This is a genomic window from Kitasatospora sp. NPDC127060 (assembly GCF_042724935.1).
Taxonomy (GTDB): domain Bacteria; phylum Actinomycetota; class Actinomycetes; order Streptomycetales; family Streptomycetaceae; genus Kitasatospora.
Genome location: NZ_JBHXEG010000030.1, coordinates 1 through 57,032, shown reverse-complemented (window position 1 = coordinate 57,032; position 57,032 = coordinate 1). Strand labels below are relative to the sequence as shown.

General features: G+C 73.1%; 49 protein-coding genes and 3 tRNA genes (1 of these 52 running past the window's edge). 12 read left to right on the top strand and 40 right to left on the bottom strand.

Going from position 1 to position 57,032, the window contains the following annotated elements; translation table 11 throughout:
- Positions 1-1,737, top strand: partial view of a phosphoenolpyruvate carboxylase gene (gene ppc / locus ACFWIS_RS18665; protein WP_380457242.1) — the 3' portion only. Its footprint begins 1,074 nt before the window's first position; 1,737 of the gene's 2,811 nt are visible here — the last part of the coding sequence; its start codon lies beyond the left edge, outside the window; it ends in the stop codon at positions 1,735-1,737.
- A 64-nt stretch (positions 1,738-1,801) separates the two neighbouring features.
- Here ppc and ACFWIS_RS18660 read toward each other — a convergent pair whose 3' ends face one another.
- The 6 genes from ACFWIS_RS18660 to ACFWIS_RS18635 form a co-directional block, all read right to left on the bottom strand.
- Complete coding sequence (locus tag ACFWIS_RS18660) at positions 1,802-2,125, bottom strand: hypothetical protein (RefSeq protein ID WP_380457241.1); 324 nt, start codon at positions 2,123-2,125, stop codon at positions 1,802-1,804.
- 138 nt (positions 2,126-2,263) lie between these two features.
- Entirely contained in the window at positions 2,264-2,842 is a 579-nt protein-coding gene (gene pth, locus ACFWIS_RS18655; RefSeq protein ID WP_380457239.1) for an aminoacyl-tRNA hydrolase, read from the bottom strand.
- Between the two features lie 105 nt (positions 2,843-2,947).
- A complete protein-coding gene (locus ACFWIS_RS18650) occupies positions 2,948-3,535 on the bottom strand; it encodes a 50S ribosomal protein L25/general stress protein Ctc (RefSeq protein ID WP_380457237.1) in 588 nt (195 codons plus the stop codon).
- A 302-nt stretch (positions 3,536-3,837) separates the two neighbouring features.
- On the bottom strand, positions 3,838-4,815 hold the full coding sequence (locus ACFWIS_RS18645) for a ribose-phosphate diphosphokinase (protein ID WP_380457235.1): 978 nt from the start codon (positions 4,813-4,815) through the stop codon (positions 3,838-3,840).
- Positions 4,816-5,017: 202 nt separating this feature from the next.
- A complete protein-coding gene (gene glmU / locus ACFWIS_RS18640) occupies positions 5,018-6,472 on the bottom strand; it encodes a bifunctional UDP-N-acetylglucosamine diphosphorylase/glucosamine-1-phosphate N-acetyltransferase GlmU (protein ID WP_380457233.1) in 1,455 nt (484 codons plus the stop codon).
- A 154-nt stretch (positions 6,473-6,626) separates the two neighbouring features.
- Positions 6,627-6,697, bottom strand: a tRNA-Gln gene (locus ACFWIS_RS18635).
- Positions 6,698-6,965: 268 nt separating this feature from the next.
- On the opposite strand from ACFWIS_RS18635, the gene ACFWIS_RS18630 reads away from it, so the two are divergent.
- Both ACFWIS_RS18630 and ACFWIS_RS18625 read left to right on the top strand, forming a co-directional pair.
- Positions 6,966-7,958 (top strand): acyl-CoA desaturase, encoded by a 993-nt coding sequence (locus tag ACFWIS_RS18630; RefSeq protein WP_380457231.1) that lies wholly within the window; start codon positions 6,966-6,968, stop codon positions 7,956-7,958.
- A 230-nt stretch (positions 7,959-8,188) separates the two neighbouring features.
- The gene (locus ACFWIS_RS18625; RefSeq protein WP_380457256.1) at positions 8,189-8,791 is read left to right on the top strand and encodes a TetR/AcrR family transcriptional regulator; all 603 of its coding nucleotides are present in this window, start codon (positions 8,189-8,191) and stop codon (positions 8,789-8,791) included.
- 65 nt (positions 8,792-8,856) lie between these two features.
- On the opposite strand, the gene ACFWIS_RS18620 is transcribed toward ACFWIS_RS18625, so the two are convergent.
- The gene (locus ACFWIS_RS18620; RefSeq protein WP_380457230.1) at positions 8,857-9,648 is read right to left on the bottom strand and encodes a methyltransferase domain-containing protein; all 792 of its coding nucleotides are present in this window, start codon (positions 9,646-9,648) and stop codon (positions 8,857-8,859) included.
- Between the two features lie 110 nt (positions 9,649-9,758).
- Between ACFWIS_RS18620 and ACFWIS_RS18615 the strand changes: the two genes are divergently transcribed.
- Positions 9,759-10,256 (top strand): MarR family winged helix-turn-helix transcriptional regulator, encoded by a 498-nt coding sequence (locus ACFWIS_RS18615; RefSeq protein ID WP_380411794.1) that lies wholly within the window; start codon positions 9,759-9,761, stop codon positions 10,254-10,256.
- Positions 10,257-10,272: 16 nt separating this feature from the next.
- Here ACFWIS_RS18615 and ACFWIS_RS18610 read toward each other — a convergent pair whose 3' ends face one another.
- The 5 genes from ACFWIS_RS18610 to ACFWIS_RS18590 form a co-directional block, all read right to left on the bottom strand.
- Positions 10,273-11,211 carry a LuxR C-terminal-related transcriptional regulator gene (locus ACFWIS_RS18610; protein WP_380457228.1) on the bottom strand — a complete coding sequence of 313 codons (939 nt, stop codon included), beginning with the start codon at positions 11,209-11,211 and terminating at the stop codon, positions 10,273-10,275.
- Positions 11,212-11,497: 286 nt separating this feature from the next.
- Entirely contained in the window at positions 11,498-12,460 is a 963-nt protein-coding gene (galE, locus tag ACFWIS_RS18605) for a UDP-glucose 4-epimerase GalE (RefSeq protein ID WP_380457226.1), read from the bottom strand.
- A gap of 345 nt (positions 12,461-12,805) precedes the next feature.
- A complete protein-coding gene (locus ACFWIS_RS18600; protein WP_188306005.1) occupies positions 12,806-13,474 on the bottom strand; it encodes a response regulator transcription factor in 669 nt (222 codons plus the stop codon).
- A 168-nt stretch (positions 13,475-13,642) separates the two neighbouring features.
- Positions 13,643-13,715, bottom strand: a tRNA-Thr gene (locus ACFWIS_RS18595).
- A gap of 160 nt (positions 13,716-13,875) precedes the next feature.
- Complete coding sequence (locus tag ACFWIS_RS18590; protein ID WP_380457224.1) at positions 13,876-14,358, bottom strand: winged helix-turn-helix transcriptional regulator; 483 nt, start codon at positions 14,356-14,358, stop codon at positions 13,876-13,878.
- A gap of 173 nt (positions 14,359-14,531) precedes the next feature.
- Here ACFWIS_RS18590 and ACFWIS_RS18585 point away from each other — a divergent pair, with 173 nt between their 5' ends.
- Positions 14,532-15,128 carry a flavodoxin family protein gene (locus tag ACFWIS_RS18585; protein ID WP_380457222.1) on the top strand — a complete coding sequence of 199 codons (597 nt, stop codon included), beginning with the start codon at positions 14,532-14,534 and terminating at the stop codon, positions 15,126-15,128.
- 15 nt (positions 15,129-15,143) lie between these two features.
- On the opposite strand, the gene ACFWIS_RS18580 is transcribed toward ACFWIS_RS18585, so the two are convergent.
- From ACFWIS_RS18580 to ACFWIS_RS18560, 5 genes are all read right to left on the bottom strand, one after another.
- Complete coding sequence (locus tag ACFWIS_RS18580; protein WP_380457220.1) at positions 15,144-16,478, bottom strand: MFS transporter; 1,335 nt, start codon at positions 16,476-16,478, stop codon at positions 15,144-15,146.
- Between the two features lie 143 nt (positions 16,479-16,621).
- Complete coding sequence (gene mycP / locus ACFWIS_RS18575; RefSeq protein WP_380457218.1) at positions 16,622-17,749, bottom strand: type VII secretion-associated serine protease mycosin; 1,128 nt, start codon at positions 17,747-17,749, stop codon at positions 16,622-16,624.
- Positions 17,750-17,910: 161 nt separating this feature from the next.
- Positions 17,911-19,254: a S8 family serine peptidase gene (locus ACFWIS_RS18570; RefSeq protein ID WP_380457216.1), complete on the bottom strand. Its 1,344-nt coding sequence runs from the start codon at positions 19,252-19,254 to the stop codon at positions 17,911-17,913.
- Positions 19,255-19,352: 98 nt separating this feature from the next.
- Positions 19,353-20,987: a WXG100 family type VII secretion target gene (locus ACFWIS_RS18565; protein WP_380457215.1), complete on the bottom strand. Its 1,635-nt coding sequence runs from the start codon at positions 20,985-20,987 to the stop codon at positions 19,353-19,355.
- Between the two features lie 70 nt (positions 20,988-21,057).
- On the bottom strand, positions 21,058-21,636 hold the full coding sequence (locus tag ACFWIS_RS18560) for a hypothetical protein (RefSeq protein ID WP_380457214.1): 579 nt from the start codon (positions 21,634-21,636) through the stop codon (positions 21,058-21,060).
- A gap of 322 nt (positions 21,637-21,958) precedes the next feature.
- Here ACFWIS_RS18560 and ACFWIS_RS18555 point away from each other — a divergent pair, with 322 nt between their 5' ends.
- Entirely contained in the window at positions 21,959-23,821 is a 1,863-nt protein-coding gene (locus tag ACFWIS_RS18555; RefSeq protein WP_380457213.1) for an FUSC family protein, read from the top strand.
- A 72-nt stretch (positions 23,822-23,893) separates the two neighbouring features.
- Here the strand turns inward: ACFWIS_RS18555 and ACFWIS_RS18550 are convergent, their stop codons facing one another.
- From ACFWIS_RS18550 to rsmI, 7 genes are all read right to left on the bottom strand, one after another.
- Positions 23,894-25,723, bottom strand: coding sequence for an ABC-F family ATP-binding cassette domain-containing protein (locus tag ACFWIS_RS18550; RefSeq protein WP_380457212.1), 1,830 nt, complete (start codon positions 25,721-25,723; stop codon positions 23,894-23,896).
- A gap of 214 nt (positions 25,724-25,937) precedes the next feature.
- Positions 25,938-26,852, bottom strand: a complete 915-nt coding sequence (locus ACFWIS_RS18545) for a 4-(cytidine 5'-diphospho)-2-C-methyl-D-erythritol kinase (protein ID WP_380457210.1) — start codon at positions 26,850-26,852, stop codon at positions 25,938-25,940.
- On the bottom strand, positions 26,849-27,730 hold the full coding sequence (gene rsmA, locus ACFWIS_RS18540; protein WP_380457208.1) for a 16S rRNA (adenine(1518)-N(6)/adenine(1519)-N(6))-dimethyltransferase RsmA: 882 nt from the start codon (positions 27,728-27,730) through the stop codon (positions 26,849-26,851). The genes ACFWIS_RS18545 and rsmA overlap by 4 nt, the downstream gene beginning before the upstream one ends.
- 59 nt (positions 27,731-27,789) lie before the next feature.
- The gene (locus ACFWIS_RS18535; RefSeq protein WP_380457206.1) at positions 27,790-28,668 is read right to left on the bottom strand and encodes a TatD family hydrolase; all 879 of its coding nucleotides are present in this window, start codon (positions 28,666-28,668) and stop codon (positions 27,790-27,792) included.
- Positions 28,668-30,287: a methionine--tRNA ligase gene (metG, locus tag ACFWIS_RS18530; RefSeq protein WP_380457204.1), complete on the bottom strand. Its 1,620-nt coding sequence runs from the start codon at positions 30,285-30,287 to the stop codon at positions 28,668-28,670. The genes ACFWIS_RS18535 and metG overlap by 1 nt, the downstream gene beginning before the upstream one ends.
- A 169-nt stretch (positions 30,288-30,456) precedes the next feature.
- The gene (locus ACFWIS_RS18525) at positions 30,457-30,882 is read right to left on the bottom strand and encodes a hypothetical protein (RefSeq protein ID WP_380457202.1); all 426 of its coding nucleotides are present in this window, start codon (positions 30,880-30,882) and stop codon (positions 30,457-30,459) included.
- A gap of 235 nt (positions 30,883-31,117) precedes the next feature.
- A complete protein-coding gene (gene rsmI / locus ACFWIS_RS18520; protein ID WP_380457200.1) occupies positions 31,118-31,987 on the bottom strand; it encodes a 16S rRNA (cytidine(1402)-2'-O)-methyltransferase in 870 nt (289 codons plus the stop codon).
- Positions 31,988-32,083: 96 nt separating this feature from the next.
- Here rsmI and ACFWIS_RS18515 point away from each other — a divergent pair, with 96 nt between their 5' ends.
- Together ACFWIS_RS18515 and ACFWIS_RS18510 are read left to right on the top strand one after the other, a co-directional pair.
- On the top strand, positions 32,084-33,880 hold the full coding sequence (locus ACFWIS_RS18515) for a dolichyl-phosphate-mannose--protein mannosyltransferase (RefSeq protein WP_380457198.1): 1,797 nt from the start codon (positions 32,084-32,086) through the stop codon (positions 33,878-33,880).
- A gap of 199 nt (positions 33,881-34,079) precedes the next feature.
- On the top strand, positions 34,080-35,840 hold the full coding sequence (locus tag ACFWIS_RS18510; RefSeq protein WP_380457196.1) for a penicillin-binding transpeptidase domain-containing protein: 1,761 nt from the start codon (positions 34,080-34,082) through the stop codon (positions 35,838-35,840).
- 123 nt (positions 35,841-35,963) lie between these two features.
- Here ACFWIS_RS18510 and ACFWIS_RS18505 read toward each other — a convergent pair whose 3' ends face one another.
- The 6 genes from ACFWIS_RS18505 to ACFWIS_RS18480 form a co-directional block, all read right to left on the bottom strand.
- Positions 35,964-37,373 carry a glycosyltransferase 87 family protein gene (locus ACFWIS_RS18505; protein WP_380457194.1) on the bottom strand — a complete coding sequence of 470 codons (1,410 nt, stop codon included), beginning with the start codon at positions 37,371-37,373 and terminating at the stop codon, positions 35,964-35,966.
- Positions 37,374-37,512: 139 nt separating this feature from the next.
- Positions 37,513-39,165 (bottom strand): amino acid permease, encoded by a 1,653-nt coding sequence (locus ACFWIS_RS18500; protein WP_380457192.1) that lies wholly within the window; start codon positions 39,163-39,165, stop codon positions 37,513-37,515.
- 85 nt (positions 39,166-39,250) lie between these two features.
- Positions 39,251-40,801 (bottom strand): penicillin-binding transpeptidase domain-containing protein, encoded by a 1,551-nt coding sequence (locus ACFWIS_RS18495; RefSeq protein ID WP_380457190.1) that lies wholly within the window; start codon positions 40,799-40,801, stop codon positions 39,251-39,253.
- The gene (locus ACFWIS_RS18490; RefSeq protein ID WP_380457188.1) at positions 40,801-42,132 is read right to left on the bottom strand and encodes an FtsW/RodA/SpoVE family cell cycle protein; all 1,332 of its coding nucleotides are present in this window, start codon (positions 42,130-42,132) and stop codon (positions 40,801-40,803) included. The genes ACFWIS_RS18495 and ACFWIS_RS18490 overlap by 1 nt, the downstream gene beginning before the upstream one ends.
- Before the next feature lie 169 nt (positions 42,133-42,301).
- On the bottom strand, positions 42,302-42,985 hold the full coding sequence (locus ACFWIS_RS18485; protein ID WP_380457186.1) for an ABC transporter: 684 nt from the start codon (positions 42,983-42,985) through the stop codon (positions 42,302-42,304).
- Positions 42,982-43,827, bottom strand: coding sequence for an ATP-binding cassette domain-containing protein (locus tag ACFWIS_RS18480; protein ID WP_380457254.1), 846 nt, complete (start codon positions 43,825-43,827; stop codon positions 42,982-42,984). The genes ACFWIS_RS18485 and ACFWIS_RS18480 overlap by 4 nt, the downstream gene beginning before the upstream one ends.
- Before the next feature lie 173 nt (positions 43,828-44,000).
- Between ACFWIS_RS18480 and ACFWIS_RS18475 the strand changes: the two genes are divergently transcribed.
- The 3 genes from ACFWIS_RS18475 (at position 44,001) to ACFWIS_RS18465 (ending at position 46,693) form a co-directional block, all read left to right on the top strand.
- The gene (locus ACFWIS_RS18475; RefSeq protein ID WP_380457184.1) at positions 44,001-45,323 is read left to right on the top strand and encodes a VWA domain-containing protein; all 1,323 of its coding nucleotides are present in this window, start codon (positions 44,001-44,003) and stop codon (positions 45,321-45,323) included.
- A gap of 2 nt (positions 45,324-45,325) precedes the next feature.
- Complete coding sequence (locus ACFWIS_RS18470) at positions 45,326-46,192, top strand: peptidase (RefSeq protein ID WP_380457183.1); 867 nt, start codon at positions 45,326-45,328, stop codon at positions 46,190-46,192.
- A gap of 66 nt (positions 46,193-46,258) precedes the next feature.
- Entirely contained in the window at positions 46,259-46,693 is a 435-nt protein-coding gene (locus ACFWIS_RS18465) for a universal stress protein (RefSeq protein ID WP_380457181.1), read from the top strand.
- Here the strand turns inward: ACFWIS_RS18465 and ACFWIS_RS18460 are convergent.
- The 10 genes from ACFWIS_RS18460 to ACFWIS_RS18415 all read right to left on the bottom strand — a co-directional run bounded on the left by ACFWIS_RS18460 (position 46,683) and on the right by ACFWIS_RS18415 (position 56,300).
- A complete protein-coding gene (locus ACFWIS_RS18460) occupies positions 46,683-48,305 on the bottom strand; it encodes a DUF2079 domain-containing protein (protein ID WP_380457179.1) in 1,623 nt (540 codons plus the stop codon). The genes ACFWIS_RS18465 and ACFWIS_RS18460 overlap by 11 nt on opposite strands.
- A 26-nt stretch (positions 48,306-48,331) precedes the next feature.
- Positions 48,332-49,666, bottom strand: coding sequence for a glycosyltransferase 87 family protein (locus ACFWIS_RS18455; protein ID WP_380457177.1), 1,335 nt, complete (start codon positions 49,664-49,666; stop codon positions 48,332-48,334).
- Between the two features lie 244 nt (positions 49,667-49,910).
- Positions 49,911-49,984, bottom strand: a tRNA-Ala gene (locus tag ACFWIS_RS18450).
- A gap of 72 nt (positions 49,985-50,056) precedes the next feature.
- Entirely contained in the window at positions 50,057-51,070 is a 1,014-nt protein-coding gene (gene glpR, locus ACFWIS_RS18445) for a gephyrin-like molybdotransferase receptor GlpR (RefSeq protein WP_380457175.1), read from the bottom strand.
- Between the two features lie 150 nt (positions 51,071-51,220).
- Entirely contained in the window at positions 51,221-51,805 is a 585-nt protein-coding gene (locus tag ACFWIS_RS18440; RefSeq protein ID WP_380457173.1) for a GNAT family N-acetyltransferase, read from the bottom strand.
- A 38-nt stretch (positions 51,806-51,843) separates the two neighbouring features.
- Entirely contained in the window at positions 51,844-52,377 is a 534-nt protein-coding gene (locus tag ACFWIS_RS18435; protein WP_380457171.1) for a molybdenum cofactor biosynthesis protein B, read from the bottom strand.
- Positions 52,374-52,874: a cyclic pyranopterin monophosphate synthase MoaC gene (moaC, locus tag ACFWIS_RS18430; protein ID WP_380457169.1), complete on the bottom strand. Its 501-nt coding sequence runs from the start codon at positions 52,872-52,874 to the stop codon at positions 52,374-52,376. The genes ACFWIS_RS18435 and moaC overlap by 4 nt, the downstream gene beginning before the upstream one ends.
- A 116-nt stretch (positions 52,875-52,990) precedes the next feature.
- A complete protein-coding gene (gene glp / locus ACFWIS_RS18425; RefSeq protein ID WP_380457167.1) occupies positions 52,991-54,352 on the bottom strand; it encodes a gephyrin-like molybdotransferase Glp in 1,362 nt (453 codons plus the stop codon).
- Between the two features lie 79 nt (positions 54,353-54,431).
- The gene (gene galU, locus ACFWIS_RS18420; RefSeq protein ID WP_380457165.1) at positions 54,432-55,352 is read right to left on the bottom strand and encodes a UTP--glucose-1-phosphate uridylyltransferase GalU; all 921 of its coding nucleotides are present in this window, start codon (positions 55,350-55,352) and stop codon (positions 54,432-54,434) included.
- A 51-nt stretch (positions 55,353-55,403) separates the two neighbouring features.
- Positions 55,404-56,300, bottom strand: a complete 897-nt coding sequence (locus tag ACFWIS_RS18415) for a GGDEF domain-containing protein (protein ID WP_380457164.1) — start codon at positions 56,298-56,300, stop codon at positions 55,404-55,406.
- Between the two features lie 60 nt (positions 56,301-56,360).
- Here ACFWIS_RS18415 and ACFWIS_RS18410 point away from each other — a divergent pair, with 60 nt between their 5' ends.
- Positions 56,361-56,936 (top strand): 5-formyltetrahydrofolate cyclo-ligase, encoded by a 576-nt coding sequence (locus ACFWIS_RS18410; RefSeq protein WP_380457162.1) that lies wholly within the window; start codon positions 56,361-56,363, stop codon positions 56,934-56,936.
- Positions 56,937-57,032: the final 96 nt, after the last annotated feature.

The following is a 57,032-nucleotide window of genomic DNA, read 5'->3' as shown; positions in this document are numbered from 1 at the left end:
AAGCTGGAGAACACCCGCGAGCGCCTGGCCGGCGGCACCCCGCACGTCGAGGGCCGCGACTACGTCGGCACCCGCGAACTGATCGCCGACCTGCGGCTGATCCAGGACTCGCTGCGCTCCCACCGCGGCGAGCTGATCGCCGACGGCCGACTGGCCCGCGCCATCCGCACCATCGAGGCCTTCGGCCTCCAACTCGCCACCATGGACGTGCGCGAGCACGCCGAGGCCCACCACCACGCCCTCGGCCAGCTCTTCGACCGCCTCGGCGAGGAGGCCTGGCGCTACGCCGACATGCCCCGCGAGTACCGGCAGAAGCTGCTCGCCAAGGAGCTGCGCTCGCGCCGCCCGCTCGCCCCCACCCCGGCCCCGCTGGACGAGGCCGGCACCAAGACCCTCGGCGTCTTCAACACCATCCGCGAGGGCTTCGAGCGCTTCGGCGACGAGATCGTCGAGAGCTACATCATCTCGATGTGCCAGGGCGCCGACGACGTCTTCGCGGCCACCGTGCTGGCCCGCGAGGCCGGCCTGATCGACCTGCACGCCGGGATCGCCAAGATCGGCATCGTGCCGCTGCTGGAGACCACCGAGGAACTCCAGCAGGCCGACCGCATCATGGACGAGATGCTCTCCGACCCCTCGTACCGGCTGCTGGTCGCGCTGCGCGGGGACGTCCAGGAGGTCATGCTCGGCTACTCCGACTCCTCCAAGTTCGGCGGCATCACCACCTCCCAGTGGGAGATCCACCGCGCCCAGCGCCGGCTGCGCGACGTCGCCCACCGCTACGGCATCCGGCTGCGCCTGTTCCACGGCCGCGGCGGCACCGTCGGCCGCGGCGGCGGCCCCTCGCACGAGGCCATCCTGGCCCAGCCCTGGGGCACCCTGGAGGGCGAGATCAAGGTGACCGAGCAGGGCGAGGTCATCTCCGACAAGTACCTGCTCCCCTCCCTCGCCCGGGAGAACCTGGAGCTGACCATCTCCGCCACCCTCGCCGCCTCCGCGCTGCACACCGCTCCGCGCCAGGCCCCCGAGGAACTGGCCCGCTGGGACGCCGCGATGGACCGGGTCTCCGAGGCCGCCCACACCTCCTACCGCGCCCTGGTCGACCAGGAGGACCTGCCGAAGTACTTCTTCGCCTCCACCCCGGTCGACCAACTCGCCTCGCTGCACCTGGGCTCCCGCCCGTCCCGCCGCCCCGACTCCGGCGCGGGGCTGGACGGCCTGCGGGCCATCCCGTGGGTGTTCGGCTGGACCCAGTCCCGCCAGATCGTCCCCGGCTGGTACGGCGTCGGCTCCGGCCTCGCCGCCGCCCGCGCGGCCGGACTCGGCGACGTGCTGGACGAGATGTACGGCCAGTGGCACTTCTTCCGCAACTTCCTGTCCAACGTCGCCATGACGCTGGCCAAGACCGACCTGCGGATCGCCCGCCACTACGTCGAGCAGCTGGTGCCCGGTGAGCTGCGGCACATCTTCGACCAGATCGTCACCGAGCACGAGCTCACCCTGCGCGAGGTGCTCCGGCTCACCGGCGAGAGCGAACTGCTGGAGCACAACCCGGTGCTGAAGCAGACCTTCACCGTCCGCGACGCCTACCTCGACCCGATCTCCTACCTCCAGGTCGCGCTGCTGCGCCGCCAGCGCGAGGAGGTCGCCGCCGGCCGCCCGGAGGACCCGCTGCGCGCCCGCGCCCTGCTGCTCACCGTCAACGGCGTCGCCGCCGGCCTGCGCAACACCGGCTGACCGCCGCCCGGACACGCGTCGGGGCCGGTGCTCTCCACGAGCACCGGCCCCTCGCCGTGGTTTCCTACTCCGCGGGCTCGCCCGCGCGCCGGCGCTTCAGCCACAGCGCCGCGCCGCCGGCCGCGACCACCAGGCCGCCGCCGACCGCCAGCAGCCCCGCGTCCGGACCGACCGACTCACCGAGCACCGGGGCGAACTGGGCCGCCGCGGGCTCCGGCGAGACCACCGGATCCGGCTCGGCCACCGGTTCGGCGTGCGCCACCGCACCGCCGGACAGCAGCACCCCGGCCGCCCCCAGCGCACCGGCGGTGCCCATCCGTCGTCCGAGCCGCTTCAGCCGGACCACCCGGAGCCGCCGAAGTCGGCGGACCGGACGCAATCTGCGCATCGAGAACTCCCCAGGACCCGTTCGCCTACCGGGCCGACGCTATCCGATCCCGCACAGGCTTCTCACACGGATTCAGGTTTGCCGGGCAAGCGTTGCACGACTGTTGTGTACCCGGCACAGCGTGCACATGACGTCACGTCAGGAGTTGTACGAACCCTGCGCCCGCTCCAGTCCCTCGGACAGCAGCGCCTCCACCGCGTCCGCCGAGCGGTCCACGAACCAGTCCAGTTCCTTGCGCTCGGTCGAGGAGAAGTCCTTCAGCACGAAGTCCGCGACCTCCATCCGGCCCGGCGGTCGGCCGATCCCGCAGCGCACCCGGTGGTAGTCCGGGCCGAGCGACTTGGTGATCGACTTCAGCCCGTTGTGGCCGTTGTCGCCGCCGCCCAGCTTCAGCCGCAGCGCCGCGTAGTCGATGTCCAGCTCGTCGTGGACGGCGATCAGCGCCGAGGCGGGCGCCTTGTAGAAGTCCCGCAGCGCCGTCACCGGCCCGCCGGAGAGGTTCATGAAGGACTGCGGCTTGGCCAGCACCACCCGCTTGCCCGCCAGCCGTCCCTCGGCCACCTGGGCCCGGCTCTTGTGCGCCTTGAACTTGGCGCCCATCCGCTGCGCCAGCAGGTCCACCACCATGAAGCCGATGTTGTGCCGGTTGCGGGCGTACTGCTCGCCCGGGTTGCCCAGCCCCACCACCAGCCAGGGGCCGTCGTACTCGTCCGCCATCCTCTTCCTCCTTCGCGCTCGACGTCATCATCCCGGACACACCGCTGCCCCGGCCGCTCCAGGGGAGCGACCGGGGCAGCGGTCAAAAGCTCAGACGCGGGAGGCTCAGGCCTCGGCGCCCTCGGCCTCGGCGCCCTCGGCCTCGACCGGGGCGGCCTGGGCGGCGATGACCTGCAGCACGACGGCGTCGCCGTCGACGGCCAGCGAGGTGCCGGCCGGCAGGACGATGTCCTTGGCGAGGATGGAGGCACCGGCCGCCAGGCCCGCGATCGAGACGGTGACGGCCTCGGGCAGGTGGGTGGCCTCGGCCTCGATCGGCAGGGCCTGCAGGACGTGCTCCAGCAGGTTGCCACCGGCGGCCAGCTCGCCCTCGGTGTGGACCGGAACCTCGACGCTGACCTTCTCGCCACGCTTGACCAGCAGCAGGTCGACGTGCTCGATGGTGCGCTTGATGGCCTCGCGCTGGACGGCCTTCGGCAGGACGTACTCGTCCTTGCCCTCGATCGGAACGACCAGCAGGGCGTTCGGGGCCTTGAGGGCCATCATCAGGTCGTGGCCGGGCAGGTTCAGGTGAACCGGGGTGTGACCGTGGCCGTAGACGACACCGGGGACGAAGCCGGCGCGGCGGGCGCGACGGGCGGCACCCTTGCCGAACTCGGTACGGGTCTCAGCGGCAAGGCGGATCTCGGACACGACTGCACTCCTCGTGAAGACTGGCGCGGGGGTGCAGGCAACGCGAAAAACCGCCGGGCCACACCCTCAGTACGTTCGGGGGTCACTCGGCGGCAACGAACTCTGCCGACGGACGGGATCCGCCACCGGCAGCGCGTCGATCACGGTGCCGGTGTCCGTCGAGCGGGCACACGGCATCCCTCGCCGAGCAGTTTCACGAGTCTAACCGCACCGGCCCCCTCCCGCGAAATCGCCCCCCCGGCGGCCGAACGGCGGGCGGCCCCGGACCGACGTCGGTCCGGGGCCGCCTGCGTGGGGCTTCGTCAGTGCACGCCCTCGAAGAGGCTGGTGACCGAGCCCTCCTCGAACACCTCGCGGATCGCGGCGGCGATCGACGGGGCGATGGAGAGGGTGGTGATCTTGTCGAGCTGGAGCTCCGCCGGGGTGGGCAGGGTGTTGGTGAACACGAACTCGCTCACCCGGGAGTTCTTCAGCCGGTCCGCGGCCGGGCCGGAGAGCACGCCGTGGGTGGCGGCCACCACGACGTCCGCGGCGCCGTTCTCGAACAGCGCGTCGGCGGCGGCACAGATGGTGCCGGCGGTGTCGATCATGTCGTCGACCAGGACGCAGACCCGGTCCTTGACGTCACCGACGACGTCGGCCGACAGGATGGTGTTGGCCCGGGTGATGTCGCGGCGCTTGTGGATGATCGCCAGCGGGGCGTCCAGCCGGTCGCACCACTGGTCGGCGACCTTGACCCGGCCGGCGTCCGGCGAGACGACGGTCAGCTTGTCGCGGTCGACCTTCCCGCCGATGTAGTCGGCCAGCAGCGGCAGCGCGAACAGGTGGTCCACCGGGCCGTCGAAGAAGCCCTGGATCTGCGCGGTGTGCAGGTCGACGGCCATCAGGCGGTCGGCACCGGCCTGGCGCAGCAGGTCGGCGACCAGCCGGGCCGAGATGGGCTCGCGGCCGAGGTGCTTCTTGTCCTGGCGGGCGTACCCGTAGAACGGCAGGATCGCGGTGATGCTCTTGGCGGAGGCCCGCTTGAGAGCGTCGATCATGATCAGCTGTTCCATGATCCACTGGTTGATGGGAGCCGTGTGGCTCTGCATCACGAAGCAGTCCGCGCCACGCGCCGACTCCAGGAAGCGGACGTAGATCTCGCCGTTGGCGAAGTCCAGGGCCTTGGTCGGGACCAGCTCGGTCCCCAGCGCCTCGGCAACCTCCTTCGCCAGCTCCGGGTGGGCACGGCCGGAGAAGAGCTTGAGCTTCTTCTCACCCGACGTCGTGATCCCGCTCACTGCACCGTCTCCTCGCGTTGCGGACGCTGAACCCCGTTCCCGACGAGGGCAGGCGCAGCCCGCACTCACGGAGGATCGGGGAATTGTCGGTACGCCTGGACACGGGCGGAAAGCCCAGTGGCGCACGTATGTCCCCCAGGTTACGCGCCCGCGCAGAAACCGTCCGCCCCGGGGACCGGCCGACCGGCCCCCGGCGGGAGCGTCAGGCCTGCGCGGCGCCGTCCGCCGCGGCCTTGGCGGCCTGCGCGGAGGTGCTCCCGGGGCGCTTGCGCTCGACCCAGCCCTCGATGTTGCGCTGCTGCGCGCGGCTCACGCCGAGTGCGCCGGGCGGAACGTCGGTGGTGATGACCGAGCCCGCGCCGGTGTACGCGCCGTCGCCGACGGTGACCGGGGCGATGAACATGTTGTCCGAGCCGGTGCGGCAGTGCGCGCCGATGACGGTGCGGTGCTTGTTGACCCCGTCGTAGTTCACGGTCACCGAGGCCGCGCCGACGTTGCTGCCCTCGCCGATGGTGGCGTCGCCGATGTAGGAGAGGTGCGGCACCTTGGCGCCCTCGCCCAGCTCGGAGTTCTTCACCTCGACGTAGGTGCCGACCTTCGCCTTGCGGGCCAGCTTCGCCCCCGGCCGCAGGTAGGCGTACGGGCCGGTGGCGGCCAGCTCGCCGATCTCGGCGCGGTCGGCCGTGGTGTTGCTCACCCGGGCGCCGGCGCCGACCAGGGTGTCCCTGAGGGTGGAGTTCGGGCCGACCTCGCAGTCCTCGCCGAGGTGGGTGGCGCCCTGCAGCTGGGTGTTCGGCAGCACGACGGCGTCCGGCTCGTACGTCACCTGGACGTCGATCCAGGTGGTCGCCGGGTCGACCACGGTGACGCCCGCGCGCATCGCCCGCTCCAGCAGGCGGTCGTTCAGCAGTCGGCGGGCCTGCGCCAGCTGGACCCGGTCGTTGATGCCCAGGATGTCCCGGTGGTCCTCGGCGACCACGGCGCCGACCCGGTGCCCGGCCTTGCGCAGGATCTCCAGGGTGTCGGTCAGGTACTCCTCGCCCTGCGAGTTGTCCGTGGTGAGCTCCGCCAGCGCCTCGGTGAGCAGCTTGGCGTCGAAGGCGAACACGCCCGAGTTGATCTCGGCGATCGCGCGCTGGGTGTCGGTGGCGTCCCGCTCCTCGACGATCGCGGCGACGGTGCCGTCCTCGTCGCGCAGGATCCGGCCGTAGCCGAAGGGCTCGGGGACGACGGCGGTCAGCACGGTGACGCCGTTCTGCTGCGCCTCGTGCGAGCGCGCCAGCCGGCGCAGGGTGTCGCCGGTCAGCAGCGGCGAGTCCCCGGCGGTGACGATCACCGTGCCGTCCAGCGTCACGCCGTCGGCGGCCAGCGCCTCCAGCGCGGTGCGCACCGCGTGGCCGGTGCCGTTCTGCTGCTCCTGCACCACCGGGCGGGCGGCCGGGTAGTGCGCCGCCAGGTGCTCCTCGACCTGCTCGCGCTGGTGGCCGACCACCACGACGAGCTGGCCGGGCGTCAGTTCTCCGGCCGCCGAGACCGCGTGCCCCACCAGCGAGCGCCCGCACACCTCGTGCAGCACCTTGGGCAGCTTGTTCGACTTCATCCGGGTCCCGCCACCGGCGGCGAGCACGACAACGGCGGCAAGCGAATTGGCACCCATGCGGGGAGGCTCCTCAGTAGGTTCACAGAGAGGGCAGAGCAGGCCAGAACGCGGATCCGCACATGTGCTCTGGCAGTTCGAGGATAGTGCGAGCCCGCCGGCCGGAATGCCGGCGGCCCGGCTCGCGCACGCCTGCCCGCGGCCTTACTCAGTGCTCCCGGAGGAGGATTCGAACCCCCATAAGCTGGACCAAAACCAGCTGTCCTGCCCTTAGACGATCCGGGACCGGAGCTCCCGCCGCCGGAGGGCCGGCGGCGCGCTGGGCCAAGACTACGGGGTAGCGCGCTTCACATCTACCACCTGTGCCGACCGCCCCGGCCGCCGGATCCCTTGACCGGTGCGGCCCCGGGTTCATCCATCCAGTCGGGTGAATTCACTCAAGCGCCGCGCGGCGGTGTGTTCCCGCGGACACGGAGCGCAACCTACGATGCCGTAGGTTACGCCAACGTAGGCTCCGCTCTGTCCCGATTCGGGACGCCGCGAAGGGACGCCCATGACCATCCAGGCCGGCGAGGCGCGCGCGGGGTCCGCCGCGCACCCCGACCCCTCCTCCGATCCCTCCGCCGACGCCGCGACCCGGCTGTCCGCCACCCGCGGCGGGGAGAAGCAGGGTCTCGCCGAGCGGATCGCGCTCGCCCTGTTCATCCTCCTGCCGTTCACCGCGCTGGTCGCCGCCGTACCGGTGGCCTGGGGGTGGGGACTGGGGTGGACGGACGTGGCGGTCACCGTCGCCATGTACTTCCTCACCTGTCACGGCATCACCGTCGGCTACCACCGCTACTTCACCCACGGCGCCTTCAAGGCCTCCCGTCCGATGCGGCTGGCGCTGGCCGTCGTCGGCAGCCTCGCCGTCGAGGGCCCGCTGGTGCGCTGGGTGGCCGACCACCGCAAGCACCACCGGTTCAGCGACAAGGACGGCGACCCGCACTCGCCCTGGCGCTACGGGGAGAGCGTCCCGGCGCTGATCAAGGGCCTGTGGTGGGCCCACATGGGCTGGATGTTCGACGAGGAGCAGACCCCCCAGCTCAAGTACGCCCCGGACCTGATCGGGGACCCGGCGATGCGGCGGATCTCCCGGCTGTTCTGGCTCTGGACCACCATCTCGCTGCTGCTGCCCGCGCTGGTCGGCGGCCTGGTGAGCCTCTCCTGGGAGGGCGCGCTGTCCGCCTTCTTCTGGGGCTCGCTGGTCCGGGTCGCGCTGCTGCACCACGTCACCTGGTCGATCAACTCGATCTGTCACGCCGTCGGCCGGCGCCCGTTCCGCTCCCGGGACCGCTCCGGCAACGTCTGGTGGCTCGCGGTGCTCTCCTGCGGCGAGTCCTGGCACAACCTGCACCACGCCGACCCGACCGCGGCCCGGCACGGGGTGCTGCGCGGGCAGATCGACTCCTCGGCCCGGCTGATCCGCTGGTTCGAGCTGGCCGGCTGGGTCCGGGACGTCCGCTGGCCGGACGCGGAGCGGATCGCCGCCCGCCGCGCCGCATGAGGCGGCGCTTCCAGCATGATGTAGGGGTGAACGGGAGCAGCGCAGACAGCACAGGCGGTCACCACAGCACGCGGACGGACGCGGCGCCCGGAACGGCGCCGGCCCGTCCGCGGGCCGCCGCGGCGCCGGGCGCGGCCCCCGCCGGCGGTGCCCCCCACGGCGCGGCCGACCAGGCCGCCGGCGGGCCCGCGACCGCAGCGGCCCCGCGCCGCCGGGGCGGCCGGGTCCGGATGACCGGCAAGCAGCGCCGGGAGCAGTTGCTGGAGATCGGCCGGACGGTCTTCGCCGAGCGTGGCTACGACGGCACCTCGGTGGAGGAGATCGCCGAGCGCGCCGGAGTGTCCAAGCCCGTGGTGTACGAGCACTTCGGGGGCAAGGAGGGGCTGTACGCGGTGGTGGTGGACCGCGAGATGCAGCTGCTGCTGGACATGGTGACCGGGGCGCTCACCGGCGGCCACTCGCGCGAGCTGCTGGAGCAGGCCGCGTTCGCGCTGATGGACTACATCGACACCTCGACGGACGGCTTCCGGATCCTGGTCCGGGACTCCCCGGTGGCCCAGTCGACCGGCACCTTCGCCTCGCTGATCAGCGACATCGCGACCCAGGTCGAGGACATCCTGGGCCTGGAGTTCAAGTCCCGGGGCTTCGACGCCCGGCTGGCCCCGATGTACTCCCAGATGCTGGTCGGCATGGTCGCGCTGACCGGCCAGTGGTGGCTGGAGGTCCGCAAGCCGGACAAGGCGACGGTGGCGGCGCACCTGGTGAACCTGGCCTGGCACGGCCTGGAGGGCCTGGAGCGGCACCCGAGGCTGGTCGGCGACCGCCTGGCCTGACCCGCCGGGTGCCGCCCGGCCCGCTCACCGCTCGACCCCGACGGCCCAGCGCTCGACCCGACGGCCTACCGCTTGACCCCGACGGCGAAGATCCGCCGGAACGGGAAGACCGTCCCGTACGGCCCGGCCGGGTAGGCCTCGCGCAGCAGCCCCCCGTACTCGGCGAGGAAGGCGGCCCGCTCGGCCGGATCGGTGAGCCGGCCGAGTACGGGGCGCAGCGCGGTGCCCTTGACCCACTCCAGCACCGGGTCCGGACCGGGCAGCAGCGTGCTGTAGGTGGTCTCCCAGACGTCGACGGCGCAGCCGGCCCCGGCGAGGGCGTCCAGGTACCGCTCGGGCCGGTGGACACCGCTGCGGACCGCCTCGGCGCCGAGGGCGTCGCGCCAGCGGGGGCTGCGGCGCAGGTCGGCGAGCAGGGTGTGGCTGGGGGCCTCGAAGTTGCCGGGCACCTGGAAGGCGACCACCCCGCCGGGCTCGAGGGCCTCCGCCCAGCGCGGCAGCACCGCGAGGTGCCCGTCCACCCACTGGAGGGTGGCGTTGGAGGCGATCAGGTCGGGCGCGACCGGGGCCGGGTCGTAGTGGCCGGCGTCGGCGAGCAGGTAGTCGGCGCTGGGCTCGCCCTCGGTGCGGGCGGTCTCCAGCATCGGGGCGGAGTTGTCGACGCCGGTGATCCGGGCCCGCGGCCAGCGTTCGCGCAGTACGGCGGTGGAGTTGCCGGGGCCGCAGCCGATGTCGAGGATCGTCGCGGCGGGTTCGTTCGGCAGGGCGGGGACGCGGGCGAGCAGGTCGCGCAGCGGGCGGGTGCGTTCGTCGGCGAAGCGCAGGTACTGCGCCGGGTCCCAGACGGGGCTGGTCATGGTTCACCTCGCAGGTATCTCGACATCAAGATATCTCCGGAAGCCTCGCTGGCATATTTCTCGATGTCAAGAGACTTCACATCGACACATCCACCGATACACTGATCGACATGGAGGACGAGGTCGACAGGCTGGTCGCAGCATGGCGCCGGGAGCGCCCCGACCTCGACGTGGAGCCGCTGGAGGTGCTCAGCCGGGTCAGCCGGCTCGCCCGCCACCTCGACCGCGCCCGCCGCACCGCCTTCGCCGAGCACGGCCTGGAACCCTGGGAGTTCGACGTCCTGACCGCCCTGCGGCGGGCCGGCTCCCCGTACCAGCTCTCCCCCGGGCAACTGCTCACCCAGACCCTGGTCACCTCCGGCACCATGACCAACCGGATCGACCGCCTCACCGGCAAGGGCCTGGTCAAGCGGCTGCCCGACCCCGACGACCGGCGCGGCGTGCTCGTCCGGCTCACCGACGACGGCCGCGACCGCGCCGACCAGGCACTGGCCGGCCTGCTGGCGCACGAACGCGAACTGCTGGCCCAGCTCAGCTCCGGCCAGCAGGGCGAACTCGCCGCCCTGCTGCGGCTGCTGGTCGCCCCCTTCGACAACATCCCGGGCTGACACCGGACTCCGGCGGCTACGGCGCGGAGGCGATCGACGGCGGTACGGCCGGCTCCGCCGGACTGACCCCGGCTCTGCGGGCCACCGCGACGGCGGCCAGCGTGGAGTGCACCCCCAACTTCCCCAGCACGTTCTGCATGTGGGTGCGGACGGTGTGCGGCGACAGGTACAGCCGCTCCGCCACCGCCTGCCGGCCCAGACCCGCCACCATGCAGCGCAGGATCTGCTTCTCCCGCGGGGTCAGGGTGTCGACCAGCCGCTCGCTCTCGGTGCGGTCCCGCCGGGCGGTGGTGAGCTCCCGGATCACCCCGGTGAGCAGCGCGGGCGGCAGATGCGTCTCGTCCCGCAGCACCCCCCGAACCACCGCGAGCAGCCGGGCCAGCGAACTCTCCTTCGCCACCCAGCCGGTGGCGCCCGCGTGCAGCGCCCGGGCCGCGCGGTGCGGGTCGTCGGCGGTGGCCAGCACCACCGCGCGCAGCCCCGGGTGGGCCCGGCGGAGCCGGCCGAGCAGGGTGATCCCGTCCGGCGGCGGGGCGGCGGGGCGGAGCTGCTCGGCGCGCAGTTGGTCAGGGCGCGGTTGGTCCGTACGCGGCTGGTCCGTACGCGGTTGGTCCGTACGCGGCTGGTCCGCCGGTCGGGTGGCGGGCCCGGGCGGCGCGGGTGCGGCGCCCGGGCGGCGCGGCGGCGGCAGCGCCGTGGCCTGGCGTCGGCGGGCCTCCTCGACCGCGAGCCGCCCGCGCGGAGCCGCCCCGCCCACCTCGGTGCCCAGGTCGGCGTCGACCAGCACCACGTCGTAGGCCCGCCCCTCGGCGGCGGCCCGCTCCAGCGCCCGCTCGGCGGCGGCCGCGCTGCCGGCCGCGCCCACCTCCACGTCGGGCTCGGCGGCGAGGGCCGCGGCCAGCGCCTCGGCGAAGATCCGGTGGCCGTCGACCACCAGGACCCGGATCCGCCCCATCGTCACTACCCCCTGCTCAGAGCGCCCGAGCCCGGGAGGCGGGGACCGGTACGGCGTCCGCGTTCCGGACCCGCCGCTCCGCCCGCCCACCGGTGGCCGGTGAAGCCGAAAGGGCGCCGGCCCCCACCGGTACCGCACTCAGCGTACGGGCCGGGAAACGCCCCCGTGGCGGTTCGGTGAAGTTTCGTCAGGAGGTGTGCGAGCGGCCGGAATTGTCCGTTCGGGCCGCTCCCGGGGGTGCCGTAGGCACCCTCGGGAGCGGCCCGGTCGACCGGGCAGGCGGCGGCTACTTCGCGCTCTTCTCCAGGGCGAACTTCCAGGCGTCGGCGACGATGTCGTCCAGGTTCGGGCGGCGCGGCGTCCAGCCCAGCTCCTGGTGGGCCCGCTCGGCGGAGGCCACCAGCACCGCCGGGTCGCCCGCCCGGCGGCCGACCACCTGCACCGGGATCTCCCGGCCGGTGACGCGCTTGACCGACTCGATCACCTCGCGGACCGAGAAGCCGCTGCCGTTGCCCAGGTTGCAGATCAGGTGCTCGCCCGGCTTGGCGGCGTCCAGCGCCAGCAGGTGCGCGTCGGCCAGGTCGGCGACGTGGATGTAGTCGCGGATGCAGGTGCCGTCCGGGGTCGGGTAGTCCTCGCCGAACACCGCGATGTGCGGACGCTGCCCGAGCGCGGCCTGGAAGACCAGCGGGATCAGGTGCGACTCGGGGTCGTGGCGCTCGCCGTAGGCGCCGTACGCGCCGGCCACGTTGAAGTAGCGCAGCGAGACGGCGGCCAGGCCGTGGGCGACGGCCTCGCTGGTGATCATGTGGTCCATGGCGAGCTTGCTGGCGCCGTAGGTGTTGGTCGGCGAGGTCCGGGCGGTCTCGGCGATCGGCACGACCTCCGGCTCGCCGTACACGGCGGCGGTGGAGGAGAACACCAGCTTGCGCACGCCCGCCGTACGCATCGCGGTGATCAGCTCCAGCGAGCCGGCCACGTTGTTGCGCCAGTACTTCTCCGGGTCGACGACCGACTCGCCGACCTGCGAGGAGGCGGCGAAGTGCAGCACGCCGTCGAAGGAGCCGTCCAGCACCCGGCCGGCCTCCTGGATCCGGCCCTCGACGAACTCGGCACCCGCCGGGACGCCCTCGCGGAAGCCGGTGGAGAGGTCGTCCAGGACGGTCACCTGGTGACCCGCCTCCAGCAGGTGGGCGGCCACCACGCTGCCGACGTAGCCGGCGCCACCCGTGACCAGGTACTTACTCATGATGAGACCTCCAGCGGGCGATGGTCCGCCCGCTCGGCGGGGCCATCGACGGAATGCGTGCGTACGACTGGGGTCAATTGTCCCTGTCCGCCGGGGTGCTCGGGACCACCCGGGTGATCGCCCGGGCGCATTCTCACCCACTCCTCAGGCGGTCCGGCCGGTTGTCCTCCGGCCGTTCTCCGGCTGCCCACAGGCCGTTCCGGGTCACTGTTGCGGCTGCCCACAGGCCGTTCCGGGTCACCGTTGCGGGTCACCGTTCCGGGGTGGCCGTGCCCAGCCGTCGCAGGTGGGCCGTGCTCAGCCGCCTCGGGCGGGCCGTGCTCAGCCGCCTCGGGCGGGCCGGGCTCAGCCGCCGGCCAGCCGCTCCAGCAGACCGGTGCGCGCGGCCACCGCGGCCGCCTCCAACCGGGTCCGGGCGCCGAGCTTCATCAGCACCCGTTGGACGTGGGTCCGGGCGGTGCTCGCGGCGATCCGCATCCCGGCGGCGATCGCCGCGGTGTCCTCGCCGTCCGCGATCCGGGCCAGCACCTGCACCTCACGGCGGGTCAGCAGCCGCAGCAGCCGGACCGCCTCGTCGTCCGGTTCGGCCACCGGGCGCAGCAGTTGGTCGAAGGCTCCGCGCAGAACGTCCACCGTCACCGCGGCCTCGCCCGCCCGGGCCCGTCCGATCGCCCGCTCGACCACTTCGATCCGCTCGTCGCTGGGCACGTAGCCCGCCGCCCCGGCCGCGAACGCACAGGCCACCCCCCGGAGTTCACCGACCGGCCCGAGCACGATCACGGCCACCTCGGGGCGCTCCCGGCGGATCCGGCGCAGCCCGTCGAAGGCCCCCGGCTCCCCCGGCGCGGCCACCCCCAGCAGGCACACCTCGGGCCGTCGCCCGGCCACCAGGTCGGCGGCGACCCCGGCCGGCGAACCGACCGCGAGCACCCGGTGGCCGCGCAGCTGCAGCGCGGTGGCCAGCGCCTCGGCCAGCAGCCGGTGGTCGTCGACAACCACGAGTCGAACGCCCATGACGCCCTCCCGGTCGGGGTCCGGCTCGCGCCCGCACCCCTCGGGCGGGCGGCCGATGACGCACCATCACAGCGCATTCCGTACCCGACCCGCTAGGCCACCGCGTGTCGCCGGACGAGGCGCGGGAACGCGAAAGACCCCCGCCGTGAGGCGAGGGTCTTTCAGTTGAGCCCCCATGCGGAATCGAACCGCAGACCTTCTCCTTACCATGGAGACGCTCTACCGACTGAGCTATAGGGGCTTGCCGGGTTTTCGTTTTCCCGGGCCGGTCGAACAAGGAAGACATTACACGGCCGTCGGCCCGGAAGGGAAATCGGCTCCGCTCCGCCCCTCGGGCACCCCCGGGCGCCCCGCAGCCGCCCGCCCGCGTGCCTACCCGGACCACCCGGACCGGCGGGTCGCTAACGGGGCGCCTCGGTGTGCGCCGCGTCGAACTCCTCGCGGGCCGCGAGCATCTGCAGAGCCCGCCGCTCCGTCCAGCGCCCGAGCGGCAGGACCAGCTCGGCCAGCTCCCGGCCCAGCGGCCGCAGGTCGTAGACCACCCGCGGCGGCGTCTCCGGGAAGACCGTGCGGAGCACCAGGCCGCCGCGCTCCAGGTTCCGCAGGGACTGGGTGAGCATCTTGCGGCTGACCCCGCCGACCGCGCGCTGGAGTTCGGAGAAGCGCTGGGGGCCACAGGTGAAGAGGCTCATCAGGATCAGCAGCGACCACTTGTCGGCGAGCTCGGCGAACAGCTCACGACTGGGGCAGAGCTGGGCGAAGACGTCGCACTCCTGCTCGTCGCCGCCCTGCTCGTCGCTCCCCCACTCCCCGCAGCCCCGCCCCCCGCGGCCCCGCTCCCCGTGCCATCCGGCCCCGGTCGGGGCCGCTTCCTCCGTCGTCATACCGCCCAGGGTAGACCCACGGTCTCCGATCCATACCTGGTCTCCATTGGAGACCTGGTCTATATTGGAGACCGTTCGACGGTTCGGGCCGCGCCGCGCCCCTCGGGCCCGCTGTGTCCGCCCCGCCCGTCCCATCCGTTCTCCCTGTTCCTCCGCCCGCACAGGAGTCCCGCATGACCGCCATCCGCCCGACCGTCGTCCTCGCCTACCACTCCGGCTACGGCCACACCGCCGTGCTCGCCGAGGCCGTCGCCCGGGGCGCCACCGCCGCGGGCGCCGAGGTCACCCTGATCTCCGTCGACACCATCACCGAGGAGCAGTGGGCCCAGCTGGACGCCGCCGACGCGATCGTCTTCGGCTCCCCCACCTACATGGGCACCGCCTCCGGCGCCTTCCACGTCTTCGCCGAGGCCACCAGCAAGCGCTGGTACACCGACGCCTGGAAGGACAAGCTCGCGGCCGGCTTCACCAACTCCGCCTCCAAGAGCGGCGACAAGGCCGACACCCTCGGCTACTTCCAGACCCTCGCCGCCCAGCACGGCATGAACTGGGTCAACCTCGGTCTCAAGCCGGGCTGGAACGCCACCACCGCCTCCGAGAACGACCTCAACCGCCTCGGCTTCTCCAACGGTGCGGCCGCCTCCACCCCGGCCGACGCCGGCGTCGAGGCCGTCCACAAGGCCGACATCGCGACCGCAGAGCACCTGGGCGGCCGCGTCGCCCGGCACACCGCCGTCGTGCTGGCCGGCCGCGCCGCCCTGGCCGGCTGAACCACCCCCGCACGGCTACGCCGCCGGATCCGCCCCCAGCACGGGCGCCCGGCGGCGTCCGCCGTCCACCGCCGCCAACTCCGTACCCGTGGTGTCCGGCAGCAGCCACAGACAGCCCATCGCCACCACCCCCAGCACCGCCAGGTACCAGCCGACCGGCTGCGCCGTCCCGTACGCCTCCGTCAGCCGGGTCGCCACCAGCGGCGTCGTCGCCCCGCCCACCACGCCGCCCAGGTTGTACGTCAACGCGGCACCCGTGTACCGCACCCGGGTCGGGAACAGCTCCGGCAGGAACGCCGCCACCGGGCCCATCAGACAGCCCAGCACCACCATCGCCCCGGCCAGCGCCAGGAACATCAACGGCCGGCGCACCGTCTCCAGCAGCGGGAACAGCACCAGCGACCACCCCGCCGCCAGCGCCGTCGCCCACCGCATCGTCCGCCGGCGGCCCCACCGGTCACTGCGCGAGGCGCTCAGCCACACCGTCACCGCCCCGCCCACCGCACCGACCAGCAACATCGACAGCACCAGCGTGCTCGCCACCCCCAGGCCGGAGGTCGCGTACGCCAGCGCGTAGGTGGTGGTCAGGTAGAACAGCGCGTACCCGACCGTGATCGCCCCACCGCCCGCCAGCACCGGCCGCCAGCGCTCGCGCAACACCTCCACCACCGGCGGTCGGTCACGACGCTCGTCCGCCCGGAACAACGGCGTCTCCGCCAGCCGCAGCCGCACGAACAGCCCCACCGCCACCAGCGCGAGCGAGGCCACGAACGGCACCCGCCAGCCCCACTCCCGGAACGACCGCTCGTCCAGCCCCAGTTGAAGCGCCAGGAACGCCCCGTTCGCCAACACGAACCCGCCCGACGGCCCCAACTGCAGGAACCCCCCGTACCGCCCGCGCCGCCCGGCCGGCGCGTTCTCCGCGATCAGCAGCGCCGCCCCGCCCCACTCCCCGCCCAACCCCACGCCCTGGCACACCCGCAACACCACCAACAGCGCCGGTGACCACCACCCCCACACCGCGAACCCCGGCAACAACCCCACCGCCGCCGTCGCCGACCCCATCAACAGCAACGACACCACCAGCGTGGCCTTCCGGCCTACCCGGTCCCCGAAGTGCCCGAACGCCACCGCCCCCAACGGCCGCGCCAGGAACGCCACCGCGTACACCGAGAACGCCGCCAGCAACGCCCCCACCCTGCCCAGCCCGGGAAAGAACACCGGCCCGAACACCAAGGCCGCCGCTGTCCCGTACAGGAAGAAGTCGTAGAACTCGATCGCCGTCCCGATCAACGCCGCAGCCGCCGCCCGCCGCAACTGTCCGACCCGCCCAGCACCCTCCGTATCCATACCGCCCACCCTCGCCACCCCCGGGCCGCCCCCACCAGCCCCCACCCGAGTGACCCCGGCGCACACCCCCACCCCCACGCCCACCAAAAAGCCCGAGCGCCGCCCCACGGCGCCCGGGCCTACCCGCCAGCAGGTCGGCGACGTCACATACGACTGGCCCGCCGCCACCACACCACGAACACCACTCCGGCGATCAGCACCAGCCCGGCCGCCACCCCACCCACGACCGGCAGCGCGCCGCCCGACCCGGACGACGCCTCCGCCTTCGGCTGCGCCGTCGGCGCATCGGCAGCCGCTCCAGCCGAGCTGGGCGTCGAGGACGCCGGAGCAGACACACTCGCCGACGGGGACGGGGCAGCCGACGGCGTGGCCGCATCGGCCGGCAGGGGCGACACATCCGCCGGCCCGGGATCACCGGGGTCCGCCAGCGCAATCCTGGGGCGCACCGCACCCCAACCCGCATCGTCCGTACGGGCGTTCCCGCCGTTGGGCCTGCCCGCAGTGTTGATGAGCACCCGCAGAATCTGGTTCGCCGACCAGTCCTTGTGAACCGCCCAGAGCAATGCCGCTGAAGCTGACACCAGGGCGGTCGCATCGGACGTGCCGTGACTCTTGCAATAACCGGTGGAGGCCGTACAAGCCGCAATCATGTCCTTGCCGGGCGCCACAAGAGCAACCTGCGGCCCCCTCTCGGACTCCTCCGTCACATTGCCGCTCTGGTCAAACGCCCCGATCCCCACGACATTCGGCAGCGCTCCCGGATACTCGGGAAGATTGCCCTTCTGTGCGGAGTTTCCAGCACTGGCAACCACGAGCACACCCTTCGCCCGCGCATTCGCCAGAATCTGGTCGATCTTGGCCACGTCTCCCGGAGAAGCCGTGACGGCGGCTCGGCCCTGAGAAATGCTGATGACCTTGGCACCCTGGTCGACTGCGTAGTTCACAGCCTGCCCGATCTGATCAAGGAAGTCAGCCGAGATCACCGAGCCCTCAGACCCATTGTTGATCTTCAGTGGGAGAATCTTCGCTTCGGGTGCGAGACCGTAAGCACCGTTCCCCCCTCGGTTCTTTCCAGTACCGGCAATGAGGCTGGCCATTCCTGTCCCATGCCCGTCCGGGTCGGAGCCGACTCCTCCCGAGCTACCGCTGAAGTCCTTCCCCGGGAGGAACTGGCCGACCAGGTCCGGATGATCCAGCTTGAACCCGCCATCGATCACCGCAACAGTGATCCCCCCTCCCTTCGAAACCTTCCACATCTCCGGGGCGTGCATGGTGTCCAGATGCCACTGATCGACGCGGATCGAGCCCCCCGCAACCGCCGGGCCCGCCGCACCCCCCACCACACACGCAGCCGCGACCCCCACGGCCACGACCCGCCTGGCCCACATCCAGCGGTTCCCCACCCGATCCCCCACCCACACAACAGCTCGAACTACCTCGTGTACGGGTTGCCCCCCGGCGGAACCGGCGGAGCCCCAGCACCCACCGGCTGCTGCGGAGGGACAGCTGTCCTCCGCCTCCGCACCACGGCGAACACCACCCCGGCCACCACCAGCAGACCGGCCACCACCCCACCCACGATCGGCAGCGCACTACCCGACCCGGACGACGCCTCCGCCTTCGGCTGCGCCGTCGGCGCGCCGACCGCCACGTCGCTCGGACTGTCGGCAGGACTCGGCGCAGACGACGCGGGAGCCGAAGAACTCGTGGGCATGGAGGGGCGCGCCGAGGGAACAGGATCCGCCACCGGAACCGGAGACACCTCCGCCGGACCGGGATCCCCCGGATCCGTCAGCGCAACCCGGGGACGCACACCTCCGTATCCGACATCGTTGTTGCGAGCGGACCCGTCAGTCGGCTTCCCTGCAGTGTTGATGAGAACTCGGAGGATCTGATTCGCGCTCCAGTCCTTGTGCACCGACCAAACCAACGCCGCCGCCGCAGACACCAAGGCGGCCGCGTCGGACGTCCCATGACTCTTGCAGTACCCGGTATCAGCAGTACAGGCCGCAATGATGTCCACGCCGGGCGCGGCAAGGACCACCTGCGGCCCCTGCTCGGATTCAGATGTTGCGACGGCATCGTGATCAAGAGCCCCGACGCCAACGACATTGGGCAGACCACCGGGGTAGGAGACAGGGTTTCCCGACTGCGCCTCGTTCCCAACGCTCGCCACGACCAGGGACCCCTTCGCCCTCGCCTGGGCAATGATCTTCTTCAGCTTGTCGACGTCATCCGGAGCAAATCGAACTTCATCCAGGCCCTGCGAGATGTTGATGACCTTGGCGCCTTGGTCAACCGCATAATTAACGGCCTGACCGATCTGATCGAGGAAGTCGGTCGGCGAAATCGCCGAAGCCGAGCCATTGTTGATCTTCAGGGGAAGGATCTTGGCTCCTGGAGCCAGGCCGTACGCACCTGTCCCTCCGACGCTCCTCCCGGTCCCAGCGATCAGACTCGACATCTCCGTACCGTGCCCGTCGGCGTAGGCCCCCACGCCACCGGAGCCACCGCTGAAATCCTTTCCTGGCAGGAACTGCCCCGCGAGATCGGGGTGATCCAGTTTGAATCCACCGTCAATGACCGCAACAGTGATCCCCTGCCCCTTGGAGATCTTCCACATCTCCGGCGCGTGCATGGCATCCAGATGCCACTGCTTCTCACGGATCGATCCCTCTGCCGCCGCAGGCGCTGTCATCGGGCCGACTACGGCTCCCACCGCCAGAAACGCCGCAATTGCAGCTCGGCAATGCGCTCGCGCGTCCATCCGCCCCATCCCAACTCCTCATCAGTCTCCCCGCAGACCGGGAAAGCATGTCCGAACAGACCTGCCCGGCCGCTGAGCTGGCCCAGCGACCGGGCAGACTCGGCGTTCTACTCAATCACGTCCGGATTGCTGTGCGGCGTACCACTGGTCCAGGTCTCCTCGTCCTCGTGCAGGTAGTCCGCACGGTCGCGGCGGTCGCGCTCCTTCCGGCTGCCGTGACCGCCGGCACCCGGGGCCATCATGCCGTTCTGGCCGGACCGGGCGCCGCCCTCGGCCGCTTCTGCCGCGGCCGCACGGTTGCGCAGACCCGTACCGCCCGGGGTGAACTCCCCCCCTGCCGAGGGCCCCTTGCGGCCGCCGACCGTACCGCCAGCGGTCGAGGTCAGGCCCCGGCCGCGCGAACCGCCGGTGCCGCCGACGACGCCGTGGCCGCCGCCCATGCCCGGGTGCATGCCGCCCATGGACGGTCCGCCGGCCCGGCCTCCGCCGGGCGCGCCCTCACGGCCGAAGACCGTTCCGCTCGGCAGGCCCGGGGTGCCGGACTTGCCGGGGATCGGGCTACCGCCGAAGGGGCCCGTGCGGAGCGGCACCGAGCTGCCCCCCTTGCCGGGGATGCTGCCGATGCCCCTGGTGGGAACGGGACCGCCACCGGGCCCGCCCGGGAAGCCGGTGATCGGGCCGCCGCCGGGAAGTCCGGGCAGTCCTCCTCGGCCATCGGGCCCGCCCGGGTAGCCGGGGTTTCCGCCGGGGCCACTCGGCAGCCCAGGACTGCTGCCAGGACCGACCGGGGTGGTCTGGTCCGGCAGGGTCGGGATGCTGTCGAGGCCGGTGCCCGGGCGGGTGACCGGGTCCGACGGGTGGGACGGCGGGACCGGGGTGCCCGGGTCCTGCGGCGGGGGCGGTAGCTGGCCTCCGCCGTACGGCGGTGTCGGGCCGGGGTGGGTCGGGTTGGACGGGTCCTGCCGGCCCGTTCCCGGATCGCGTTGCCGCATGGTGGCCCCGTCGTAGGAGCCCACGGACGGGTTGTAGCTTCCGCTGGTCCCGCTTCCCCCTGTCCGAGGAGCACGCAGGGACCCTGCGTAACCACCGGTGGTGCTCCCCTCGTCGCGGGAGATCGCGGTGGAATCGTTCTGGTTCGCCTCGGGCGTCCCCGGCAGCACCACGTTGTCGCCGAGCCCGGTCAGCGTGGTCGTCGCTGCGGCGTAAGCCTCACCCAGCTTCTCCATCTGCCGGATGGCTTCCTGGTGCGCGTCGTAGAGTTCCTTCGTTCCGGCCATCGCCTGGGTCTCGGAGACCCAGTTCGGGTTCTTGCGCTTCATGGCCGCATCGATGTCCGCCGTGGACGGGCCGTTCGGATACCAGCCGACCGTCTGCATCTGCCTGACTACCTCAGGATCAGGAGCCGCCTGCATCTTCCGCCCGTTCACCCACTTGAGGGCGTCCGGCGGCACCGGCGGCATGGCAGCCTTGGCCGTGCTGAGTGCCTCACCGGCCTGATTCATGGCGTTGCCCGCGCCAACCGAGTAAGCGCCGAGCTTCTCGGCGGACTGCTGCAGGTTCCCGGCCCACGTCTTGAAGTTCTCCGCAGCGTGGCCTTCCCAGGTGACCTTGGAGAGGTGCGATTTGAGCGCCTCGCTCAGCTCCTTCAGAACGCCGCCGGCCTGCTGCAGTTTCGCGGCGCGGCTCAGAACCGTCTTGGGGTCGGTTCCGTTGACCATGTTCAGAAGTACTTCATGGTCCATGCCTTCGAACTTCGACTGGACTGCCACTATTTTCTCCCCGTTCCCCGTGAACCGTCTCCGCCGACCGTCGTCAGTAGCCCTCGATGCCGGACCGCTTCGGCCTCGGGCCGTTCACTCCGGTCAGACCCGCACTCTGCGCGACCGCGTTCTGATCGGCTGTCGCGTTGTCCTCGTTGGTCGAGTAGTTGTGCGCCGTGGACGTGACCGCGCTCTGCATCGCCTTGATCTGGGACGTGAAGTCCTTGTGCAGCTTGACGAGCTGGGTATGGACCTTCTCGTAGGTCGAGGACAGCGCGACTGCTTCCACGAACTGGTGAGCCTGGCCCCCACTGACGAAGCTCTTCTGGGACACCTTCTGCGCCTCGAGCTGGTACGGCGCGGCCTCCGAGCCCTCCATCGCTGCGAGCAGAGCCTCGATCTTCTTGGCGAACTCTGTGAGGGTGTCGATCTCGACCTTGACGTCCTGCTTGCCGAAGGCCGCCACCAGATCGCCGGCGCTCACGTTCGTCTGCACGGTGCTGACGACAGGGGCGAGATTGACCCCGTGCCCCCAAGGCAACGGGATCGTCGGCCCGTCCAACACGAACGGCGTCGAGTCCGGCGAACCCGGCGGGTTCGTCCCCGCGGCCGGCGTACTCGGATCCGTCACAGCAATCCACCTCTCCCCCGTACGGCCGGCGCGCCCCGGGCGTCTCCTGGGGCCCGCCGTGCCACAACACACCGTCAACTTCTGCGTCTTACCGTCTTGGTCGGTCAGACCGCCCGCCCTGTGGGCGGTCTGCGCCCCTGTCATCGTAGCCACCGCCCCTGTCGGCCGGGCAGGGCCCTTGGGCTGCCCGGGCTCGATCGGTACGAACTTGACACGTACGGTCCGCGCCCCGGGCCGCTGGGTAGACTGACCCGGTACGCCCCATCTGCCGCGCAATGTCGCACAGCAGCGACCCGAGGCCGCGGAACGGACGTGACGAGACATGCCGACCCCTACCCCCTGGTGGGCCCGTGCCGTGCGGCCGGTGAGGCCGCCGGTGCCGGTGGTGTTGATGGTGCGGGCGGCGGTGGGCATGGCGGTGCCGCTGGCGGTGGGGTTGTGGGCGCACCGGTTGGATCTGGGGGTGTTCGCCGGGCTGGGGGCGATGCACGCGACGATGAACGACCGGCTGGAGCCGGTGCGGTTGCAGGCGGCCCGGATCGGGTCGGCGGTGGCGGCTTCGGCGCTGGGGATGCTGGCCGGTACGGCGTTGCAGCACGCTCATGCGGATGTGCTGGTGCTCGGTGCGGGGTTGACCCTGACGGCGTTCGTGTCGGGGGCGTTGAGTGCGACGGGTCCGCGGGGGTCGGCGGCCGGGATGCTGTTGCTGGTGTCGGCGGCGTTGGGCAGCGGGATGCCGCTGCCGGGCCCGTGGTGGGCGGCGGCGCCGATGATGCTGATGGGGGCCGCGTTCGTCGTGCTGTTGGGTCTGCCCGGCCGTGCGGCCGAGCCGAGCCGTCGGGCGCTGGCCGCCGTGTACGAGGCGCTCGGCCGCACTCTGGGCGACCTGGGCACCGCCCGGGGTGCGGAGTCCCGCCGGGCGCTGACGACCAGCCTGAACCGGTTGCAGGACCTGCTTCCCGAGCAGCACCGGACCGGGACGGCCCTGCGCCCGATGTACGAGGCGGCGCTGGCCGCCACCGAGGCCGCGACCGGCCTGCTGTGGGCCCGGCGCCCGGTGCCGCCGGAGGTGGCCGAGGTCGCGAACCGGTTGGCGCGGGCCGTGCGGCAGGGCGGCGGCGAGGTGACGGTGCCCGACTGGTGGCCGGACACCCCGGCCCGTCAGGCGCTGGACGTGGCGTTGCGCGCCGCCGCCGACACCGTGGCCGGGCGCGAGACCCGCCTCGGCACCGCCCCCGCGCCCCCGCCCGACCCCTGGCGGCTGAGGGGCCGACTGTGGCGGGGCCCGTCGGTCCGGTACGGCCTGCGGGTCGCGCTGTGCATCGCGGTGGGCTCGGCGGTCACCGCCAACTACCCGCTCAGCAAGAGCTACTGGGTGCCGATGACGATCGCGTTCGTGCTGAAGCCGGACTTGGGTTCGGTGTTCCTGCGCGCGGTGAGCCGCGCGGTCGGCACGGTGCTGGGCGTGGTGGTGACGGCGGCGCTGCTGTCGCTGACCACCCAGGAGTGGGCGCTGACCGCGGTGGCGGCCGGCTGCGTCGCCCTGCTGCCGTACGTGACGGCGGCGCACTACGGGCTGAACACGGTGGCGATGACGCCGATGGCGCTGGTGCTGCTGCAGTTGGGCGGGCAGTCGGGCGCGGCCGAGTTCTGGCCGCGGGTGCTGGATTCCGTGCTGGCGAGTGTGATCGTGCTGCTCTTCGGCTACCTGCTGTGGCCGGAGCGCCCGCGCCACCGGATCGAGCCCCGGCTGGTCGCCGCGACGACCGCCCTGCGCGCCTACCTGGACGCCACCACCGGGAACGGCGGCGCCCAGGCCCAGGTCTGGCTGCGCCGTACGGCCTACCGGTCGTTGGCGGACGCCCGGCAGGAGGTGCGGCAGGGCCTGGCCGAGCCGCCGCCCACCGGCCGGCTGGCCGAGCAGTGGCTGCCGGCCACCGCCGCGCTGGAGCGGCTCGGCGGCGCGGTGGCGGCGTTCGCCGCGCAGATCCGGTACGGCGGCCGGGTGCCCGACCCCACCGAGACCGAGCGGGTCCGCCGGGCGCTGGACGAACTGACCGCCGCCGCCCGGGAGCACCGCCCGCCGACCAGGCCGGCGGCCCGGCCGGACGCACCGCACGACCCGGCGCTCAGCGCGCTGGGCCGTGCGGCGGACGAGCTGGAACTGCTGCTCAGGAAGCCGTAGTCCCGAACTCCCGCCAATGAAGCCGTAGCCCAGAACGCCGCAACCCCGAACTCCCGCTCAAGAACGAGCAGTTCAGACCTGTTCGGCCAGCTCCAGCCAGCTCATCTCCAGCTCCTCCTTCTCCTCCCGGACGGCCCGCAGCTGCCCGTCCAGCTCGGCGACCTTGGAGAAGTCGGCGGCGTGCTCGGCGAGTTGGGCGTGCAGCTTGGACTCCTTCTCGTCCAGCTTGGCGATCTGCCGCTCGATCTTCTGCATCTCCTTCTTCGCCGCCCGCAGGTCACCGCCGGACAGCGCCGGGGCACCGGCCTCCTCGGCCACCGGAGCGCCGGCGGAGCCGGACGGGGAGGAGGCGGGAGCAGCCGTGGCCGCCATCCGCGCCCGCCGCTCCAGGTACTCGTCCACCCCGCCGGGCAGCATCCGCATCTTCTTGTCCCCGAGCAGCGCGTGGACGACGTCGGTGGTGCGCTCGATGAAGAACCGGTCGTGGCTGATGACGACCATCGATCCGGGCCAGCCGTCGAGCAGGTCCTCCAGCTGGTTGAGGGTCTCGATGTCCAGGTCGTTGGTGGGCTCGTCGAGGAACAGCACGTTGGGCTCGTCCATCAGCAGCCGCAGCAGCTGGAGCCGGCGCCGCTCGCCGCCGGAGAGGTCGCCGACGGGCGTCCACTGCTTGTCCTTGCCGAAGCCGAACTGCTCGCACAGCTGGCCGGCGCTCATCTCGCGGCCCTTGCCGAGGTCGACCCGCGAGCGGACCTGCTCGACGGCCTGCAGCACCCGGATCTCCGGGTCCAGTTCGGCGATCTCCTGGGACAGGTAGGCCAGTCGTACGGTCTTGCCGACCTTGACCACGCCCGAGAAGGGCTGCACGTCGCCCTCGGAGGCGTACGCGTCCCGGAGCGCCCGCAGCAGCGAGGTCTTGCCGGCGCCGTTGACGCCGAGCAGGCCGATCCGGTCGCCGGGGCCGAGCTGCCAGGTGAGGTTCTCGAGCAGCAGCTTGGGGCCGGCCTTGACGGTGACGTTCTCCAGGTCGAAGACGGTCTTGCCGAGCCGGGCGTTGGCGAACTTCATCAGCTCGCTCTTGTCGCGGGGGTCCGGCACGTCGGCGATCAGGGCGTTGGCGGCCTCGATCCGGTAGCGCGGCTTGGAGGTGCGGGCGGGGGCGCCGCGGCGCAGCCAGGCGAGCTCCTTGCGGGCGAGGTTCTGGCGCTTCTGCTCCTCGACGGCCTCGATCCGGGAGCGCTCGGCGCGGGCGAAGACGTAGTCGGAGTAGCCGCCTTCGTACTCGTGCACCTCGCCGTGCTGGACGTCCCACATCCGGGTGCAGACCTGGTCGAGGAACCACCGGTCGTGGGTGACGCAGACCAGTGCGGAGCGGCGCTTCTGGAGGTGCTGGGCGAGCCAGTTGATGCCCTCGACGTCGAGGTGGTTGGTGGGCTCGTCGAGGATGACCAGCTCGGGGGAGCCGAGCAGCAGCTTGGCGAGGGCGATCCGGCGGCGCTCACCACCGGAGAGCGGGCCGATGACGGTGTCCAGGCCGTCGGCGAAGCCGGGCAGGTCGAGGCCGCCGAAGAGGCCTTCGATGATGTCGCGGATCCGGGCGTCGCCGAGCCACTCGTGGTCGGCGCGGCCGGCGATGACCTCGTGCCGGATGGTGGCCTCGGGGTCGAGCGAGTCGTGCTGGGTGAGGACGGCCGGTTCGAGGCCGCCGCTCCAGGTGATCCGGCCGCGGTCGGGCTCCTCCAGCTTGGCGAGCATCCGGATCAGGGTGGTCTTGCCGTCGCCGTTGCGGCCGACGACGCCGATCCGGTCGCCCTCGCTCACGCCCAGGCTCACCGCGTCGAGCAGGGTGCGGGTGCCGTAGACCTTCGTGACGGACTCGATGGTGGCGAGGTTGACGGCCACGTGTGCTGCGCTCCTGGGTTCGGCGGTCGGGGCGGGCCCAGCCCGCCCCTCTCTCGGGGACGCCCCGATCACCCCAGCCTAATGGGCTGGCCGCAACACCCCCGCCGCACGAGCGGCACCCTCGCCCCGCAAGCGCACCCTCACCGGGCGAGACGCCCCGCGAGTGGCCCCCTCGTCGAGCGAGAGGCCCCTGGCCCCTGGCCCCTGAACCTCCCTAGACCACCGACGCCCCCGGCACCGGCCCGTACGTGGCGTGCGCGGCCCGGCAGGTGCCGGAGGCCAGCAGTGCCGCGGCGACGGCGGTGGCCGCCTCGGCGTCCTTGGCCAGGAAGGCGCAGGTCGGCCCGGAGCCGGAGACCAGGGCGCCGAGCGCGCCGGCCTCGGTGCCGGCCCGCAGGGTGGCGGCCAGTGCGGGGCGCAGCGAGAGCGCGGCGGGCTGGAGGTCGTTGGTGAGCGCGGCGGCCAGGGCGACGGCGTCGCCTTCGGCGAGGGCGGCGAGCAGCGCCCGGTCGGCGTCGGGCGTGGGCACCTGGACGTCGCTGGAGCCGGTGCCGGCCTCCTCCCGGAGCCGGTCGCACTCGCGGAAGACGGCGGGGGTGGAGAGTCCGCCGTCGGCGACCGCGAAGACCCAGTGGAAGGTGCCCTCGGTCGGCAGCGGCGCGAGGATCTCGCCCCGGCCGCGGCCCAGCGCGACGCCGCCGAGCAGGGCGAACGGCACGTCGGAGCCGAGTTCGGCGGCGAGGTCGAGCAGCACCGGGAGGGGGGTGTCCAACTGCCACAGCGCGTCGCAGGCGACCAGTGCGGCGGCGCCGTCGGCGCTGCCGCCGGCCATGCCGCCGGCGACCGGGATGGCCTTGGCGATGTGCAGGTGCACGCCGGGGTCGGCGATGCCGTGGTGGGCGGCGAGCAGCCGGGCGGCGCGGGCGGCGAGGTTGCTGTCGTCCAGCGGGACGGCGTCGGCGTCCGGCCCGGAGCAGCTCAGCGTGACGCCCTCGCCGGGGGTCGCGGTGACCTCGTCACCCAGCGCGACCGCGAAGAAGACGTTGGCCAGGTCGTGGAAGCCGTCGGCGCGCAGGCCGCCGACCCCCAGCTGGACGTTGACCTTGGCCGGTACCCGTACGGTGATCACTCACTGTCCTTCGCGGGCTTGTGCTCGGCGATCGCGGCGAACTGTTCCACGGTCAGCATCTCGCCGCGCAGCTTGTGGTCGATGCCGGCGGCCGCGAGCGCCTGCTCGGCCCCGGCGGCGGAGCCCGCCCAGCCGGCCAGTGCGGCGCGCAGGGTCTTGCGGCGCTGGGCGAACGCGGCGTCGACCACCGCGAACACCTCGGTCCGGCTGGCGGTGGTCTTCGGCGGCTCTCGGCGGACCAGCGAGACCAGTCCGGAGTCGACGTTGGGGGCGGGCCAGAACACGTTCCGGCCGATGGCGCCGGCCCGCTTCACCTCGGCGTACCAGTTGGCCTTGACCGACGGGACGCCGTACACCTTGTTGCCCGGCTTGGCGGCGAGCCGGTCGGCGACCTCGCTCTGCACCATCACCAGGGTCCGCTCGATGCTGGGGAAGGTCGCCAGCATGTGCAGCAGGACGGGCACGGCCACGTTGTACGGCAGGTTGGCGACCAGTGCGGTGGGCGCCGGGCCGGGCAGCTCGGTGACCTCCATGGCGTCGCTGAACACCAGGTCGAAGGCGTCGGCCTTGCCGGGCATCCGGGCCGCGACGGTGTCCGGCAGGTGCTGGGCGAGCACCGGGTCGATCTCGACCGCGGTGACGTGCCGGGCCACCTCCAGCAGCGCCAGGGTGAGCGAGCCGAGGCCGGGCCCGACCTCCACCACGGCGTCCTGCTCCGTCACCTCGGCGGCCCGGACGATCCGCCGTACGGTGTTGCCGTCGATGACGAAGTTCTGCCCGCGCTGCTTGGTCGGCTTCACGCCGAACGCGGCCGCCAGCTCGCGGATGTCGGCGGCGCCCAGCAGGTGGCTGTCAGGGGTGGGGTCGGTGGTGCTCACGCGCCAAGGATACGGGCGCACGGGGTGCCGCCCGGACGCGCCGATCCCGATGTCACGCCTCAGTAGCCGAAGGCCCGCGCCGTGTTCGCCGCGATCGCCGCCGACAGCTCGTCCTCGTGCAGCCCGAGGGTGGCGGCCATCGAGCGGACCGTGACCGGGATCAGGTAGGGCGCGTTGGGCCGCCCCCGGTACGGGTGCGGGGTGAGGAAGGGCGCGTCGGTCTCGACCAGGATCCGGTCGAGCGGGGTGGCGAGGAGGGCGTCGCGCAGCGGCTGGTTGGCCTTGAAGGTGACCGGTCCGGCGAAGGAGAGGTACCAGCCGTGCTCGGCGCAGACCTTCGCCATCGCGGCGTCGCCGGAGTAGCAGTGGAAGACGGTCCGCTCCGGGGCGCCCTCGGCCAGCAGGACGGCGATGACGTCCTCGTGGGCGTCGCGGTCGTGGATGACCAGCGCCTTGCCGTGCCGCTTGGCCATCTCGATGTGGCGGCGGAACGACTCCTTCTGGATCTCCACCCCCTCCGGGCCGGTGCGGAAGTAGTCCAGTCCGGTCTCGCCGACGGCGCGGACCTGCGGCAGGGCGGCCAGCGCGTCGATCTCGGCGAGCGCCTCGTCCAGCGCCGCCTGCCCGCCCGCGCGCCGCTGCTGGCCGGACCAGCCGTCGGCGTCGCCGAGGAAGATCCGCGGCGCCTCGTTGGGGTGCAGGGCGACGGCCGCGTGCACCTGCTCGTACTGCGCCGCCAGCTCGGCGGCCCAGCGCGAGCCGGGCACGTCGCAGCCCACCTGGACGACCGTGCCGACGCCGACCGAGGCGGCCCGGGCGAGCCCCTCGGCCGGGCTGCCGGCCTGCATGTCGAGGTGGGTGTGCGAGTCGGCCACCGCCACGGCCAGGGGTTCCGGCAGCGGCGGCGGGGTCGACCGGTCGTCGTCCTTCTTGGCCATCAGGAGGCGGGCTTCTCTTCGAGGCGCGGGAACAGGATCTCGCCCTTGGTGACGGTGGCACCGGCGGGCAGCCGGCCCCAGTCACCGGCGGTGGCGACGCGCTGGTCGGCGAGCGAGCCGAGGCCCTCGGCGGCACCCAGCGAGGTCCACAGCTTCTCGGCGGTGGACGGCATCACCGGGTTGAGCAGCACGGCGGTGCCGCGCAGCGCCTCGGCGGCGGTGTAGAGGATGGTGGCCAGGCGGGCCTGCCCCTGCTCGGACTCGTCCTTGGCGACCTTCCACGGCTCCTGGGTGGTGAGGTAGCCGTTGACCTGCTTGACGAACTCGAAGATCGCCGCGAGGCCGCCGGCGAAGTCCAGCTCCTCGCCGATCTTCGCGTCGGCGGCGGCGACGGCCGCGGCCAGCCCGTCCGCGACGGCCTGCTCGGCCTCGCCCGCGGCGGTGGCGGCCGGCAGCGCCCCGCCGAAGTACTTGCCGACCATCGCGGCGACCCGGGAGGCCAGGTTGCCGAAGTCGTTGGCCAGCTCGGAGGTGTAGCGGGCGGTGAAGTCCTCCCAGGAGAACGAGCCGTCCGTGCCGAACGGGATCGCGCGCAGGAAGTAGTAGCGGTAGGCGTCCACGCCGAAGTGCGAGGTGAGGTCGGTGGGCGCGATGCCGGTCAGGTTGGACTTGGACATCTTCTCGCCACCGACCATCAGCCAGCCGTTGGCGACGACCCGCTTGGGCAGCGGCAGGCCCGCGGCCATCAGCATGGCCGGCCAGATCACCGCGTGGAAGCGCAGGATGTCCTTGCCGACGAGGTGGACGGAGGCCGGCCACAGCTCGGCGAAGCGCTCCGGGTCGCTGCCGTAGCCGGCCGCGGTGATGTAGTTCTGCAGCGCGTCCACCCAGACGTAGAGGACGTGCTTCTCGTCCCACGGCAGCGGCACGCCCCAGTTGAAGGTGGAGCGGGAGATCGAGAGGTCCTTGAGGTCCTGCTCGACGAAGCGCAGCACCTCGTTGCGGGCCGAGGCCGGCTGGATGAAGTCGGGGTTGGCGGCGTAGAACTCCAGCAGCCGCTCGCCGTAGGCGGACAGCCGGAAGAAGTAGTTCTCCTCCTCCAGCCACTCGACCGGCTTCTTGTGGACGGAGCAGAGCTTCTCGTCCTCGGTGGCGCCGTCGAGCAGTTCGGCGGGGAGCTTGAACTCCTCGCAGCCGACGCAGTACGGGCCGGAGTAGCCGCCCTTGTAGATCTCGCCCTTGTCGAACAGGTCCTGGACGAACTCCTGCACCCGGGCGGTGTGCCGCTCCTCGGTGGTGCGGATGAAGTCGTCGTTGGCGATCTCCAGGTGCCGCCAGAGCGGCTTCCAGGCCTCCTCGACCAGCTTGTCGCACCACTCCTGCGGGCTGACGCCGTTGGCCTCGGCGGTCCGCATGATCTTCTGACCGTGCTCGTCGGTGCCGGTCAGGTACCACACCTTCTCGCCGCGCTGGCGGTGCCAGCGGGTGAGGACGTCGCCCGCCACGGTGGTGTACGCGTGGCCCAGGTGGGGACGGTCGTTGACGTAGTAGATCGGAGTGGAAACGTAGAACGCCGGGGCGCTCGCCCCGGTGGTGCTGTGGTCTGCAGTGGCCGCCATGGTCGGAAAGCTTAGTCGGGCCCGAACACACCCTTGAACCGAATAACCCGGGGGCGCCCGCACGACCCCCGGACGAACCGGGGGCGCCCGCACGACCCCCGGACGAACCGGGGCCGCCCGCCGCACTGCTCGCGGCGGGCGGCCCCGGCTGCGCTCCCCGGGCCGGCGGTCAGCCCAGCAGCCGCGACCAGAACCGGGCCCAGCGTCCGCGCGGCCGGGTGGGTTCGGACACCGGGGGCGCCCCGGCCGGCTCGGCGTGCGCCGGGTAGCCGGGAGCGTGCTGCCAGGGCTGGTCGGCGGAGGCCACCCGGCCCTCGCGCATGATCCGGACGGTGTGGCCACCGCAGCCCGGGCAGGTCGGCTTGAGCAACGGGGACGGCACCCGGACGCCGTTGGCGTGGTACTCGAACACGGTGTGGCCGTCCTTGGCCGTGTGGTGCTCGATGTCGTACGCCTGCTCCCAGCCGTACCCGCAGCGGAGGCAGGCGAAGGAGTAGGCCTCCCGTACGGTCTCGACGGGAGTGTGCGCCCGCCCCGCCAGGCCGGGGGCGCTCAGCGCGTTGCCACTGCGGGGGCTACCGATCGTGTCGCTCATAGCCGTCTCCCAGTGCCCGTCGGGCGCTCGCCCGGCTGGGTCTTTCCATTCCAGCAAATGCCCGGACCGCTCCGCCCGACGCCCTTCTTGTGAAGACTTGGATGCGGGTTGGGGAGTCCTATACGAAAGGCCTCCCGGGGCCACGTGAACGCGGCCGAACCTTCAGCTCAGCGGGCGTTTAGCCGGGCCTTCACTCCAAGGTACGACTCCCCGCCCGCCACGCAACCCCCGGAATTCACCCCTTTTTCAGAGCCTCGCCGGAAGCGTCCTTCTTGGCCGCCACCACCGCGTCGAAGACGTCCCGCTTGGGCACGGACAGTTCGACCGCGACCGCCGCGATGGCCTCCTTGCGCCGCTCCCCGGCCTCCTCCCGGACGGCCACCAGCCGGGCCAGCTCGGCCGGGGTCAGCTCCTGGGGCGCGGCCGGCGGGGCGCCCGCGACCACGACGGTGATCTCGCCCTTGACGCCGTCCGCCGCCCAGGCCGCCAGCTCGCCGATCGGCCCGCGCTTGACCTCCTCGTAGGTCTTGGTGAGCTCCCGGCACACCGCGGCCGGCCGCTCCGGTCCGAAGGCCTCGGCCATCGCGGCCAGCGCGTCGGCGATCCGGTGCGGGGCCTCGAAGAAGACCATGGTGCGCGGCTCGGCGGCGACCGAGGCCAGCTGCCGGGCCCGGTCGCCGGTCTTGCGCGGCAGGAAGCCCTCGAAGGTGAAGCGGTCGACCGGCAGGCCGGACAGCGCGAGCGCGGTGAGCACGGCGGACGGCCCGGGCACCGCGGTGACCTTCACCTCCGCCTCGACGGCCGCCGCCACCAGCCGGTAGCCGGGGTCGGAGACCGAGGGCATCCCGGCGTCGGTGACCAGCAGCACCCGGGCGCCGCCGAGCAGCGCCTCGACCAGCTCGGGGGTGCGGCCGACCTCGTTGCCCTCGAAGTAGGAGACGACCCGCCCCGCCGGTGTCACCCCGAGCGCCTGGGTGAGCCGGCGCAGCCGCCGGGTGTCCTCGGCCGCGATCACGTCGGCCGTGGCCAGTTCGGTGACCAGCCGGGGCGGGGCGTCCGAGACGTCGCCGATGGGGGTGCCTGCGAGAACGAGTACTCCTGTCACGGGCCCCATCCTTGCAGTTCCGCGCCGCCGGGGCTTTTGGTGACGATTCGGGCAGCTTGCGAGGGACCGCTCACACGTACGAGGAGCGCCCCTACGATGTGGCGGATGAACGGCGACACGGCGGCGCAGGCGCCCACTGGTACGGACCACTCCGCGCAGGGCGGTGCCGGCCTGCCGTCCCCCCGCTCACCCGGATCAACCGGATCACCGCTGGACTGGCGGCAGCGCCTGGCCGGGTTCGGCTACCACCCCCGCCCGGCCGGCACCCTCACCGAACGCCTGGTGCCGCCGATGCCGGACGGCCCCCGGGTGACGCCGCCGGACGTCCCGCAGTCCCCGCTGCTGCTGCGCCTGGGCCTGCGGCTGCCGCAGGACCTCTGGTACTTCCTGTGCCGCTGGTCCGGCTGGCTGGGCCCGATCGCGGTGGCGGTCTTCGCCGGACTGCTGCGGTTCACCGACCTCGGCCAGCCGAACGCGATCATCTTCGACGAGACGTACTACGCCAAGGACGCCTACGCGCTCTGGCACGGCGGCTACGAGATCAACTGGCCGGAGGACGCCAACACGACGCTCATGACGCCGGGCGCGACCGTCCCCTACCGCCCGATGGCGTCGTACGTGGTGCACCCGCCGGTCGGCAAGTGGATCATCGGCGCCGGCGAGCAGCTGTTCGGCATGCACCCCTTCGGCTGGCGGTTCTCGGTGGCCCTGCTCGGCACCCTGTCGGTGCTGATGCTGGCCCGGATCGCCCGCCGGATGTTCCGCTCCACCCTGCTGGGCTGCGTGGCCGGCCTGCTGCTCTCGGTGGACGGCCTGCACCTGGTGCTCAGCCGGACGGCGCTGCTCGACCTGGTGGTGATGTTCTGGATGCTCGCCGCCTTCGGCTTCCTGCTGCTGGACCGCGACCGCACCCGGGCCCGGCTGGCCGCCCGGCTGGGCGGGGTGGAGGACCCGCTGCTGGCCCAGCGGCTCAACCTGGGCTGGCGCCCGTACCGGATCGCGGCCGGCGTCTGCGTCGGCCTGACCTGCGCCACCAAGTGGAGCGGCCTGTACGTCGCGGCGGCCTTCGGCGTGCTGACGGTGCTCTGGGACGTCGGCGCCCGCCGGCTGGCCGGCGCCCCGCGGCCGTACCTGGCGGTGCTGGCCCGGGACGTGGTGCCCGCCTTCGTGTCGGTCGTCGTGGTCTCGGTGGCCGTCTACCTGGCCTCCTGGTGGGGCTGGTTCGCCAGCAGCAACGCGCCCGGCCGGGGCGGCTGGGGCCGGGACTGGGCGGTCGGCCGCACCACCGACTACCCGTGGATACCCGAGGGCCTGCGCGCCCTGTGGCACTACCACTCGACGGTCTACGAGTTCCACACCCACCTGACCGATCCGCACACCTACCAGTCCAACCCGTGGTCCTGGCTGGTGCTGGGCCGCCCGGTCTCCTTCTACTACGAGTCCCCCAAGCTCGGCCAGAACGGCTGCACCGTCGCCGACTGCGCCCGCGAGGTGCTGGGCATCGGCACCCCGCTGCTGTGGTGGACGGGCGTGCTGGCGCTGGTCTACTGCCTGTGGCGGTGGGCGTTCCGCCGGGACTGGCGGGCCGGCGCGCTGCTGTGCGGCCTGGCCGCCGGCTACCTGCCGTGGTTCCTCTACCAGCAGCGGACGATCTTCCTCTTCTACGCGGTGGTGTTCGTCCCGTTCCTGGTGCTCGCCGTGACGATGCTGATCGGTGCCCTGATCGGGCCGCCCGGCGCCTCCCGGGACCGCCGGATCATCGGGTCGGCGGCGGCCGGGCTGCTGGTGCTGCTGATCGTCTGGAACTTCCTGTACTTCTTCCCGCTGTTCACCGGCCAGACCATCCCGCTGCAGGACTGGCGCTCCCGGATGTGGTTCAACAGCTGGATCTGAGGCCGCGGCCGGGTGGGCGGACCACCTGCACACGCTTCCCGCGAATCGTCCGTACCCGGTCCACGACACGTACCAGATCCGTCACAAGTCCCCGGCCTTTCGTCGGCGGACCGATCGGCCCTGCCTAGGGTGGGAGGCGTACCGCGTTTCCGGCCCCGCCGGTTGCGCCCGGCCGCGATACCCCTGGGGGCTCAGCACCATGCGCAGTGGCGCGAAGATCGGCATCATCACCGGCGTGTCCATCGCCGTCCTCGCGGGCGGCGGCTACGGGGCCTACAGCCTGATGGGCTCGGACTCCGGGTCCTCCGGCGACAAGAAGCCCCGCACGGTGGTGGCCGAACCGCCCTCGGCCGATCAGGCCGCGGCCGGTGCGAAGGACTTCCTGGCGGCCTGGGCCTCCGGCGACATCGCCAAGGCGGCCTCGCTGACGGACGACCCGGCGGCGGCCACCACCGCGCTCACCGCCTTCAAGGACCAGGTGAAGCCGAGCGCGCTGACCCTCGCTCCGGCCGGTCCGGCCACCCCGCAGGCCTTCGCCTCGGCCACCGGCACCCCGGCCCCGGCCAAGCCCGGCGGCGCGGCCCCGGCCACCCCGTCCGCGACCGGCACCCCCGGCGCCACCGACTCGCCGTCCGCCGCCGCCACCGGGCCCACCGGCGTGCTGATGGGCTTCAAGGCCCGCGCCGAGTTCGAGGGCACCAGCCGGGTCTGGGACTACAACGGCTTCCTCGGCGTCGTGAAGATGAGCGACAACACCCCGGCCGTGCACTGGGCCCCCTCGGTGATCCACCCCCACCTGTCCGGCAACGAGACCATCGCCACCCAGCAGGTCTTCGCCCCGCCGTCCACCGTGGTGGACCGCAACGGCAAGCCGCTGCAGGGCGCCTCGCTCACCCCCGCGCTGATGGCCACTCTGCAGGACAACGCCCACAAGCTGCTGCCGCCGGACCCGAACAAGGACAAGGACGCGGGCAGCGCGGTGGTGATCACCGACCCGTCCGGCAAGACCGCCGCGGACAAGCTGTTCACCATCGTCGAACCCAAGCCCGGCCAGCCGTTCAAGGTGACCATCGACAACACCCTCCAGGCCGCCGCCGAGAAGGCGATGACCGACCTGGGCGGCAAGCAGGGCTCGATCGTCGCCATCGAGCCGAGCACCGGCCAGGTACTGGCCTTCGCCAACGCCCCGGCCACCGGCCAGAACCGGGCCTTCACCGGCCTGCTCGCCCCCGGCTCGACGATGAAGATCGTCACCTCGACGGCCCTGCTGGAGGCCGGGCTCACCCCGGACTCCACGGTGGCCTGCCCGGAGAAGAGCAGCAACCCGGTCGCGATCCCGAACGACTTCCCCGGTGCCTTCCCGGACAACACGCTCCAGAAGGACTTCATGGTGTCCTGCAACACCGCCTTCATCAACCAGGGCCTGACCAGCCTCAAGCCCGAGACGCTGTCCGGCACCGCCAAGGACGTGTACGGCATCGGCCTGGAGTGGAAGACCGGTCTGCCGAACGCCGACGGCAAGATCCCGGCGACCCCGGGCAGCAAGGACGAGCAGGCGATGAACTACATCGGCCAGGGCAAGGTCCAGATGAACCCGCTGGCCATCGCCTCGATCACGGCGACCGTCCAGAGCGGCGGGTTCAAGCAGCCCGTCCTGGTCGCCGGCCTGCCGCAGCAGCAGGCGGCCCGGCAGATCTCGCCGGACGTCGCCGCCAAGCTGCGCGCGATGATGAACGCCACCGCCGTCGGCGGCACGGCCAGCCAGGTGATGGCCGGGATCACCGACAACGCGGGCGCCAAGACCGGCTCCGCCGAGGTCCAGGGCGCCTCCACCACCAACAGCTGGTTCACCGCCTTCCGCGGCAACCTGGCGGTCGCCGCCGAGGTCCAGGGCGGCGGCCACGGCGTCGACGCGGCGGGCCCGGCGGTCGCCTCGCTGCTCAAGACCGGCAACAAGTAGCCCGGGTACACCCATCGCCCCGAGCGCCCCGAAGAGGCGGGCGGGCGAACGACGGAGCCCGTTCCGCCGCCCCGGCGGAGCGGGCTCCCCGCGTCCTCGGCCCGGCTCAGCCCCCGGCCCGGCTCAGCCCCTCGGCAGGGCCGGTTCCGGCGCGTCCGGCGCGGGCCTCGGCGGCGCCGGGCGGCGGCTGCTCCAGCGCCGGGCGGCCAGCCGGGGCCAGATCACCAGCACGGCCGGCAGCGCCAGGTACCCGAACCGCCCGGCCGGGGCGAGCGTGAAGGCGATCGCGAGCCCGGCGGCCAGCAGGTCGGCGGCGGCGATCGCGGAGACCGGCGGCCGGGCCAGCAGCCAGATCGCCACCCCGACCAGGGCCATGGTCATCAGCGCCAGCGAGACGGTGTGCCCGGTCGGCCCGAAGCCGGCCAGCACCTTGCCGGGCAGCGGGCTGCCGGCCGGGGTGCGGATCGCGGTCATCCCTAGCGGGAAGCGCACCACCTGGTCGCGCAGCGCCTGCGGCTGGGTCAGCACGGACGGCAGCAGCACCGCCGCGCTCACCCCGACCCCGATCAGCGCGGTGCGGGCGGCGGGCCGGCGGCCGTACAGCCGCCACAGCAGCAGGACAGCCACCGGCAGGGCCGGCCAGGCGGTCCACTTGAGGCTGCAGGCGAGGGCGAGCACCAGTCCGGCGGCGACCGTGCGGTCCCGCTCGGCGAGCGCCATGGCCAGGCAGCAGACCCCGATCAGCGGCAGGTCGACCCCGCCGACCACCAGGGCGAGCGCTATCAGCGGCGAGGCGGTGAGGACGGCCAGCGGCAGCAGCGGGGCGCGGTCCCTGGAGGGCCGCAGCAGCCGCCAGGCGGCCAGCAGACAGACGACGAAGGTGAGGGCGAACCAGATCCGGGCGTCCCCGGCGACCCGGGCGAACGCGGTGGAGCCGCCGAGCAGCTGGCGGGGCAGTCCGAACAGGGACATCGCCGGGAGGTATGGGTTGTAGTCGGTGACCACCACCGGGTGCGGGAGGTAGACGTCACCGGTGGTGAGCAGCAGGTGGGCCGAGCGTTCGACCACCATGACCTCGGACTGGTGGCGCCCGGTGACGGCGAGCAGTCCGAGCGGCGCCAGGACGGCCCCGAGCAGGGCGACCACGGCGGCGGCCTCGGCCGCGAAGCGGCGCGGCAGGGTGAGGCAGAGCAGCCCGGCCACCACGTAGGCGGGGGCCGCGACGAGACCCCACAGCCGCTGGTTGGCCAGGTCGGAGACGAGCGGGAAGGCCGCGGCCCAGCCGGCCGCGATCAGACAGCCGAGCAGCTGCACCCAGCGCAGCGAGGCGAGCCGGGCGGGATTCCACCGATCGAGCGTGGGCGGGAAGGTGCTCTCACCACGCTGCCGGGGGAACGGGCGGGGCGTGGCGACCCCCGCCGGTGGCCCGGGTCTGGCCGGAAGTTCGGTGCTGATGGTCGGGGCCGGCGTTCTGGCGCGGCCGGTGAAGCGGCCGCGCGGGCGGGAGAAGCCGGGCGTGCGGGTGCTCACCATGGTGGAAGGTTATGGCGGCCAACCGGGCCCTGTCGCCATCGCCTCGGGCCCCGTTCGGCACGCTACGCGCGTAGGGCCGCCGGGTGTCGTACCGGGCGGCGGCCCTTCACGATTGGGTAACGGCCGGTCGGCCGTCCGGTCAGCCGGCGTTGGTGTCGGCCGGGACGCCCTGCTGTCCGACCCGCTCCAGCCGGGAGTGCTTGATGCTGTAGCCGAAGTAGACGACCACGGCGACGCCGAGGGCGATCGCCCCGGCCCGGAAGGTGTCGGCGTGCAGGCCGGTGATCAGGTAGACGCAGAAGCCGATGCTGATCAGCGGGATGACCGGGTAGCCGGGGACCTTGAAGCCGCGCGGCAGGTCGGGCTGGGTGCGGCGCAGGACGATCACGCCGATCGAGACCACCGAGAAGGCGATCAGGGTGCCCAGGCTGGTGATGTCGGCGAGCACGTTCAGCGGGATGAACGCGGCCAGGGCACCCACGCCGACCCCGACCACCAGGGTGTTCCAGACCGGGGTTCCGGTGCGCGGGGAGAGTTCGGCGAAGCGCTTGGGCAGCATGCCGTCGCGGCCCATCGAGTACAGGATGCGGGTCTGGCCGTAGATCACCACCAGGGTGACGCTGAAGATCGAGATGATCGCGCCGACCGCGAAGAGCATCGCGGGCCAGCTCTGGCCGGTGATGTCCTGCAGGATCTGGGCGAGCCCGGCCTCCTGGCCCTTGAAGTCCTGCCAGGGCTGGGCGCCGATGCCGGCCAGGGCGACCAGGATGTAGAGCAGGGTCACCACGACCAGCGAGATGATGATCGCCATCGGCATGGTGCGGCGCGGGTTCTTGACCTCCTCCCCGGCGGTGGACACCGCGTCCAGGCCGATGAAGGAGAAGAAGATGCTGGAGGCGGCCATCTGCACGCCGCCGATGCCCAGCGGCATGAACGGGGTCAGGTTGCCGGAGCGGAAGCCGGTGAGCGCGATGCCGACGAACAGCAGCAGGATGACGATCTTGATCCCGACCATGGCCGCGTTGACCTTCACCGACTCGCTGACGCCGCGGACCAGCAGGAAGCAGATCATCGCGACCAGCAGCAGCGCCGGCAGGTTGAACCAGTGGGTGGCGTCCGGCGCGCCGGACAGCCGCTCGGGGATCTTGACCCCGAAGGCCAGGTCGAGGAACTTGTTCAGGTACTCGGCCCAGCTGACCGCGATCGCGGAGGCGGAGACGCCGTACTCCATCAGCAGGCAGATGCCGACGCCGAAGGCGACGCCCTCGCCGAGGGTGGCGTACGCGTAGGAGTACGAGGAGCCGGAGACCGGGATCGCGGAGGCCATCTCGGCGTAGCAGAGCGCGGTGAGCCCGGCGGTGACGGCGGCGATCACGAAGGACAGGATGACGGCCGGCCCGGCGTCCGGCACCGCGGTGCTGAGCACGAAGAAGATGCCGGTGCCGATGGTGGCGCCGATGCCGATCGCGGACAGCTGCCAGAGGCCGATCGAGCGGCGCAGGTGGATGCCGGAGCGTCCGCCCTCCTCGGGGGCGCCGGCTGGGAGGCCGTGGCCCTCACTCTCCGCGATCAGGGTCGAGACGGGCTTGCGTCGCAGCAGACGTGCACCAAGGGTGTTGCTGGCCAAAACGGCGGTCCTTCTAGGCGGGGGAGGGTGTCCTAGGGGCCGGTCACCTGTGGCACCGGAGGGTGCCTTCGGGGACCAACCGAACAAACATGGGACAGTACCCCGCGAAGACACCAGTGTCGCAAACAAACAATACCGATCAGCGCATTGTACGAATCGGCACATCAGACATAACAAACCGGACACTTCGCACCCGTCGAACCTCCCGCTGTTCCGGCGGAAACGTCCAGCTCAGCCCGTCCGATTGGCCTCAACGGCCGAGCACCGCCCGCAGCACCGACCGGGCGATCGGAGCGGCCAGCGCGCCACCGGTCACATCCGTGGCGTCACTGTCCGCGACCACCACGGCCACCGCCACCGGCGGCACCGCGTCCGAACCGGCCGGCTTGGCCCAGGCGATGAACCAGGCGTACGGCGTCCCGCTGTTGTCCACCCCGTGCTGGGCGGTGCCGGTCTTGCCGCCGACCACCGCCCCGTCGATCCGGGCGTTGCCGCCGGTGCCCTTCTCCACCACGTCGGTCATCAGCCGCCGCACCTGCCCGGCCACCACCGGGGTCAGCGCCCGCCGGTACACGGCCGGCTTCATCCGCTCCACCTCGGTGCCGTCGCTCCCGGTCAGCCGGTCCACCAGCTGCGGCCGCATCACCGTCCCGTCGTTGGCGATCCCGGCCGCGACCATCGCCATCACCAGCGGGGTGGCCGCGGTGTCGAACTGCCCGATCGAGGAGAGCGCCAACTGGGACGGGTCCATCGCGGTGTCCACGTTGGAGCGGGCCGGGCGCACCGGCACGTCCAGCCTCGGGTCGTTGAAGCCGAAGCCCTCGGCCGTCGCCACCAGCTCGGACAGCCCGCTCCGCACCCCCAGGTAGCCCAGCACGCTGTTGCAGCTGACGGTCATCGCCGTGTCCAGCGAGAGCCCCGGCCGGTCGCAGGCCGCGCTGTCGTTGACCAGCGGCGTGGTCGTCCCGGGCAGCACGTACGGGAAGGGCGCGGCGGTGGGCGCGTCCGGGTCGGTGACCACCCCGGCCGACAGCGCCGCGGCCGCGGTGACCACCTTGAAGGTCGAGCCCGGCGGGTAGGTCTGGCGCAGCGCCCGGTTGAGCATCGGCTGGTCGGTGTCGTCCTGCAGCCGGTTCCAGGCCCGCTGGTCGGCGCCGGCGGACCCGGCGAAGGAGCCCGGGTCGTACGAGGGGGTGCTGGCCAGCGCCAGGATCCGCCCGGTGGCTGGCTCGATCGCGGCCACCGCGCCCTTCTGGTCGCCGAGCCCGCGCATCGCGGCCTGCTGGGCCGCCCGGTCGATCGTGGTGTACACGTCCCCGCCGGGGTTGCGCCGGCGGGAGACCGCGTCCCAGAGCGACCAGCCGCTCAGCCGCCCGTCGGTGCCGGTCAGCAGGTCGTCCTCGGTGCCCTCCAACTGGCTGTTGCCGTACGCCTGGGAGGCGAAGCCGGTGACGGCGGCGTAGGTCGGGCCGTCGGCGTAGTCGCGCTTGTACGCGTACCGGCCGCCGGTCGGACGGGAGCCGGTCACCGCCTGGCCGCCGACCAGGATGTCGCCGCGCGGCTGGGCGTACCGCTCGACGGTGAGCCGCTGGTTGGCCTGGTTGCGGTCCAGTCCGTCGGCCTCGAACACCTGCACCCGGGTGGCCTGCACGCACAGCGCCCCGACCAGCAGCAGGCAGAAGGTGGCCGCCCGTCGGCCGGTGACCGAGATCCCGGGCAGCCCCTGCGGGCCGTTGCCGCCGGGCCGGACCCCTCCGGGCCGGCCCCCTGGCCGGACTCCTCCGGGCCGGTTCCGGGCCATCACACCCCCTCGGGAACGGGCCGCCGGGCGTCGTCGCTCATCCGCACCAGCAGCGCCACGATGATCCAGTTGGTGACCACCGAGGAGCCGCCCTGGGCGATGAACGGCATGGTCATCCCGGTCAGCGGGATCAGCGCGAGCACCCCGCCCGCCACCACGAACACCTGCAGCCCGACGATCGCCGCCAGCCCGATCGCCAGCAGCCGCCCGAACGGGTCGCGCAGCGCGATGCCGGTCCGGAAGCCGCGCGAGACCAGCACCGCGTACAGCAGGAACACCGCGGTCAGCCCGGTCAGGCCGAGCTCCTCGCCGATGGTGGCGAGGATGAAGTCCGACTTGGCGGCGAAACCGATCAGCACCGAGTGCCCGTTGCCCAGCCCGGTACCCAGCTCACCGCCCCAGGCGAAGGCGAACAGCGACTGGGCGATCTGGTTGGCGCCCCGGCCGGCCGTGATCGAGCCCAGCGGGTCCAGCCAGTCCACCACCCGGCTGTGCACGTGCGGCGAGAGCCAGCCCACCGTCACCGCGCCGACCGCCGCCAGCCCCAGCCCGATCGCGATCCAGCCGGTGCGCGCGGTGGCCACGTAGAGCATCACCACGAACAGGCCGAAGTACAGCAGGGCCGTCCCGAGGTCGGTCTCCAGCACCAGCACCCCGACGAAGGCCGCCCAGATCATCAGCACCGGCCCGAGCACCCGCCCGCGCGGCAGCTGCCAGCGCCAGACCCGGCGGCCGGTGAGCGCCAGCGCGTCCCGGTGCACCGCCAGGTAGGCCGCGAAGAAGACGGCCAGCAGGATCTTGGCGAACTCCCCCGGCTGGAAGGACAGCGGCCCGACGACGATCCAGATCCGGGAGCCGTACACCGGAGGGAACAGGATCGGCACCACCAGCAGGACCAGCGCCAGCAGCGCCCCGACGTGGGCGTAGCGGCGCAGCCGCCGGTGGTCGCGCACCAGCAGCACCACGGCGGTGAACAGCGCCACCCCCAGGGCCGACCAGAGCAGCTGGGTGGAGGCGGCCTCCCGGCCCGGGGTGGCCCGGTCGAGGCGGTAGATCACCACCAGCCCGATCCCGTTGAGCAGCACCGCGATCGGCAGCAGCAGCGGGTCCGCGTACCGGGCCCGCCACCGGATCACGCCGTGCGCCGCCAGGGCCAGCACGCCGAGCGCGGCCCCGTACTGGGCGGCGTCGGCGGGCGCCTCGCCGTCCAGGTCGACGCCGACCTCGACGTAGCCGAACACAGCGGCCAGGACGGCGGTCAGCACCAGCACCAGCTCGGTGGTGCGCCTGGTGGGCACCGGCCGGGCGGGCCGGGCGGCGGATCTCGTCACGGCGGAGGGTGTCGCCACGGACCGTCCTGGGAGGGGAGGCGGGAGTCGAAGGGGCCGACCGGGTCCGGGCACCGGCGCCCCGGTTCGTCACCCTAACGAGCGTTGTCCCCGTGTATCGGCTGTTCGTCACGGTGTGTCCGCCATTGCCGCTTCCGCCCCCGCCGGGCCCTCACTCCGGCCGCCGCCCGGCCAGCGCCGCCACCCCGGCCCCGACCGCGGCCGCCAGGACGACCGAGAGCAGCAGTTCGCCCCAGGGCACGGCGAGCCGCCCGGTCCGGGCCGCCGCCACCAGCCCGCGCACCGCCGCGTTGGCCGGCGAGAGCGGCACCACCAGCGCCGCCGCGGCCAGCCCGAGCGCCGCCAGGATGCCGTACGGCGAGCGGACCAGCACCGGGCGGTTGCCCAGCGCCCCGGCCAGCACCCCCAGCAGCGCGCACACCACCGAGGTCGCCAGCCCGGCCGGCAGCGCCCGGCCGACGCCCGGGTCCTGCCCTGCCCCCGGGTTCGCCACCGCCCCGCTGGTCCACCACAGCGCCGCCACCTCCCCCACCGCCAGCAGCAGAGCCGCCGTCAGCGCCGCCAGCAGCGCCCCCAGGTGCACCCGCGCCGGGCCCGCCGCCGCGACCAGGCAGGCCCGCGAGGCCGGCGGCTCCGCGGTCAGCGCGCTGCGCACGAACCAGGCGCTCACCGGCACCAGCAGCCCCGCGCCGAAGCCCAGCCCGCCCAGCAGCGGGTCCCCCGGCGTCACCCCGATCACCAGCACCAGCGCGAACGCCAGGAACGGCGGCAGCCAGGCGTGCGAACGCGCCAGCAGCTCCAGGTGGTACCGGGTCAGCGCCCCGACCTGCCTCACCGCGCCACCTCCCGACGACGCACCGCCAGCACCCGCACCGCAGGACGGCTCACCAGCAGGGCGCGCAGCAGCGCGTCCGAGTGCGCGGCCGGCACCACCAGCCGCACCGCCGTCCCGTCCAGCGGGGTCGGCTCCGGCCCGCCGGGCAGCCGCTCCGGCAGCGGGGCGCCGTTCGGGAGGTCCAGCTCGATCTCCATCACCGGCCCGCCCCGGTCCACCGCCACCGGCTCCTCGGCCGGTTGCAGGCCGCCGTCCGGGCCGACCCGGTACGCCGCGCTGGTCCGCCCGGCCAGCCGGGCCGGGTCGTGGTCCACGAACAGCACCGTGCCGCCCGCCGCCGCCCGCTCGGCGGCCGCGTCGTCCAGCACCGCCCGGGCCTGCGGGTCGAGCCCGGTCCAGGCCTCGTCCAGCAGCAGCACCCGGGCCTCGGCGATCAGCGCCTGCGCCACCGCGACCTTCTGGCAGGTGCCCTTGGACAGCCGGCTCAGCGGGGTGCCCGCCCGGTCCGCGATGCCGAACCGGTCCAGCCACTCCCCGGAGCGCCGCCGCGCCGCCTCCGCCGACAGCCCGTGCACCCGGCCCACCCGCAGCAGGTACGACGCGGCGTCGAAGGGCAGCGCCGGCGGGAAGCGCTCCGGCACGTACGCCGCGGCCCCGGGCCGTACCACCCGGCCGGTGCTCGGCCGCTCGATCCCGGCCGCCAGCCGCAGCAAGGTCGACTTGCCGCTCCCGTTCGCCCCGGCGATCCGCACCAGCTCCCCCGGCCCGACGGCCAGCCGGACGTCCCGCAGGATCCACCGCCCGCCCCGCCCGTACCGCTTGCCGACCCCGGCCAGCTCCATCCGCACCCCGCCTCCATCCGGTCCCCCGAAGGCTATCCACCGCGGGTAAGGCCGCCGTGAGCATCGCGACGCGCAATCCCCCGGCCACGCGCCGGAGTTCACGCCGGGGCAGGTGGGGGCACCGCCCGGTCCCGTTTGGCCTTGACGAACTGATGATCCCTAGGATCGGCCGGGTGAATACCGGACGACGACCGAAAACCAGGCTCGGCAGCCTGCTGGCCGCCCTGGCGATAACGGGCGCCTCGCTGCTCCTCGGCCTGCCCGCCCAAGCCGACGAACCCTCAGCCGGCGCCTCATCCGCACCGAAGGAGGCCCCCAAGGTCGATCTGATCCTGGACGTCAGCGGCTCCATGAACATCGCCGACATCCAGGGCAAGAGCCGCATCTCGGTGGCCCAGCAGTCGCTGAACGAGGTGATCGACGCCCTGCCCGCGGAGACCGAGTTCGGCATCCGCACCCTCGGCGCCACCTACCCCGGCAACGACAAGAACGTCGGCTGCCAGGACACCAAGCAGCTCTTCCCGGTCGGCAAGACCAACAAGGTGGAGGCCAAGACCGCGGTCGCCACCCTGCGCCCCACCGGCTGGACCCCGATGGGCCTGGCCCTGCGCGGCGCGGCCCAGGACCTCGGCAAGGGCGACGCCACCCGCCGGATCGTGCTGATCACCGACGGCGAGGACACCTGCACCCCGCCCGACCCGTGCGACGTGGCCCGCGAGCTCGCCGCCCAGGGCATCCACCTGGTGGTCGACACCCTCGGCCTGGCCCACGACGACAAGACCCGCCAGCAGCTGCTCTGCATCGCCAACGCGACCGGCGGCACCTACACCGACGTCCGCACCCCGCAGCAGCTCACCGACAAGGTGAAGCAACTGGTCGACCGCTCCAACGACACCTACACCGTCAACCCGGTCAAGACCGTCGGCACCGACAAGTGCGAGAGCGCCCCGGTGCTCACCCCCGGCGTCTACAGCGACCGGGAGAAGTTCTCCGAGCACCGCGTCTACAAGGTCCCGGTCAAGGCCGGCCAGGAGCTGCGCGCCTCGGTCAGCGTGAGCCTCGACCGCGCGGTGGCCCGGGACTACGGCGTCCTGCTCCAGGCCACCAGCGCCACCGGCCAGGAGCTGGTCCGCGGCACCGACGCCGGCAGCAACCGCATCGACGTCATCTCCACCGGCCTGCGATGGTCCACCGCCGACTCCAAGGGCTACGTCACCGCGAGCCCGACCGCGTCGGCCAAGGACAAGCCGGACACCGCCGTCTGCCTGGTCGTCAGCAACTCGCTGGCCCCCCAGTCCGGCGTCCAGGCCGACCCCGGCATGCCGCTGGAGCTGACCGTGGACCTCGCCTCCGCCTCGCCCGCCCCCGAGGGCGCCGCGATGGGCCTCGGCCGCGGCTGGATCCTGCTGCTCACCCTCACCCTGGCCGGCCTGGTCTTCGGCCTGGTCTCCGGCTGGATCGCGCGCTGGCGGATCGCCGTCTGGCGGGAGAACTGATCATGCGTACGACGATCCGCGGCGCCCTCGCCGCCCTCGCCCTGCTGCCCGCCCTCGCGCTGGGCACCCCGGCCGCCTCCGCCGCCTCGCCGTCCCCCACGGCGACCGCGAGCGGCACCCCGGCCCCGGTCACCAAGGCCGGCACCTCCTTCCTGACGGCGGTCAACCTCTCCCCCGGCCAGGACGCCGACGTCGCCGCCTCCACCGGCGACTACCTGTACTGGGCGTTCGGTGCCTCCGAGGGCCAGACCCCGACGGTCAGCCTGACCGTCAACCTGGCCCCGGCCGCCGACCGGCACGGCCCGCAGACCTGGAGCGTCGAGGTCTTCGACGGGCTGCGCCGCCGCCAGGCCTGCACCGCCGGCACCCAGAACGCCACCGGCGACCAGAGCGCCACCAGCGTGGCGCTGAACTGCACCCTGCGCGAGGTCCGCACCTGGGCCGAGCCGTGGTCCGGCGACCCGCTGCCCGGCACCTACTACGTCCGGCTGTCGGTCACCGACGCCCCGCAGCCCGACCTCGGCCTGGCCGCCACCGCCCAACTGCACGTCGCCGCCAAGGGCAACGCCGACAACGCCCAGCCCGAGGGCGGCGAGCTCAAGGCCCCCCTGGTCCCGCCGGCCGGCGGCGGCGCCGGCACGGCCAAGGCCGCGGCCCCGGTCGCGGAGAAGGAGCACTGGTACACCGGCTGGTTCTCCGGCTGGAACAGCCGCTGGTACTGGACCGTCGGCGGCGGCTTCCTGGCCGCCCTGGCCGGCGTCCTCGGCTACCACCTGACCCGCCACCCGCGCGGCCGACGCCCCGGCCACCACGGCGCCGTCCCGCCCCAGGGCTCGCACCAGCACGACCACTACGCCGAGCGCCCGTAACCCCGCCCGCCCGAGGGCCGACCGGACACCTTCCGGCCGGCCCTCCGGCATGTCTACGCTCGAAGCATGCAGCCGCGCGGCCGGATCGTGGTCGGCGTGGACGGCTCCGCCCCCGCCCGCGCCGCCGCCCGGTGGGCGGCCCGGCTGGCCGGCCTCACCGGCGGCCCGCTGGAGGCGGTGGCGGTCTGGGACTTCCCCTGCCTGTTCGGCGAGCACGGTCTCGTCCCGCCCGCCCTGGACGGCTTCGAGCCGGAGCGCCGCGCCGCCGAGATCCTCGCCGAGACGGCGGCCGACTGCGCCGGCCCCCTGTGCCGCCGCCTCACGGCCGGGCCACCGGGCCCCGCCCTGGTCACCGCTGCCACCGGCGCAGCCCTGCTGGTCCTCGGCAACCGCGGCCACGGCACCCCGCCGGACGCCCCGCTGGGCACCGTCGCCCAGTACTGCCTGTGCCACGCGCCCTGCCCGGTGGTCATCGTGCGCGCGGCCGGGCTCAGCCCTTGAACAGGTTGTGCCCCACGTCGGACGGCACCTCGTCCTGGACCGGCTTGCTGCCCGGCCCCGGCACGTGCTCGCCGGGCACCGGCTGGTCGCCCTCCCGGTGCAGCAGCACCACCCCGTCCTGGGCCCAGATCTGCCGGTAGCCGTGCGCCAGCAGCAGCTGGATCCGCTCGGCCTGTTCCTTGTCCGTCTTGAACGGGAAGGACCGCTTGTCGGAGCGGGTCAGCACGTAGTCGCGGCCCCGCGGCGTGCCGTCCACCAGCACCACGTCGGTCCGGGCGGTCAGCCGCGGCGCGATCTGGTTGTCGGCCTCCACCGAGGCGCCGTCCGGGATCAGCGCGGCCGCCCGGACCAGCGCGGCCTCGCTCGCCCTGGGCTCCCAGGAGGACGGCACCGCCAGCTGCAGCAGCCCGATCGGCACCGCCGCCACCAGCGCCACCCCGACCGCGCCCAGGCCCAGCAGCCGGGCCCGCCGCCGGGTGCGCTCGGGCCGATCGGCGCTGCTCAGCCGCCCCAGCACCTCGAGGGTGGCGGTGAGCAGGACGGGCCAGAGCATCGAGTCGTAGTGCCGGGCGATCGACCAGTGGTTGGGGTTGCTGGAGAGGATCCGCTCGGCCAGCAGCGGCAGCATGCACAGCACGGTGGCGGAGCGCAGCGGCAGCAGGAACAGGGTGCCGAACAGCCAGAGCAGCAGCAGCGGCTTCAACGGCTGGTCGAAGGCGGTCTGCACCAGCAGGAACGGGTCGTGCAGCAGGTTGGTGACCGCCTGGCCGCCGTCCTTGCCGAGGGTGTCGTAGTTCCAGTAGTAGCCCGGCTCCCCGCCCATCGCCGGGATCAGCCACTTGATCGCCACCGCGGCGGCGACCGGCCCGCCCAGCAGCAGGCAGATCCCGGTGAAGCGCCCGGCGCGGTCCGCGGTGCGCCGGGTGCGCAGCAGCAGCACCAGCCCGTACGCGCCGACCAGCAGGCCCAGGTCCTCCTTGGTGCAGCACAGCAGCACCGCGGCGAGCAGCACCGTGCCGTAGCGGCGGGCCAGCCCGCGCTCCAGCATCAGCAGGGTCAGCGGGACGGCGAAGGCCACCTCGTGGAAGCCGACCCGGGAGGCGACCAGCAGCGGCCAGCCGAGCGCGTAGGCCAGTCCGGCCAGGTCGGCGGCCCGGCGGGCGGTGCGCGGCTCGGCGGCGGTGAAGGAGTGCGCGGCGATCCGCCGGATCAGCGGCACCCCGAGGGCGAACAGCAGCGCCTGTCCGACGATCAGCGAGCGCGGGTCGTCCCAGATCCAGTACAGCGGCGCGAGCAGCGCCAGCACCGGGGAGAAGTGGTCACCGAGTAGCGAGAACCCGGGCGGGAACTCGTGGTGGTAGGACTTCAGCGTGGAGACCGGCAGCCCGAAGTGGGCGTAGCCGCGTATGCCCTGGTCGAAGATGCCGAGGTCGAAGCCGCCGAGCGAGACGGAGGCCCAGCCCTGCATGCCGATGGCGCACATCACCGCGAAGCACAGCAGGCTGAGCAGCAGGGTGCGCCGGGCGGGCGTGCCCAGGACGGTCGCGGCCCTGCGGGCGGCAGCGGGTACGACGGCCCGGGGCGTCGGCGGGATCGCGGTCTGGGTGGTCACGTCGGCTCTGGTCCGTCTCTGGTCCGTCAGGACCGATTGGTCAGGGCGGGGTCACGTTCGGGCTCGTGGCCGGGCTCGTGGTCGAGCTTGGCGCCGAGCAGCTCCCAGGCGCCGGCCGAGGCGTCGACCGCCTGCCGCCGGGCCCGGTAGAGCCGCACCCCGATGACGAGCAGGACGGCGATGGCCAGCGGCGGGTAGATCGATCCGGGCAGCTGCCAGTTCCAGGTGACCCCGCGGCCCCAGCGGTGCGGCACCAGCCACATCACGTGGGAGAGGAACACCAGCAGCGTCACCCCGAGCAGCACCCGGCGGCCGGTGCTGCGGGCCTCGGCGACCAGCAGGGCGATCAGCGGGATGCACCAGACCCAGTGGTGGGTCCAGCTGATCGGCGAGACCAGCAGCGCGGTGAACGCGGCGCAGACCCCGCCCCAGGCGTCGGCCCGGCGCAGCACCCGGACGGAGCGCCCGGCGAGCACGGCCACCCCGAGCCCGAGCGTGGCGACCAGCGCGGAGGCGATCAGCCCGACCAGCCCGGGGTCGTTGACGTCGAGCAGCCGGCAGACGGCCCCGCGCAGCGACTGGTTGTCCACCAGCACGGTGACGCCGACCCGGCTCGGGTCCCACAGGTACTGGGTCCAGAACCCGTACGAGCCGTCCGGCAGCAGGATCCAGCCGATCAGCCCGGCCGCCAGGAAGGTGCCCATGGAGACCAGGGCGGCCCGGATCCGGCCGGTCAGGAACAGGTAGACGGCGAACAGCCCCGGGGTGATCTTGATCGCGGTCGCCAGGCCGATGCCCACGCCCTTGGCCCGGCTGCGGTCGGGGCGGGTGAGGTCCCACAGCACCAGGCAGAGGATGCCGAGGTTGACCTGGCCGTACTGGAAGGTGGTGTAGACCGGCTCCAGCCAGACCGCGAGGCCGGTCCCGAGCACGGTGAGCGCCGTCCGGTGCCGCCGGGCGGGCCAGCCGGCCAGCTTGAGCGACAGGAACACCGCCAGGCCGAGCAGCGCGTAGTTGCCGAGCATCACCAGGACGCGCAGGGTGCTCACGTCGAACCAGGTGCTCGGTACGAACAGCATCGCGGCGAACGGCGGGTAGGTGGCCGGCAGGTCCCAGCCGGGCAGCCGCATCGCGTACAGGTCGTCGCCGTTGACGACGGCCTGGCCCTCGGCCCGGTAGACGAGCATGTCGACCATGGTGGCGCCGTGCAGGTGCCGCTGGACGACGAAGGCCGCCACCGACAGCACCGCGACACAGGCCGCCGCGATGGTCCAGGAGTTCGGTCTTCCGTTCGCCGGGCGGCCGTCGGGCCCCTCCGGGTCCGCTTGCCGCGTCCAACGTTTCAGACCGAACTCGCGCACCGCGATGGCACCCCGTCGAGATAGACCAGATCGTTCCCTCGTCAGCGTCTGGGCCCACCCACCATAACCGACCCCTCCGAGACTCCCCCGAGTCCCAAAGCACGTCAGATTCCGCCCTGGTGAGAGCGGTGTGACCTCGGTCACGGGCCTCGCCGCCCGGCCTTGCGAGCCGCAAAACGCGAAGTCCCGCCGGGAGTTGACTCCCGGCGGGACTTGGTGGACCGGTCGGAACCGGTCCGTTGGGTGGAGCTGAGGGGATTCGAACCCCTGACCCCCTCGATGCGAACGAGGTGCGCTACCGGACTGCGCCACAGCCCCAACGAGAAGAAACTCTAGCACCTTTCGGAGGGGGTCCGTGACCACCCCCCTGGTCGGGGGTGGTCACCCACCTCATTCGTTGGCGGCGCGGGGGCGGGACTCCGGAGCCGGGGCTTCGGCGTACTGGTCGAACAGCGGGGTGCTGCGGGACTCGGTGGGGCGACCGGCGGTCCAGGTGCCGGGGGCCGACAGGTCGAGGCCGCGGGACACCCTGGGCGCGACCGGCGCGGTGACGTAGGTCGGCAGCGGAACGGGCACCGGCTCCCAGGAGTCCGGGCCGGCCGCACCGCGCTCGCGCATGCCGTCGACCCACTCCTCGTGCTCGGTCGCCTCGGCCACCGCGGAGGCGGACGGCACCGCGACGGTGACCTGCTCGGGATCGGCGGCCAGCCGCAGGTGCGCCCGGCCGGGCCGGTGCCCGGCGGGCGCGGACGGGGCCGGCTCCACCGGGGCGGGGGCCTCGACCGTCGGCCGGTCGTCCACCGGGGCCTCGGCCCGCTGCCGCTCGCGCTGGCGCAGCCGCTCGGCCGCCTGGGCGGCCCGGTTGCGGTCCAGCTTCACCTCGTACCGCTCGCGCTCCAGCTTGCGCAGGTGGCCGATGTAGAAGGTGAGGAGGAGTGCCGGGACGGCCGGGACCCAGAGGAAGGCGAGGCCGGCCACCGCGGCGACCACCGCGCCGAGCGCGAACGCCAGGAAGAGGACGGTGACCATCCGGCGCCGGCGGGCCAGCAGCCGCGCCCGGCGCTCCCCGCTGCCCTGCCGCACCGGGGCCGGCCGTTCGGCCGGGCGCTCCGCCGGGGGTCCCGCCGGGGGTTCGGGCTCCCGCGCCACGGGATCGCCGGGGGCGGCCCCGTCCCGTTCGGGAGGGCCGTCGTTGCTGTGCTCGTCGTCACGCGGTTCGTCGCCCAGGGCCCGGGCTGCCCGTCGCTCCAGCGCCGAACGCCCGGCCAGCAGGCGGATGGCGGTGCTGAAGCGTTCCGTCGGGCGCGCCTCGTTGAGTTCGTCCTGCCTGCGGAGCCACATCGGCACCAGATAGGCGGCCCAGGCCCCTACGATGACGGCGTAGATAAGGCCGCTACTGCTCACGATTCACACCGTACGGGCGCCGGGGAAGGCCTGGCAGCAATTTGACGCGGCGTGTCGTGTGATCAAGCTGATTCTCCGACTATTTTGCCGGCGTTTGTGACGGTCCGCCACCGCGTCGATGCCATATCGATATTCTTTTCGAACATATATTCAATTACGTGGCTCGCGCCCGGAACTGATCGCCCGCCAGCGCTCCAGCATCCCCTCCGGGACCTCCTCGGCGGTCAGGACGTAGACCAAGTGGTCCCGCCAGTCCCCGTCGATGTGGAGATAGCGCGGGCGGATTCCCTCCGAGCGGAAGTCGAGCTTTTCCACCACCCGTCGGCTCGGCCCGTTCTCCGGGCGGATGCAGACCTCGATCCGGTGCAGTCCGAGGGTGTGGAAGCAGTAGTCCACCGCGAGCGCCACGGCCGTCGGCATGATGCCCCGGCCGGCCACCGCCTCGTCGATCCAGTAGCCGACGTTGGCCGAGCACATCGAGCCCCAGGTGATCCCGCCGACGGTCAACTGACCGACCAGCTGGCCCTTGTAGAGCACCACGAAGGGCAGCATCCGGCCGGCCGAGGCCTCCCCGCGCAGGAACCGGACCATCTGCCGGTAGGTCGGCCGGGGCCCGGCCGCCTGGCCCGGCGGGCCGGGCGGCACGGTGGCCTCCCAGCGGCGCAGCCAGTCCCGGTTGCGCCGGCTCACCTCCTGCCAGTCGCGCTGGTCGCGCGCCCGGATCGGGCGCAGCACGACCTCCCCCTCGTGGAGCTCTACCGGCCAGCCGGCGTTCAGTGCGCTCTCCTAGATGCTGGGGCCCCGGAAGCTGGTGCGTCGGGCCGGGGGTGGTCCCCGCCGCCGAGCTGGTCGACGGCGTGGGCGAGCAGCGGCTCCAGCACGGCCAGGCCGTCCTTGACGCCGCCGGTCGAGCCCGGCAGGTTGACGATCAGGGTACGTCCGGCGAGCCCGGCGAGCCCGCGGGAGAGCGCCGCGGTCGGCACCTTGTCGCGGCCGTGGGCGCGAATGGCCTCGGGGATGCCGGGGATCTGCCGGTCGATCACCCGGGCGGTCATCTCGGGGGTGAGGTCCATCGGCGAGATGCCGGTGCCGCCGGTGGTCAGCACCACGTCGTACCCGGCGGCGACGGCCTCGCGCAGGACGGTCTCGACCGGCTCGCCGTCCGGGACGACCCGGGGGCCGTCGGCGGTGAAGCCCATCGCGGTCAGGCCCGCCACCAGCAGCGGGCCGCCCTTGTCCTCGTACACCCCGGCCGAGGCCCGGTTGGAGACGGTGACGGCGAGCGCCGTCATGCGCTGCGCCGTCATGCGCCGGCCTCCGGCGCGAACCAGTCGCCGCTCTTGCCGCCGGTCTTGCTGAGCACCCGGACGGACTCGATGCTCGCACCCTTGTCGACCGCCTTGACCATGTCGATCACGGTCAGCGCGGCGACCGTCACCGAGGTCAGCGCCTCCATCTCGACGCCGGTGCGGTCCGCGGTCTTCACGGTGGCGGTGATCTCGACCGCGTCGTCCACGACGGCGAGGTCGACCTTGACGCCGGAGACGGCGATCGGGTGGCAGAGCGGGATCAGGTCCGGGGTCCGCTTGGCGCCCATGATCCCGGCGATCCGGGCCACCGCGAGGGCGTCGCCCTTGGGCACGCCCTCGCCGCGCAGCAGTTCCACGACCTTCGGGGAGACCTTGACCCGCCCGGCCGCGACGGCGGTGCGCGCGGTGGTGGCCTTCTCTGAGACGTCGACCATCCGGGCCGCGCCCTGCTCGTCGACGTGGGTGAGGCGGTCGCCGGGGTTCGGTGTCGTCACGGGTAACTCCAGGGGCGCGCAGGTCGAATACCGCGCTACCGTACCGCTCGGTCACCCGCCCGCTCGCCTCCGGGCGCTCTTGACCCGCCGCCGACGGTCGGCGGTGCGCCGATTGCTCAGGCGTCCAGCAGGACCACGTCGACCTCGCTGCCGGCCGGCAGCTCGGTGACCTCCTCGGGGACGGTGATCAGGCAGTTCGCCCGGGCCAGCGCGCCGACCAGGTGGGAGTCGGCGCCGCCCACCGGCTCGACCGTGCCGTCCGCGGCCGAGTGGCGGCCGCGCAGGAACTGCCGTCGCCCGGCCGGGGAGCGCAGCGCGGACGGGCAGAGCGCGCGCACCACCGGGCGGTGGACGTCGGCCGCGCCCAGCATGGTGCGGATCACCGGGCGGACGAAGAGTTCGAAGGAGATGTAGGCGCTCACCGGATTGCCCGGCAGGGCGAGCAGCGGCACCCCGGCGCCGGCGCCGATCCGGCCGAAGCCCTGCGGCTTGCCGGGCTGCATCCGCAGCTTGCGGAACTCGACACGGGCGGCTCCGCCGCGGGCCACGCCCCCGTAGGACTCGAAGACCTCCTTGACCACGTCGTACGCGCCGACGCTGACCCCGCCGCTGGTGACGATCAGGTCGGCCCGGCCGAGCTGCTCCTCCAGGACGGCGCGCAGCCGGTCGGCGTCGTCGGGGACGGCGCCGACCCGGTAGGCGATGGCGCCGGCCTCCTGGGCGGCCGCGGTGAGGGTGAAGCTGTTGGAGTCGGCGATCTGGCCGGGCCCGATCGGCTCGCCGGGCTGGACCAGCTCGCTGCCGGTGGAGAGCACCACCACCCGCGGGCGCGGGCGGACCTTCACGGTGGCCCGGCCGATCGCGGCCAGCAGGCCGAGCTGGGCGGGACCGAGCCGGGTGCCGGCCGCCAGGACCAGGGTGCCGGCCGCGACGTCGCTGCCGGCCCGGCGGATGTGCGCGCCCTCGGCGACCGGGCGCAGCACCCGGACCTCCTCGTCCGCCACCGGCGCGGTCATCGCGGCGGCGGCGACCCCGGTGCCGGTGCCGCCGTCGGTCCACTCGACCGGGGCGACGGCCTGGGCACCGGGCGGCAGCGGGGCGCCGGTCATGATCCGGGCGGCCTGGCCGGGGCCGACCTTCGGCAGTTCGCCCGCGCCGGCGGCGATGTCGCCGACCACGGTGAGCACCGAGGGGTAGGTCTCGGTGGCTCCCCGGGTGTCGGCGGTGCGGACGGCGTAGCCGTCCATCGAGCTGTTGTCGAAGGGCGGCAGGTCGCCGTCGGCGACCACGTCCTCCTCCAGCCGGCAGCCCTGGGCGTCGAGCAGCTGGAGCTCGATGGCGGGCAGCGGGCCGACGGCGGCCAGCACGTCGGCCCGGTGCTCGTCCACCGTCCAGAAGCGAGGAGCCGCCGGTGCCCGGTCCGCGGACCCGTCGCAGCAGGCTGCGGGGGTGGTGCTGTGCTCCGTGGACCCGGTCATCGGCGGCTCGCTCTCTGTGTCGTGGGCCTGTCCCATGGATTTTGTCCGATCAGGCAAGGATCCATGAGACGGGCACTCGTCAGTCCTGCAGCTCGGAGGCGACGAACTCCCGCAGCCAGGAGCGGAACTCCGGGCCCAGGTCCTCGCGCTCGGAGGCCAGTCGGACGATGGCGCGCAGGTAGTCGGCGCGGTCGCCGGTGTCGTAGCGGCGGCCCTTGAAGAGCACGCCGTGCACCTGGCCGCCGGCCTCGGCCTCGCGGTTGGTCAGCTCGCGCAGGGCGTCGGTGAGCTGGATCTCGCCGCCGCGGCCGGGCGGGGTCTCGCGCAACACGTCGAAGACCAGCGGGTCGAGGACGTAGCGGCCGATGACGGCGTAGTTGGAGGGGGCCTCGCCCGGCTCGGGCTTCTCGACCAGGTCGGTCACCTGGAAGACGTCCTCGCCGAAGCCGTTGGCCTTGACGGCGGCGCAGCCGTAGAGGTGGATCTGGGAGGGGTCGACCTCCATGAGGGCGACGACCGAGCCGCCGAGCTCCTGCTGCACCTCGATCATGCGGGCGAGCAGCGGGTCGCGGGGGTCGATCAGGTCGTCGCCGAGCAGGACGGCGAAGGGCTGGCCGGCGACGTGCTGCTCCGCGACGGAGACGGCGTGGCCGAGGCCCTTGGGGTCGCCCTGGCGGACGTAGTGCATGTTGGCCAGCTCGACGGACTCGCGGACCCGGCGCAGCCGGTCCTCGTCGCCCTTGCGGACGAGCAGCTCCTCCAGCTCGTAGGCGCGGTCGAAGTGGTCCTCCAGCGCGCGCTTGTTACGGCCGGTGACCATCAGTATGTCGGACAGGCCCGCGGACGAGGCCTCCTCGACGACGTACTGGATGGCCGGCTTGTCCACGACGGGCAGCATCTCCTTCGGCGTCGCCTTGGTCGCCGGGAGGAAGCGGGTGCCCAGTCCGGCCGCGGGCACCACGGCCTTGGTCACCGGAATTCGGGGAGTGGTCGTCGTCATGCGTTTACCTTACTCAGGCACGTTTTCGCCCGGCCGAGCGCGTTCGGACGGCTAGGACAGCACGTCGCGGGGCACGGCCACGGTGGCGGGCGGATGGGAAGCGACCGGCTGGGCCGAGGGGCCCCCTCCGGTACAGGCCGACACACTACCCGGCTTTTCCGAACGGTCACGTTCGGCAGCCGGGGCGGGCTGCGGCGCGGAAGCGGGCTGCTCACGGGGCCGGCCGGGCCGGGGCGCGATCCGCCAGCAGTCGCCGCCGGACGCCCGCGCCGCGGCCAGCGCCGCGTCGGCGGAGCGCAGCAGGACGGCGGCGTGGGTGCCGTCCTCGGGCAGCACGGCGATGCCGACGGCGGCGGTCAGGCCGTTGCCCCGGGCCGGGCGGGGCGCCCGGGTGCCGGAGGACCAGTCGAGCAGCAGGTGCCGGCGGACCGACCAGACCAGCCGCTCGGCGACCTGCACGGCGCCGTCGGCCCCGGTGTCCGGCAGCACCACCAGGAACTCCTCGCCGCCGTAGCGGCCCAGGGTGTCCGCGCGGCGGATCTCCATCGCGAGCCGCTGGGCGAGGTCGCGCAGCACCGCGTTGCCGCGGGCGCGGCCGAGCTCGGCGGTGACGGCGTCGAAGCCGGCGATCTCCAGCAGCAGGACGGCCAGCGGGCGCGGGCCGTCGGCCTGGTCGGTGTGCTCGGCGCGGCGGGCCCGTTCGATCTCCCGGTCCAGGGTGAGCTGCAGGTGGCGGTAGTTCCAGACCCCGGTGAGCGGGTCGCAGGAGGCGGTGCGCTCCAGTTCTGCGCAGCGCTCCTCCAGCTCACCGATCCGCCCGGTGAGCCGCTCCCGGTCCTCGGCCGCCTCGGCCCGTTCCCGGCGACCGCGCAGTCCGAGCACGGTGGCCCCGGCCAGTGCGGGGGCGCTGAGCGCGGCCAGGGCCTGGACCAGCAACGGGGTGGACAATCGGGGGCCCTTTCGCGTGTCAGGCTCTGCGCGTCACGGTTTTCGGACGCGGAGGATCCGGTGCACAACGAGAAGAGCGACCTGAGGACACGGCTGTTGACGCAGCGCCGCGCACTGACCGCCGAGGGGCGCGCGGAGGCGGCGGACGCGCTGGCCGGGCACGCCTGGGAGCTGGCGGCGCGCGGCAGCACGGTGGCCGCCTACGTCTCGGTGGGCACGGAGCCCGGGACCAGGCCGCTGCTGGACGCGCTGCGGGAGGACGGCGTGCGGGTGCTGCTGCCGGTGCTGCTGCCCGACAACGACCTGGACTGGGCCGAGTACGCGGGGCCCGGGACGCTGGCCCCGGCCGGGCGCGGGCTGCTGGAGCCGATCGGGCCGCGGCTCGGGCCGGCCGCCGTCACGGGGGCCTCGATGGTGCTGCTGCCGGGCCTGGCGGTGGACCGGGGCGGGCGGCGGCTGGGCCGCGGCGGCGGCAGTTACGACCGGGTGCTGGCCCGGCTGGAGCGGGCCGGGGTGCGGCCGGTGCTGGCCGTGCTGCTGTACGAGCACGAGCTGCTGGAGCGGGTGCCGGCCGAGCCGCACGACCTGCCGGTGGACCTGGCGGTCACGCCCTCGGGGGTGCGGGCGCTCGGCTGAGGGCGCTCGGGCCGGAGGCTCGGCCGAACCGACGACGGCGGCCCGCCCCCCGGGGGGGGGGGGGGCGCCCGGGGGCAGGAGGTAGGGGGGGCAGCC

Coding starts and splice junctions, on each gene's coding strand:
- ACFWIS_RS18505 (WP_380457194.1), bottom strand. CDS start 37,373: ATGGTGAGCACCCGCACGCCCGGCTTCTCCCGCCCGCGCGGCCGCTTC.
- ACFWIS_RS18620 (WP_380457230.1), bottom strand. CDS start 9,648: ATGACCAGCCCCGTCTGGGACCCGGCGCAGTACCTGCGCTTCGCCGAC.
- ACFWIS_RS18480 (WP_380457254.1), bottom strand. CDS start 43,827: ATGGAGCTGGCCGGGGTCGGCAAGCGGTACGGGCGGGGCGGGCGGTGG.
- ACFWIS_RS18615 (WP_380411794.1), top strand. CDS start 9,759: ATGGAGGACGAGGTCGACAGGCTGGTCGCAGCATGGCGCCGGGAGCGC.
- galE (WP_380457226.1), bottom strand. CDS start 12,460: ATGAGTAAGTACCTGGTCACGGGTGGCGCCGGCTACGTCGGCAGCGTG.
- ACFWIS_RS18535 (WP_380457206.1), bottom strand. CDS start 28,668: ATGGCCAAGAAGGACGACGACCGGTCGACCCCGCCGCCGCTGCCGGAA.
- ACFWIS_RS18580 (WP_380457220.1), bottom strand. CDS start 16,478: ATGGATACGGAGGGTGCTGGGCGGGTCGGACAGTTGCGGCGGGCGGCG.
- glp (WP_380457167.1), bottom strand. CDS start 54,352: ATGACCGGGTCCACGGAGCACAGCACCACCCCCGCAGCCTGCTGCGAC.
- ACFWIS_RS18465 (WP_380457181.1), top strand. CDS start 46,259: ATGCAGCCGCGCGGCCGGATCGTGGTCGGCGTGGACGGCTCCGCCCCC.
- ACFWIS_RS18500 (WP_380457192.1), bottom strand. CDS start 39,165: ATGTGCCGATTCGTACAATGCGCTGATCGGTATTGTTTGTTTGCGACA.
- ACFWIS_RS18570 (WP_380457216.1), bottom strand. CDS start 19,254: ATGGGGCGGATGGACGCGCGAGCGCATTGCCGAGCTGCAATTGCGGCG.
- ACFWIS_RS18625 (WP_380457256.1), top strand. CDS start 8,189: ATGACCGGCAAGCAGCGCCGGGAGCAGTTGCTGGAGATCGGCCGGACG.
- galU (WP_380457165.1), bottom strand. CDS start 55,352: ATGACGACGACCACTCCCCGAATTCCGGTGACCAAGGCCGTGGTGCCC.
- ACFWIS_RS18525 (WP_380457202.1), bottom strand. CDS start 30,882: ATGAGCGACACGATCGGTAGCCCCCGCAGTGGCAACGCGCTGAGCGCC.
- ACFWIS_RS18435 (WP_380457171.1), bottom strand. CDS start 52,377: ATGACGGCGCAGCGCATGACGGCGCTCGCCGTCACCGTCTCCAACCGG.
- pth (WP_380457239.1), bottom strand. CDS start 2,842: ATGGCGGACGAGTACGACGGCCCCTGGCTGGTGGTGGGGCTGGGCAAC.
- ACFWIS_RS18565 (WP_380457215.1), bottom strand. CDS start 20,987: ATGGACCATGAAGTACTTCTGAACATGGTCAACGGAACCGACCCCAAG.
- metG (WP_380457204.1), bottom strand. CDS start 30,287: ATGGCGGCCACTGCAGACCACAGCACCACCGGGGCGAGCGCCCCGGCG.
- ACFWIS_RS18510 (WP_380457196.1), top strand. CDS start 34,080: ATGCGCAGTGGCGCGAAGATCGGCATCATCACCGGCGTGTCCATCGCC.
- ACFWIS_RS18630 (WP_380457231.1), top strand. CDS start 6,966: ATGACCATCCAGGCCGGCGAGGCGCGCGCGGGGTCCGCCGCGCACCCC.
- glmU (WP_380457233.1), bottom strand. CDS start 6,472: ATGGGTGCCAATTCGCTTGCCGCCGTTGTCGTGCTCGCCGCCGGTGGC.
- ACFWIS_RS18495 (WP_380457190.1), bottom strand. CDS start 40,801: ATGGCCCGGAACCGGCCCGGAGGAGTCCGGCCAGGGGGCCGGCCCGGA.
- ACFWIS_RS18610 (WP_380457228.1), bottom strand. CDS start 11,211: ATGGGGCGGATCCGGGTCCTGGTGGTCGACGGCCACCGGATCTTCGCC.
- ACFWIS_RS18515 (WP_380457198.1), top strand. CDS start 32,084: ATGTGGCGGATGAACGGCGACACGGCGGCGCAGGCGCCCACTGGTACG.
- ACFWIS_RS18660 (WP_380457241.1), bottom strand. CDS start 2,125: ATGCGCAGATTGCGTCCGGTCCGCCGACTTCGGCGGCTCCGGGTGGTC.
- ACFWIS_RS18585 (WP_380457222.1), top strand. CDS start 14,532: ATGACCGCCATCCGCCCGACCGTCGTCCTCGCCTACCACTCCGGCTAC.
- ACFWIS_RS18600 (WP_188306005.1), bottom strand. CDS start 13,474: ATGGGCGTTCGACTCGTGGTTGTCGACGACCACCGGCTGCTGGCCGAG.
- ACFWIS_RS18470 (WP_380457183.1), top strand. CDS start 45,326: ATGCGTACGACGATCCGCGGCGCCCTCGCCGCCCTCGCCCTGCTGCCC.
- ACFWIS_RS18555 (WP_380457213.1), top strand. CDS start 21,959: ATGCCGACCCCTACCCCCTGGTGGGCCCGTGCCGTGCGGCCGGTGAGG.
- ACFWIS_RS18590 (WP_380457224.1), bottom strand. CDS start 14,358: ATGACGACGGAGGAAGCGGCCCCGACCGGGGCCGGATGGCACGGGGAG.
- mycP (WP_380457218.1), bottom strand. CDS start 17,749: ATGCACGCCCCGGAGATGTGGAAGGTTTCGAAGGGAGGGGGGATCACT.